The 41,704-nt window shown below is 59.0% G+C and carries 44 protein-coding genes, 2 tRNA genes and 2 pseudogenes; 28 read left to right on the forward strand and 20 right to left on the reverse strand.

Going from position 1 to position 41,704, the window contains the following annotated elements; genetic code table 11:
* The first annotated feature begins 248 nt into the window (after window positions 1–248).
* Both ASE04_RS13450 and ASE04_RS13455 read left to right on the forward strand, forming a co-directional pair.
* Window positions 249–325 (forward strand) — tRNA-Met (locus tag ASE04_RS13450).
* Window positions 326–348: 23 nt separating this feature from the next.
* Window positions 349–425: transfer RNA gene (locus ASE04_RS13455), tRNA-Met, on the forward strand.
* Between the two features lie 399 nt (window positions 426–824).
* On the opposite strand, the gene ASE04_RS13460 is transcribed toward ASE04_RS13455, so the two are convergent.
* The 3 genes from ASE04_RS13460 to ASE04_RS13465 form a co-directional block, all read right to left on the reverse strand.
* Window positions 825–1,262, reverse strand: a complete 438-nt coding sequence (locus ASE04_RS13460; protein ID WP_056818078.1) for a VOC family protein — start codon at window positions 1,260–1,262, stop codon at window positions 825–827.
* Between the two features lie 234 nt (window positions 1,263–1,496).
* Complete coding sequence (locus ASE04_RS30675; protein WP_156408779.1) at window positions 1,497–1,691, reverse strand: hypothetical protein; 195 nt, start codon at window positions 1,689–1,691, stop codon at window positions 1,497–1,499.
* A complete protein-coding gene (locus ASE04_RS13465; RefSeq protein ID WP_056818007.1) occupies window positions 1,688–1,909 on the reverse strand; it encodes a hypothetical protein in 222 nt (73 codons plus the stop codon). Before ASE04_RS13465 ends, ASE04_RS30675 begins: the two co-directional genes overlap by 4 nt.
* A gap of 266 nt (window positions 1,910–2,175) precedes the next feature.
* Here ASE04_RS13465 and ASE04_RS29995 point away from each other — a divergent pair, with 266 nt between their 5' ends.
* From ASE04_RS29995 to ASE04_RS13485, 4 genes are all read left to right on the forward strand, one after another.
* Complete coding sequence (locus tag ASE04_RS29995; RefSeq protein ID WP_082597332.1) at window positions 2,176–2,781, forward strand: BA14K family protein; 606 nt, start codon at window positions 2,176–2,178, stop codon at window positions 2,779–2,781.
* A gap of 113 nt (window positions 2,782–2,894) precedes the next feature.
* Window positions 2,895–3,203 carry a hypothetical protein gene (locus ASE04_RS13470; RefSeq protein WP_056818009.1) on the forward strand — a complete coding sequence of 103 codons (309 nt, stop codon included), beginning with the start codon at window positions 2,895–2,897 and terminating at the stop codon, window positions 3,201–3,203.
* A 472-nt stretch (window positions 3,204–3,675) separates the two neighbouring features.
* The gene (locus ASE04_RS13480; RefSeq protein WP_056818013.1) at window positions 3,676–3,987 is read left to right on the forward strand and encodes a PepSY domain-containing protein; all 312 of its coding nucleotides are present in this window, start codon (window positions 3,676–3,678) and stop codon (window positions 3,985–3,987) included.
* 22 nt (window positions 3,988–4,009) lie between these two features.
* Complete coding sequence (locus ASE04_RS13485) at window positions 4,010–4,624, forward strand: general stress protein (RefSeq protein ID WP_056818015.1); 615 nt, start codon at window positions 4,010–4,012, stop codon at window positions 4,622–4,624.
* A gap of 127 nt (window positions 4,625–4,751) precedes the next feature.
* Here the strand turns inward: ASE04_RS13485 and ASE04_RS13490 are convergent, their stop codons facing one another.
* The 4 genes from ASE04_RS13490 to ASE04_RS13505 form a co-directional block, all read right to left on the reverse strand.
* On the reverse strand, window positions 4,752–5,651 hold the full coding sequence (locus ASE04_RS13490; protein ID WP_056818016.1) for an adenylate/guanylate cyclase domain-containing protein: 900 nt from the start codon (window positions 5,649–5,651) through the stop codon (window positions 4,752–4,754).
* 114 nt (window positions 5,652–5,765) lie between these two features.
* Complete coding sequence (gene catE / locus ASE04_RS13495; protein WP_056818018.1) at window positions 5,766–7,913, reverse strand: catalase C; 2,148 nt, start codon at window positions 7,911–7,913, stop codon at window positions 5,766–5,768.
* Window positions 7,914–7,986: 73 nt separating this feature from the next.
* On the reverse strand, window positions 7,987–8,493 hold the full coding sequence (locus ASE04_RS13500; RefSeq protein WP_056818020.1) for a YciE/YciF ferroxidase family protein: 507 nt from the start codon (window positions 8,491–8,493) through the stop codon (window positions 7,987–7,989).
* A gap of 201 nt (window positions 8,494–8,694) precedes the next feature.
* A complete protein-coding gene (locus ASE04_RS13505) occupies window positions 8,695–9,600 on the reverse strand; it encodes a hypothetical protein (protein WP_056818023.1) in 906 nt (301 codons plus the stop codon).
* A 538-nt stretch (window positions 9,601–10,138) separates the two neighbouring features.
* Between ASE04_RS13505 and ASE04_RS13510 the strand changes: the two genes are divergently transcribed.
* The 6 genes and pseudogenes from ASE04_RS13510 to ASE04_RS13535 all read left to right on the forward strand — a co-directional run bounded on the left by ASE04_RS13510 (window position 10,139) and on the right by ASE04_RS13535 (window position 20,311).
* The gene (locus tag ASE04_RS13510; RefSeq protein WP_244490399.1) at window positions 10,139–11,296 is read left to right on the forward strand and encodes a glycosyltransferase; all 1,158 of its coding nucleotides are present in this window, start codon (window positions 10,139–10,141) and stop codon (window positions 11,294–11,296) included.
* Window positions 11,297–11,341: 45 nt separating this feature from the next.
* Window positions 11,342–12,487: pseudogene (locus tag ASE04_RS13515) on the forward strand (glycosyltransferase); the annotation flags it as partial.
* 1 nt (window position 12,488) lies between these two features.
* On the forward strand, window positions 12,489–15,725 hold the full coding sequence (locus ASE04_RS13520; RefSeq protein ID WP_056818027.1) for a glycosyltransferase: 3,237 nt from the start codon (window positions 12,489–12,491) through the stop codon (window positions 15,723–15,725).
* A complete protein-coding gene (locus tag ASE04_RS13525) occupies window positions 15,722–17,977 on the forward strand; it encodes a glycosyltransferase family 4 protein (RefSeq protein WP_056818030.1) in 2,256 nt (751 codons plus the stop codon). The genes ASE04_RS13520 and ASE04_RS13525 overlap by 4 nt, the downstream gene beginning before the upstream one ends.
* Window positions 17,978–18,256: 279 nt before the next feature.
* Window positions 18,257–18,526, forward strand: a complete 270-nt coding sequence (locus ASE04_RS13530) for a DUF6894 family protein (protein WP_056818032.1) — start codon at window positions 18,257–18,259, stop codon at window positions 18,524–18,526.
* A 60-nt stretch (window positions 18,527–18,586) separates the two neighbouring features.
* The gene (locus ASE04_RS13535; protein ID WP_082597333.1) at window positions 18,587–20,311 is read left to right on the forward strand and encodes an FAD/NAD(P)-binding protein; all 1,725 of its coding nucleotides are present in this window, start codon (window positions 18,587–18,589) and stop codon (window positions 20,309–20,311) included.
* A 53-nt stretch (window positions 20,312–20,364) separates the two neighbouring features.
* Here ASE04_RS13535 and ASE04_RS30685 read toward each other — a convergent pair whose 3' ends face one another.
* Entirely contained in the window at window positions 20,365–20,508 is a 144-nt protein-coding gene (locus ASE04_RS30685; RefSeq protein WP_156408781.1) for a hypothetical protein, read from the reverse strand.
* Between the two features lie 162 nt (window positions 20,509–20,670).
* On the opposite strand from ASE04_RS30685, the gene ASE04_RS13540 reads away from it, so the two are divergent.
* Complete coding sequence (locus tag ASE04_RS13540) at window positions 20,671–20,943, forward strand: BON domain-containing protein (protein WP_156408782.1); 273 nt, start codon at window positions 20,671–20,673, stop codon at window positions 20,941–20,943.
* A 216-nt stretch (window positions 20,944–21,159) separates the two neighbouring features.
* Here ASE04_RS13540 and ASE04_RS31190 read toward each other — a convergent pair whose 3' ends face one another.
* Window positions 21,160–21,324, reverse strand: a complete 165-nt coding sequence (locus tag ASE04_RS31190; RefSeq protein WP_200960717.1) for a hypothetical protein — start codon at window positions 21,322–21,324, stop codon at window positions 21,160–21,162.
* 149 nt (window positions 21,325–21,473) lie between these two features.
* On the opposite strand from ASE04_RS31190, the gene ASE04_RS13550 reads away from it, so the two are divergent.
* Complete coding sequence (locus ASE04_RS13550; protein WP_056818038.1) at window positions 21,474–22,475, forward strand: sensor histidine kinase; 1,002 nt, start codon at window positions 21,474–21,476, stop codon at window positions 22,473–22,475.
* Window positions 22,476–22,595: 120 nt separating this feature from the next.
* Here ASE04_RS13550 and ASE04_RS13555 read toward each other — a convergent pair whose 3' ends face one another.
* On the reverse strand, window positions 22,596–22,892 hold the full coding sequence (locus ASE04_RS13555) for a hypothetical protein (RefSeq protein ID WP_056818040.1): 297 nt from the start codon (window positions 22,890–22,892) through the stop codon (window positions 22,596–22,598).
* Window positions 22,817–23,518, reverse strand: coding sequence for a zinc ribbon domain-containing protein (locus tag ASE04_RS30975; protein ID WP_162260526.1), 702 nt, complete (start codon window positions 23,516–23,518; stop codon window positions 22,817–22,819). Before ASE04_RS30975 ends, ASE04_RS13555 begins: the two co-directional genes overlap by 76 nt.
* 128 nt (window positions 23,519–23,646) lie before the next feature.
* On the opposite strand from ASE04_RS30975, the gene ASE04_RS31550 reads away from it, so the two are divergent.
* The 3 genes from ASE04_RS31550 to ASE04_RS13575 all read left to right on the forward strand — a co-directional run bounded on the left by ASE04_RS31550 (window position 23,647) and on the right by ASE04_RS13575 (window position 24,920).
* Complete coding sequence (locus ASE04_RS31550; RefSeq protein ID WP_244490400.1) at window positions 23,647–23,862, forward strand: hypothetical protein; 216 nt, start codon at window positions 23,647–23,649, stop codon at window positions 23,860–23,862.
* Window positions 23,863–24,126: 264 nt separating this feature from the next.
* Entirely contained in the window at window positions 24,127–24,435 is a 309-nt protein-coding gene (locus ASE04_RS13570) for a hypothetical protein (RefSeq protein ID WP_244490401.1), read from the forward strand.
* Window positions 24,432–24,920: an invasion associated locus B family protein gene (locus tag ASE04_RS13575; RefSeq protein WP_056818045.1), complete on the forward strand. Its 489-nt coding sequence runs from the start codon at window positions 24,432–24,434 to the stop codon at window positions 24,918–24,920. Before ASE04_RS13570 ends, ASE04_RS13575 begins: the two co-directional genes overlap by 4 nt.
* Before the next feature lie 492 nt (window positions 24,921–25,412).
* Here the strand turns inward: ASE04_RS13575 and ASE04_RS31895 are convergent, their stop codons facing one another.
* Window positions 25,413–25,541, reverse strand: a complete 129-nt coding sequence (locus ASE04_RS31895; RefSeq protein WP_274533875.1) for a hypothetical protein — start codon at window positions 25,539–25,541, stop codon at window positions 25,413–25,415.
* 98 nt (window positions 25,542–25,639) lie between these two features.
* On the opposite strand from ASE04_RS31895, the gene ASE04_RS13585 reads away from it, so the two are divergent.
* Complete coding sequence (locus ASE04_RS13585; protein ID WP_244490402.1) at window positions 25,640–26,035, forward strand: response regulator; 396 nt, start codon at window positions 25,640–25,642, stop codon at window positions 26,033–26,035.
* 16 nt (window positions 26,036–26,051) lie between these two features.
* Window positions 26,052–26,354, forward strand: a complete 303-nt coding sequence (locus tag ASE04_RS13590) for a hypothetical protein (RefSeq protein WP_056818051.1) — start codon at window positions 26,052–26,054, stop codon at window positions 26,352–26,354.
* A gap of 86 nt (window positions 26,355–26,440) precedes the next feature.
* Here the strand turns inward: ASE04_RS13590 and ASE04_RS13595 are convergent, their stop codons facing one another.
* Both ASE04_RS13595 and ASE04_RS13600 read right to left on the reverse strand, forming a co-directional pair.
* On the reverse strand, window positions 26,441–26,857 hold the full coding sequence (locus tag ASE04_RS13595; RefSeq protein WP_056540491.1) for a hypothetical protein: 417 nt from the start codon (window positions 26,855–26,857) through the stop codon (window positions 26,441–26,443).
* A gap of 88 nt (window positions 26,858–26,945) precedes the next feature.
* A complete protein-coding gene (locus ASE04_RS13600; RefSeq protein ID WP_056818053.1) occupies window positions 26,946–27,386 on the reverse strand; it encodes a MarR family winged helix-turn-helix transcriptional regulator in 441 nt (146 codons plus the stop codon).
* A gap of 190 nt (window positions 27,387–27,576) precedes the next feature.
* On the opposite strand from ASE04_RS13600, the gene ASE04_RS13605 reads away from it, so the two are divergent.
* The 3 genes from ASE04_RS13605 (at window position 27,577) to ASE04_RS13615 (ending at window position 29,429) form a co-directional block, all read left to right on the forward strand.
* A complete protein-coding gene (locus ASE04_RS13605) occupies window positions 27,577–27,813 on the forward strand; it encodes a hypothetical protein (RefSeq protein WP_056818084.1) in 237 nt (78 codons plus the stop codon).
* Between the two features lie 83 nt (window positions 27,814–27,896).
* Window positions 27,897–29,168: a DUF2254 domain-containing protein gene (locus tag ASE04_RS13610; RefSeq protein WP_082597337.1), complete on the forward strand. Its 1,272-nt coding sequence runs from the start codon at window positions 27,897–27,899 to the stop codon at window positions 29,166–29,168.
* A 27-nt stretch (window positions 29,169–29,195) separates the two neighbouring features.
* Window positions 29,196–29,429: a hypothetical protein gene (locus ASE04_RS13615; RefSeq protein ID WP_056818055.1), complete on the forward strand. Its 234-nt coding sequence runs from the start codon at window positions 29,196–29,198 to the stop codon at window positions 29,427–29,429.
* A 50-nt stretch (window positions 29,430–29,479) separates the two neighbouring features.
* On the opposite strand, the gene ASE04_RS13620 is transcribed toward ASE04_RS13615, so the two are convergent.
* The 4 genes from ASE04_RS13620 to ASE04_RS13640 form a co-directional block, all read right to left on the reverse strand.
* Window positions 29,480–29,740 (reverse strand): hypothetical protein, encoded by a 261-nt coding sequence (locus ASE04_RS13620; protein ID WP_056818057.1) that lies wholly within the window; start codon window positions 29,738–29,740, stop codon window positions 29,480–29,482.
* A gap of 404 nt (window positions 29,741–30,144) precedes the next feature.
* Window positions 30,145–30,531 carry a GFA family protein gene (locus ASE04_RS13630; RefSeq protein ID WP_056818088.1) on the reverse strand — a complete coding sequence of 129 codons (387 nt, stop codon included), beginning with the start codon at window positions 30,529–30,531 and terminating at the stop codon, window positions 30,145–30,147.
* Between the two features lie 58 nt (window positions 30,532–30,589).
* Window positions 30,590–30,787 carry a hypothetical protein gene (locus ASE04_RS13635; protein WP_056540502.1) on the reverse strand — a complete coding sequence of 66 codons (198 nt, stop codon included), beginning with the start codon at window positions 30,785–30,787 and terminating at the stop codon, window positions 30,590–30,592.
* A gap of 18 nt (window positions 30,788–30,805) precedes the next feature.
* Window positions 30,806–32,161: a chloride channel protein gene (locus tag ASE04_RS13640; RefSeq protein WP_056818061.1), complete on the reverse strand. Its 1,356-nt coding sequence runs from the start codon at window positions 32,159–32,161 to the stop codon at window positions 30,806–30,808.
* 129 nt (window positions 32,162–32,290) lie between these two features.
* Between ASE04_RS13640 and ASE04_RS13645 the strand changes: the two genes are divergently transcribed.
* Window positions 32,291–32,500 carry a hypothetical protein gene (locus ASE04_RS13645; RefSeq protein WP_056818064.1) on the forward strand — a complete coding sequence of 70 codons (210 nt, stop codon included), beginning with the start codon at window positions 32,291–32,293 and terminating at the stop codon, window positions 32,498–32,500.
* A gap of 18 nt (window positions 32,501–32,518) precedes the next feature.
* On the opposite strand, the gene nhaA is transcribed toward ASE04_RS13645, so the two are convergent.
* Both nhaA and ASE04_RS31555 read right to left on the reverse strand, forming a co-directional pair.
* The gene (gene nhaA, locus ASE04_RS13650; RefSeq protein WP_200960718.1) at window positions 32,519–33,715 is read right to left on the reverse strand and encodes a Na+/H+ antiporter NhaA; all 1,197 of its coding nucleotides are present in this window, start codon (window positions 33,713–33,715) and stop codon (window positions 32,519–32,521) included.
* 508 nt (window positions 33,716–34,223) lie between these two features.
* Window positions 34,224–34,438 (reverse strand): annotated as a pseudogene (locus tag ASE04_RS31555) (cation:proton antiporter); the annotation flags it as partial.
* Between the two features lie 490 nt (window positions 34,439–34,928).
* Here ASE04_RS31555 and ASE04_RS31195 point away from each other — a divergent pair.
* From ASE04_RS31195 to ASE04_RS13680, 5 genes are all read left to right on the forward strand, one after another.
* A complete protein-coding gene (locus tag ASE04_RS31195) occupies window positions 34,929–35,231 on the forward strand; it encodes a hypothetical protein (RefSeq protein WP_200960719.1) in 303 nt (100 codons plus the stop codon).
* 60 nt (window positions 35,232–35,291) lie between these two features.
* Window positions 35,292–36,866, forward strand: coding sequence for an arylsulfatase (locus ASE04_RS13665; RefSeq protein WP_056818072.1), 1,575 nt, complete (start codon window positions 35,292–35,294; stop codon window positions 36,864–36,866).
* 151 nt (window positions 36,867–37,017) lie between these two features.
* The gene (locus ASE04_RS13670; protein WP_443216865.1) at window positions 37,018–39,381 is read left to right on the forward strand and encodes an arylsulfatase; all 2,364 of its coding nucleotides are present in this window, start codon (window positions 37,018–37,020) and stop codon (window positions 39,379–39,381) included.
* Window positions 39,382–39,483: 102 nt separating this feature from the next.
* Window positions 39,484–41,076, forward strand: coding sequence for an arylsulfatase (locus ASE04_RS13675; protein ID WP_244490404.1), 1,593 nt, complete (start codon window positions 39,484–39,486; stop codon window positions 41,074–41,076).
* A 135-nt stretch (window positions 41,077–41,211) separates the two neighbouring features.
* A complete protein-coding gene (locus tag ASE04_RS13680) occupies window positions 41,212–41,610 on the forward strand; it encodes a hypothetical protein (RefSeq protein WP_056818076.1) in 399 nt (132 codons plus the stop codon).
* Window positions 41,611–41,704 lie beyond the last annotated feature (94 nt).

Here is a 41,704-nt window from a genome sequence, read left to right on the forward strand (position 1 = left end):
GCCAGGTCTGCCAAGCGCAACAACAAATCTTCTCATCACAATCTCGGCCCAAGCCGACAAACATCGGGCCGCGTAAGCGGCCTTTTGTGTTATAAAGGGCCGGAATGCAGAGCAAAATGAAATGGTGGTGCACCGGATATGGTGCGTCCCTTACCGGAACAAAACCCAACAGGGTTTTGCTCCGGCAGAAGGCATAACCGCAAAGCGGTTACGCCGCCGCGCCATTCGGCAAAGCCGAATGCGCTGGACGCGGGGTGGAGCAGCCCGGTAGCTCGTCAGGCTCATAACCTGAAGGCCGCAGGTTCAAATCCTGCCCCCGCAACCAAANGCAAAGCCGAATGCGCTGGACGCGGGGTGGAGCAGCCCGGTAGCTCGTCAGGCTCATAACCTGAAGGCCGCAGGTTCAAATCCTGCCCCCGCAACCAAAATACAAACAGACAGACAAACAACACACACAAACACACATCAAGAAGCCCCGTTAAGGGGCTTTCGGCGTTGCTGCTCCGTGTCGATCTCGCCTGAGGCAATCCGGGCCATGACGGATGGCTTGCGATCCCCCGCGGCGCTCACAGACGTTCGCCCTCGCCGTAGGGCCGCTTTTTGCATGCAGGGGCATGCTGTCCGCAGCCGGGCCTAAAACTGGGTTCGGTACGGTTGTCACATATCTGGCACTGCTTGTGGGCGCCGCCCGGCTGTTCCTGGATACCGCAATCTTGTTGAGGGGACGTCTTACGCTTCCTACGTGACGCCGAGCATTCGATAACTTGGCGTGGTCGGGAATTGGGGATGACTGCTGGTCGCTTACAGAGGCGACCCCCGCGGGACTACCCGAGTTCCTCGGCAAGCCCGATCAGAAGCCCTTCGGGTCCCCGGATGTAGCAGAGCTTATAACTGTCCTCATACCGGACGACCTCGCCGACAAGCTGCGCACCGCGCCGTCGTAGCCTTGCGACCGTATCTTCGACGTCGTCCACGGTGAACATGGCACGCAAATATCCTAGAGCATTCACCGGTGCGTTTCGATGATCTGCGGTGATCTCGGGCCTGAGGAAGCGGGACAGCTCAAGCCGGCTGTGCCCGTCCGGGGTGCGCATCATAGCGATCTCGACGTGCTGATCACCCAGTCCAGTGACGCGGCCCGCCCACTCGCCCTCGATCATCGCACGGCCTTCGAGCTCAAGGCCCAGCTCCTCGAAGAAAGCTATCGTCACTCCGAGGTCTTCGACAACGATCCCGATGTTGTCCATCCGCTTGAGCGCCATGTCCATATTTCCTTTCGTTTTACTACTAGGACGTTGGCGAGCCGTTTGCCCCGACATGTACGTTCCGGATTTTCAAAGTGATTCACTCGAGATTGAGTCGCGGGCTTTCCACTAAGCGAGGCTATCTCGTACAGCCTTGCCGACAAGCCAGGCACACGCTGAGTTTTTTTAGATTGCGACCGGCCAGTCTCGCCCGGTGAACGATTCATCGGCCGGCGTTGGCATTCGTCTGGTCTAGCGTTGATGAATTTCCTCGACGGCTCGCTCGTTCGCCGCTTCGGTTTCGCTCGCCAGTCGCAATGCGCGAAGGCGTGCCGTTTTAGCTTCGCGAGCGGCGCGTTGTGCATCAATGGTCGCAGTGGCGATCTGATGGGTTTGGTCAAATCTCTGGCGACGCTCGGCGTGGGTTATGGATTGGCGCTCGTTCATTCGACGTGCGTGTCCGAAGGGCGATCGAGACGCTGGGACAACTCTGCGATCAAGCTGCCCTTGCTGCGCTTCGACTGGACTAGATCGATGACTTTTGTCAGGGCCCTGCGCCCCTCGGGGCTATCGACATCGCAATGCCGCAGTTGGCACCATTCGCGGACGCTCATCGTCACGGATTCGATCTCGTCATCTGACAATGAAATAAGGGACAGCAACATCAAGGTACTCCTCCGGTAAAACGGCAGAAGCAAATTGCACTCCCAAGCGGCCACTACCCACATAGACTGAGGCCGATAGAGGTCAATCTACGCTCAATTCGTGAGACCGCCATTAAATTTGACATGCCTAGTCAAATTCTCGGGGTCAGGACGGGGCCGTCAATCGATCTGCGGTCTCGGCAATAGCGATTTTTATCGCCCAATTTGAACGGTTTAGGTTTTCGAGCGTTCATCCACCCGACAAGTATTAACGTTTCGGGGACGTCATGAAGACAATCGTAACTCTCGCTTTCGGAATAACCTGCACCGTCGGTGCCTCGCTGGGCGTAGCGTCCGTGGCTTCTGTCGTTGTCACTGAGCCAGAGAGTTCGGCAGGCCTGACGCCTGGAGCCTCTGAATTGTGGACCACCACACCCGTGAAGATTGATCGCGCCGCTCAGTCGTTCGAGCGTTTGCCGGCCGTTCTGTCGACATACGCTTCGTCACCTGCTCGCATTGCAAGAACCGCGTCACCAGCGGAACAGAATATTGAAGTATCGATGAATGCTACAGATGGCGTGCCAGACTTTTCTGCCGATCATCTTAATTGGTGTGCCAGCCGGTATCGTTCTTATAACGCAAACATGAACACCTACAGGTCTTTTAGCGGTGAGATGAGAAGCTGTTCCTCACCGTTCGAGAGCCGCCAATCGGCTTCGGATAAATACCTGGGTCAGGCAGCGAAATCTTCGTTCACATCGGAAGGCGTGGTGGCTTGGTGCGCCGCCCGCTATCAATCCTATAGGCCTGCAGATAACACTTACCAGCCGTATGGCGGCCAAAGACGACCTTGCCTGGGACCAAAGTCCGGCGACGAGATGGCGCTTCGCTAACTCGACGCAGTGAAGTGTTGCGCATCTGTCCTCGCTGAGAAGACTTCAAAAACTTTGGTAACAACGGCGCGCTCTGCGAGTTTCGTCATCATCGGAACCACAGGAGACCCGTCATGGCAGACGACACCACCGTCACGATCCGCGCGAATTTCGAAACGCGCGAAGCGGCAGACCTCGCAGTTGAGCACTTGGTGCAGCAGCTCGGTATTTCGAGGCCGGACATCTTCATCCAATCGGCTGCAGCGGAGAACACGTCTGGATCGAGGCCCTCCGGCGGAGAGGTATTGCACGACGATGCCAGCCGCGATGATGCGCCCCTCGCGGGTGACGTCGAGGTCTCCGTCGACATCGCCGCTCGCCAGCTTCCCAAGGTCAACCGAATTTTCGGAGACTTCGGCGCGATGCGCGTATCGAGCGTTTGACGGCGATGCGCGCCGAACCGAACGAGACGGTCCACAGAATTCTGATCACCCGCGCAAGCGTAGCTTTCAAGGCGCTGGCTTGTTCTTGCAAGACGCGGCTTCGACGTCACCGAGAGTTTTGTGAGGGCGGACAGAACGTCGACGTTCGTTGTGCGGGCAGCGACGTTCTCAAAAAAATGGGTCTCGAGCCGGCGGTAGCCGATAGCAGCAGCGTGCCGAAGATGCTGCAACCACAAACGATGCTGGGTGTTGTCTTGCTGCGTGCAGCTTCGAGGCGTTGACACGCTCGGCATCAAGCAGCTCGCGACCAAGTTGTTCGTATCCGGTGCGGATGATTTTCAACTGGCGAGTTACGAACCCACCGCGCCATAGTGCGCAAAGGGCAAGTTACAACACGCGGCCAGATAAATAAATCATTGGAACATATGCATTTTCTGCGTGTTTCTGATTCACCCAATAGGAGGATCTACCAATGAAAAAAGTCGTCATACTCTCCGCAAGTCTGCTTCTCGCTTCGTCCGCAGCGTTCGCGCAAAGCGAGACTCCAAGCACATCGCAGACCACGCCGGCGGTCAACACTGAGCACAATCCAGGCGCTCCGGTCGCGGGCAAGAACAGCTTCACCGAAGACCAGGCAAAGTCCCGGATCGAAGAGGCCGGCTATAAGGATGTAGCGGGATTGAAGCTCGACGATCAAGGTGTTTGGCGCGCGACGGCGTCCAAAGACGGGAAGCCCAGCAGCGTCTCCCTGGACTTCCAGGGCAACGTAACGCTCGCCAAGTAAGAACGATAACGGAGGAATTCCCATGAAGACCACGATCACAGGACTCTATGACAGCTACGACGATGCCAAAGCGGCCGTGAAGGCGCTTGAAAATGCAGGTGTGGCGTCGGATGACATCAGCATTGTCACCAACAAGGCCAATGGCGATGTCGACGTCGAAGGGCAGGGTAACAAGGCAGGCGAGGGTGCCGGCGCTGGTGCTGGCATCGGTGCCATCGCGGGCGGGGCAGGTGGCCTGCTGACCGGCCTCGGCCTGCTTGCAATCCCTGGCGTCGGTCCCGTCGTTGCGGCAGGTTGGCTTGCCGCCACCGCGGCTGGTGCGGTCGCAGGTGCCGTTGCCGGCAGCGCCGTCGGTGGGATCGTCGGGGCGATGGTCGAATCCGGCGTGCCGGAAGACGACGCCAACTTCTATGCCGAGAGCATTCGTCGCGGAGGATCCGTCGTGACTGCTCGTGTGGAAGATGGCCATCGCGCATCCGCGGAGGCGATCCTAAACAATTCGCGCCGGGTGAATGTCGCAGAGCGTCGCTCGCGCTATGCAGAGCAGGGCTGGACACGTTTCGACGACACGGCGGATCCTTATACGGACGAGGAGATTGCCGCCGAGCGCGACCGGTATCGCGTCAACCGTCTATAATGCGCACCAACGATAAACATCAGAGGCCCCGCATTGTATGCGGGGCTTTTCTATCTTAATGCCCGGTCTTCACCGGGCGCTCATGCGGGGCGGCGAAGCATTCAGACAGGACGGTTGGAGTTGCCGATCATCGGTCCAAGCTTTCGATGAGGATCTTGGCGAGCGTAGTGAACTCCCCCGAAGGATAGCGCTGCAGGTAGGCCCCGATCAGCGTCGCGTCCCTGCTATCCCGCACGCTCTCCCAAAACGAAACCTCGACGGCCGTGTCCTCCGCGGGTTTCAAGCTGCCATCAAGGCGCGCTCGAGCGAGATTCGCAAAGGATCCGTGAGGATAGCGCTCGAGATAGAGCCGCAGCTCTGTTCCATCATCGTCCTCGCGTATCGATTCCCAAAACGCGACCTCGATTGCTTGGTCCTTGGTATCCTCGACAAGGCCTGAGGCGTCGTCTACCGATTCAAGTTCAGTCTGGAATGAAGGTGACAACTCGGCATCATAGTCGGGGTCAAACAACACTCGAAACGCTCTCACCGGGCGCGCGATGTTCTTGATGCTTTGCTCGCCCATGTCTTCGAACGTTGCTCTGACTCTATCGCGAATGTGATCGCGCACGCCTCTTGTGACGCAAATGCCGCCGGCGTCGGCAAGAGCCTCGAGCCTGGCAGCTATGTTCACCCCGTCGCCGAAGATGTCTCCGTTTTTGACCATGACGTCGCCAACGTTGATCCCGATGCGAAACCGCATTTGTTGGTCCGGCGGTACGTCCTCGTTGGCATGCCCGATGGCGATTTGTATAGCAATCGCGCAATTGAACGCCTGCACCACGCTCGGGAATTCGGCCAGAACACTGTCGCCCGCGGTCCCGAATATCTGGCCATCCGCTGCTTCAATGAGGGCGTCGATGGTTGCTCGGTGGCTCGTAAGCGTCATGAGGGTGCGCTCCTCATCGACATGCATGAGGCGTGAGTAACCCTCGACGTCGGCAGCGAGGATGGCTGCCAGTTTTCGTTGTAGCGGCGGTGCTTCCAAGCTCGGTCCAATCGTTGTTTCCGGGCCGCTCAACAGCCCGACATTCTTGCATTAGGCGGCCGACCCAGTGTTATCCTGGCCAGGTCGGCCGACAGGCGATCGAGCGAACCGCCGTTAGGTTATAGGCGCCGACGCCTTGCCAAGCTTCACCGAAGGTTCGCGACCCCAGACGCGCAGCTTGCCGAGCTGCTCGATGAACGCCGCGACGTCCCTGCTTTCCGACAATCGGATCGTGCCTTCATCGAGCTGACCGGAAATACCGGCCTTTTCCAAGAGCGGCAGCGCAGACTGATCGTATCCGATATATTTGCAGTGCTGGAACGCGTCGGCAACGAAATCGCGGGCAGCTGCCTCCTTGACGAGATCGTCGATTGCCTGATGCGAGGTCAGAAGGACAACCGCGTCGAACAGTACGGACGGGCCGCCGTCGACCATGTGGTGCGCTTCGATCAAGCTCCCGTCGTCCCCCGTCACGCCGCCGACCTTTGGGGCTATCAGCTCTACCACGGCCTTCTCTGCCACTACGGCTTTCGTCAGAGCCTTCAAAAGCTTTGCATCGACGCCATCAGCAATGAGAACGCCGAGCTTGCGCCCTTCAAAACGCTTGGGGCCCCGCTCCACGATGCTGAGTGCGGGGGACGCTTCAAGATCCTGACGCGTCGGTATCGCGGCGTCCGCAGCCTCAGGCATCGACTGGAAGCCCAGCTTCTGCGCAACCGTGGTCGCCAGCGTCTCGTCGATGTTCAACAGGTGCGACACCATCCTCTCGCGAATTGCTAACGTCTCGACCTTGCTCAGTTCGAAAGTCAGCGCCATGGCGATGTGGCGTTGTTCCGCCCCGGTCTGGCTGATGAAGAACTGACGGGCCTGGCTGTAGTGATCGGAGAAGCTCTCGGGACGTAGCCGCACCTTCTGTCCCTGTTCCTCGGCGGGAAAGTGTCGATAGCCCCGCGTCGGAGACTCCCTTGGGCCTTCGCCATGCGAGTTCGGCTGATAATTGGTTCTGCCGACAGGATTATGCATGGCCATGTGCCCGTCCTGCTGGAAATTGTGCATGGGACACTTCGGGGCATTGATCGGCAAATGCGTGAAGTTCGGGCCGCCGAGGCGTTTCAACTGCGTGTCGAGATAGGAGAAGTTACGTCCCTGGAGGAGCGGATCGTTGCTGAAGTCGATACCATCAGGAACATTCTGCGTCATGAACGCGACCTGCTCGGTCTCGGCGAAGAAGTTGTCCGGCATGCGGTCGAGCACCAGGCGGCCGATCGGCCGCACCGGGAGGATTTCCTCTGGAATGATCTTCGTCGGGTCGAGAACGTCGAATTCGAAGCTGTCTGCAAAGTCCTGATCGAAGAGCTGCACTGCAAGCTCCCATTCCGGGAAGTTGCCGGACTGGATCGAATTCCAGAGGTCACGACGATGAAAGTCCGGGTCGGCGCCGTTGATCTTGACGGCCTCGTTCCAGGCCACGGACTGGAGACCCAGCTTCGGCTTCCAGTGGAACTTGACGAAGGTTGATTTATCTTCGGCATTGACGAAGCGGAAGGTATGGACGCCGAAGCCCTCCATGAAGCGGAGCGATCGGGGAATCGTTCGGTCCGACATGATCCACATGACCATGTTCATGCTCTCGGGCGTCAGGCTGATGAAGTCCCAGAAATTGTCGTGCGCTGTCTGGGCCTGCGGAAAGGCGCGATCTGGCTCCTGCTTTGCCGCGTGGACCAGGTCCGGAAACTTGATCGCATCCTGGATGAAGAAGACCGGAATGTTGTTGCCGACCAGGTCCCAGTTGCCTTCCTTCGTGTACATTTTCACGGCGAAGCCACGGACGTCGCGCGCGAGATCGGCGGAGCCCTTGTTGCCGGCCACTGTTGAGAACCGTACAAAGACCGGCGTCTTCTCGCCTGCCCGCTGAAAGACGTCGGCGCGCGTGATGTCCGACAAGGATTCGTATGTCTCGAAGAAGCCGTGGGCGCCGTAGCCACGGGCATGAACGACCCGTTCGGGAATCCTTTCGTGATCGAAGTGAAAGATCTTCTCACGGAAATGGAAGTCGTCGACGAGAAGCGGTCCGCGCGGACCGACACGTAAGGAATTCTGGTCGTCGGCGACCGGCGCGCCCTGAGAAGTGGTCAGGACATCGTGGCCCTCCTCGGCGTACTGATGGAGTTCGCCTCCGGCGCCGCGGGGGAGTTTCTGATCATGAATGGTGACGCTGTCTTCCGACGGCGTCGAGGCTGACTTTGCGGGTCTCTTGGCCATGGTCGTTGTCCCCTTGGTGGTATTAAGGAAATGCAAAGGGCCGCCACACGGGCGGCCCAGGTTGAGCGGCTGTTCAGGCAGCCTTCGGGCTCTGGCCCTTGGCGTTTGCCTGCGTTTGAGCGAGCTGCGTTAGCTTCTTGTCAGTGGCCTCCTCTTCGGCCAGGGTCGCCTGAAGGAGCGGCACTGCATCCTTGAGGCCGAGCTGCTTGGCCCAAGCGATGAGCGTGCCGTAGCGGGCGATCTCATAATGTTCGACGGCCTGCGCCGACGAAATCAGGCCGGCGTCGAGGGCAGGCGATCCTTTGTATTCTTCCATGATTTCCTCGCCTTCAGCGAGGATGCCCTGGATCGCTTCACAAGTCTTGCCACGGGCAGGTTTTCCGATCAGTTCGAAGACCTGTTCCAGCCGGTCGATCTGGCCTTGTGTCTCGTCGCGATGCTGAAGAAACCCAGCCTTGCCTTCTTCCGACTGCGCGGCACGGGCCATCTTCGGCAAAGCTTTCAGCACCTGCTTTTCCGCAAAGTAAATGTCCTTGAGCGTGTCGAGAAACAGGTCATTCAGTGTCTTGGTGGTTGCCATCATATCCTCCGTTGATGCGTTCCTATTCATCCGAGGCGAATGCTCATCAAGAGCGCACGCCTACGGTGTGTTGGAGACGGGAGATAACCTGTGTGTGGGTGGTTTGTTCCGGTCGCACGCAATCGGAGAAGAGAAAACGAAAAGGCCCGGCGCGCCGACGATAACGCCGACGCACCGGGCCATGATCTTAGGTTGCCAACCTCAGAATTTCCGCACGTCGACAGCGAGCAGATCTTCTTCGTCGTCACGTTGTTTTCCGCCCAGCGCCGCAGCAACCGAGGAGATGAACGCGCCGATCAACAACGATATCGCACCGACCAGGGCCGTTGTCGCAGCGGCCTTCCGGGCCTTATCCGCGGCTGCCTGTGCGGCAACCTTGGCATCATCAATTTGTTTCAGCACTGTATCCACGCGTGCACGTGCATCGTCTTCCGAGATACCGGTGCGGGCCGAAACGATGTTTGCGATATAGGACTTATCCCCGTCTGGAACCTGTCCGTTGACGGCGCCCTGAAGAAGGATCCGGGAGACTTCGGCAGTAGCAGCGCCGTCGTTGCGCTCGGCATTCGCGCTCACACGCTCAGGACGAAGCAGGGCGTCGGTGAAGTAAGACGTCGAGAGGTCCGGTGAGGTCTGCGACACCGCTGCGGTGCCAGCGGCACCTGCACCAGCAACGGCAGCACCAGCAGCGGTCGCCCCAGCCCCTGCCAAAGTCGTGAGTGACGACGCCAAGAAACCAGCAACGAAAATGGTTGCAACTGCCCAGCTAATAAGACCGTGGGCGGTGTCCCGAAAGAAGACCTCGTTCGTATGAACTGCGGCCCATTTCGTGCGCAGTCGACCCGTGAGGTATCCTCCGAGAGCGGATGAAAGCCACTGCACGACGACAAGCCATAAGGCTGCAGTGATGCCGACTGTTGCAGCCGAGCTGCTTTCGCCCGACCACGGGGAGACCATTGTCAGGCCAACACCGGAGCCCAGCAGCAGCAAGATCAGACTGGTGCCGATTGCTGCTGCGGCGCCGCCGATTATGGGGCCCCATGACGTTGCGGGTTTGGAGGATTCGACCGGCAGAGCGCTTCCCGCGCCGGGTTCTGAATAGGACATCTTTGCACCTATCGAACGAAGAGAGCGAGAAGGATGATGATCGGCAATGGAACACCGAGAAGCCAGAGTAGAATGCCGCGACCCATGATATGTCTCCGTAAAGCTGGTTGTAATGCCGCAGGGGAACGCGCATTCGTGGCCGTTGTTCCGTGTGGAGCCGTGGTGAACGGAAGTGTTCCCGAAGGCTGGCCTGCCACGGACGGGCAGCTTCACGTCTTTCGTATCGTCGTCAGCGCTACATCGACCTTATCTTACCTCAAGGGCGGGGCCTTTTCCGGCGTCGCAGCGCGGCAAGAAGTTGGTGACGGGAGCCCCATCCTGCGGGGGGCGATTTTGGATACCTTTGGTCTTTCGGAACCTAGTCGCCGGACCATCGTTGATCAGCGCTATTCCGCCGCTCCCCACAATAACATGGTTCATCTAAATGTCGGCAGGGTCCAAAAACCACCATAGCTCTGCAAATTCGTCTTTGTTGGCGGCACGGACGCCAAGGCGAGGGATCATGGATAAGTTTCCTGGCCGAGGCGAACGGCGGCTGGTGGTCATCAGTGACTACCAGGAAGGACATTTCCAGGATGTGACACTTCCGTCGCCGGTTGATTTTCAAGCCAGATGGGTGGAGCGCGGTATCGGGCGACGCCGTTTGGGTGTCGATCTAAATGAGAAATTCGATGTAGCAGGTAGCTATATAGAACGTCTCCCGCTTGCTTGTTTGCGGTCAGGTCTTGTCGACAGCGCCGAGATTTGGACTCACAGCCGCGACGCCGAGCCAGTTTCGGTAGACGAGGACATCGGCCTCCTGAGGCGCAAGGCATTCAGACTGAACGGCCCCGCAGCCCCGTTCGCCTCGAACGATATGTTGGGCTACGTCGCGGCTTTCGGAGCCCCTGATATCTTGTGCGTTTGGGGGCTTGGCGTCGACGAGGAGATTATGCGCGCCTGCAGCGACAGCTTTAAGATCTACAATTCGATCGACGCGCCGGCGTTGCGGATACCCCCTGACGTCAGTCGACATTTCGATCTTGTCCTGACGGGTGCGGACTGGCAGTCCAAGGAGGTGCAGCGTATCCATCCCGGAATGGCAACGCTGGTGCTGCCACTTGGTCCTGAGTTCGCGTCCGACACCATGTTCAGGCCACTCGGACTGGAGAAGATCTATGACGTCATCTATGTGGCCGCCGCGCAGCCGTATAAATGCCACGAGGTTCTCTTCGAGGCGTTGGCAAAAATCCCCGTGCCGCTCAGGGCCCTCTGTATTTGCGGCTACGGAGAAATGGTCGACGCTTTCAAGTCTCGGACAGCGGAACTAGGAGTTGACGTTGAATTCATCGGCCCGCCAGGCGTAGGCTACGAGGAAGTCAACCGTTACATGAACCAATCGAAAATCGGGGTCGTGTGTGGCGTGAACGATGGAGCGCCGGCCATCCTCACGGAGTACATGCTGGCCGGCATTCCAGTACTCGCTAACGAAAAACTCGCCTGCGGCCTTCAATACATCACTGGCGATACTGGGCTGGCTGTCCACGGGGCCCAGTTCGATCAGGGAATCCTTGAAATGATGGGGAGACTGGATACCTTTTCTCCTCGCAAGACTGTCTGCGAGAACTGGCTCTGGCCGTCTTCGATGGCGAAACTAGTAAGCGCTATCCAATCAACCGCAAGAGGGCAGCTTATTTTCCCGAACGAGGAACTATAGTGACTAATGCAGGTTCACCAACGCAACATAGCGTGGGGATCTCGCATGAATCTTCTGACAGCTTTCAAGACAATTGATCATCGCGCGCCGATAGTTTGCTTTTCTCACCTGCGTTGGGATTTTGTCGTTCAGCGACCCCAGCATCTGATGGAGAGATTTTCCTGCGATCGTCCGGTAGTCTTCTTCGAAGAGTTCATTCCGACTGATCACCATCTGGCGTATTTCGAGGTCCATTGCTTCGAGGGAACAGCGGTAAAGGCCATAAGACCTCGCGTGCCCCACTGGTGGTCCGCCAGCGAACGTCAAACAGCGCTTTCGCGATTGCTCGACGAGGTGCTCGCCTTGTTTTGCAGTAATAAGCCAGTTCTGTGGTTCTACACGCCGTTGATGTACGGCTTCGCGCGTCACGTCGACGCGCAAGCGGTTGTCTACGACTGTATGGATGAACTCGCGAATTTCAAATTTGCGCCACCTGAGATCAAGCACGCAGAGGCTGAGCTTTTGAGCCGCGCCGACGTGGTATTCACTGGAGGGAAAAGCCTCTTCGAGGCTAAAAACGACCGGCACGCCAACGTCCACTGTTTTCCCTCAAGCGTCGATGTTGCGCATTTCAGCGCGGCCAGGGTCTGCGATGCTGCGCCTGCGGATCAAGCCTCGATAGGTTCGCCGCGCTTTGGCTATGTCGGCGTTATCGACGAGCGAATCGACCTGGAACTGGTGGCCAGCGTCGCGCGAATGAGGCCAAACTATTCGTTTGTTTTCGTCGGTCCTGTGGTAAAGATTTTGCCGGCGGACCTGCCTCAAGGGGCAAACCTCCACTATCTTGGCCGGAAAAGTTACCTTGAGCTTCCGGCGTATCTCAGCGGCTGGCACGCAGCGCTGATGCCATTCGCGCACAACGATGCCACCCGGTATATAAGCCCTACCAAGACACCTGAATATCTCGCGGCGGGTCTTCCAGTCGTTAGCACGCGTATAGCGGATGTTGTATCGGGCTATGGCCAGATACCGGGCGTTTTTCTCGTAGATGGAGCCACGCAGTTCGCCGAAGCCTGCGACGAGGCATGCAGGATGGATTCAACCGACACGACTTGGCGCGCGGTGATCGATGAAAAGCTTTCCCAGTCATCGTGGGATCAGACTTTCGCGAGGATGAAAGTCCTGGTCGAACGCGCTGTCGCGCGAGAACTCCATGTCTGACGCCAAGCGCGTGGTCATCGCGACCGACAGCCTTGAACCGTCGGGTATGGGCGAACATATGCTGGACCTCGGACAGGGCCTACAACAGGCCTTCGATGTCACGTTTGCAGTCATGGGATCCGACCGCACGGGCTTGCTCCCGCGAGCGGCCAGAAGTGCCATGAAAGTGAAGTTGGCGGCGGACGATTTGGAGTTTGAAGACTGGCTACGACGTTCTGGCGCGGACCTTTTGCATGTTCACGCTGGAATAGGCTGGGAAGGACATGAACTTGCGGCGGCTGGTATCGCTTGCAAAATCCCGGTTATCCGAACCGAGCATCTCCCGTATCTGTTGACTGACCTGGAACAGAAACGGCGCTATCTCGCCGCAACGGACGCAATCTCCCATCATATTGCCGTCTCCGAAGCCTCAAAGGCGAGCTATCTCGCAGAGGGCGTATCCAGCGAGCGCATAACCGTCGTCAGGAACGGGGTCCAGGCTATGAGGCCGACAAGTGGGTCGGGTTCAATAGCTGGAGAACTCGGGATCGCGGGGAAGATCATCCTGCTGACAGTTGCGCGGTTCACCCCTCAAAAGGATCACGCTTCTCTTATCAAAGCTTTTCCAGAGATCCTGGCGGCGGTCCCGGCTGCCATCTTGCTGCTCGTGGGTGCCGGCGAAGAGCAGTCCAATCTTGAAGCTCTCGTAGAAGATCTCGGGCTGAAATCCCTCGTGCTGTTTCTAGGAGCAAGAACCGACGTTGCTGACCTGATGCACGCGGCAGATGTTTTCATTCTCCCATCGCAGTTTGAAGGCCTTCCCCTAGCGGTCCTGGAAGCCATGTCGGCCGGATTGCCAGTCGTCGCGACCCGCATTGGCGGGAGCGTCGAGGCGTTGGGGGAAGACCACGCCTATTTCGCCGAGCCTGGAAGCGCACGGTCAATTGCCGAGGTCGTCATCCGCGCGCTCACGGACGCCGATGGCCGCAAAGCTGTTGGCGAGGCCGGGCTGGAACGGTTCGAGCGCCAGTTCACCGCCTCTCGGATGGTGCGGGAGACCGTCGATGTCTACCGTCGCCATATTGTCAGCAATCAATTTTCGAAGGATCACAGGATGACGAAGACACGCCTCGGGTTTATCGGTGTTGGCGGGATCGCTCAACGTCACTTGAACATCCTTGCGAGCTTTGACGACATCGAACTTGTTGCCTTCGCCGATCCGGACCTTGATCGCGCGGATGCTGCCGCCTCCCGCTTCGGCGCCAAATCCTATCGTGAACACCGGGAAATGCTGGACGCTGAGGAGCTGGATGCAGCATACATCTGCATACCCCCGTTTGCACATGGTCCACCGGAGTTCGACTTAATTGAACGCCGCATTCCGTTTTTCGTTGAGAAGCCGCTGACAAGAGACATCAGGCTTGCAGAAGACATCGCGGACAAGGTGAACAGAGCAGGCCTCATCACTGGTGTGGGGTACCACTGGCGCTATCTTGACACCGTCGATGAGGCGCGCGGGTTGCTTAGCGACAACCCAGCTCAGCTCCTCTCCGGATACTGGCTAGACTCAACGCCACCGCCCCAATGGTGGTGGAAAGAAGAGCAGTCTGGCGGACAGATGGTCGAGCAAACGACTCATCTGCTCGATCTTGCCCGTTTTCTGGTCGGCGAAATCACCGAGGTTTACGGGCGGACAGGCCATATGGACCGCGGGGATTACCCTGGCCTTGACGTCCCGACCGTAACGACCGCCAACCTGACCTTCGATACTGGTGTGCTAGCCAACATCTCCTCGACCTGTTTGCTGGGCTGGAGCCATCGTGTCGGACTTCACATTTTCGCAGACAAACTGGCGATCGAGCTCAACGACCATGAAATCATGGTGGACGTCGGTCGCGGTCGCCCAGTGCGAGCGGCGGAAGGCGACCCGGTCTGGAGAGAAGACAGGGATTTCATCGATGCCGTCCGAGGCGGTCCCAATAACATTCGTTGTCCTTACGGCGATGCGCTCGTTACCCACCGTCTTGCTCTCGCGGTAATGGCGTCGGCTAAGAGCGGTGAAGCCGTAAGGCTCCCGCCGGCGAGTTTCGATCGAAACGCCCTATCGCCGCTTCAATTTCAGCACGCGGAAGATCATGTCCCGACCTTGCCAAATGGTCACCGGATTGTTCGATCCCTTGGTGTGAAAGGCCCGTCGGAAGCCTATCTGTTCGATTATGAGGAGGGGCCGACGCCGGACGGCCAAGTCAGGCTGGAGACGCTGTATACGGGGTTGTCAGCCGGGACAGAACTGACTTTCCTCAAGAATACCAACCCCTACTTCCATTCTCGCTTTGACGGCGGACGGGGTGTCTTTTTGCGGAATGAGCCCGATCTTCATTACCCCGTTCCTTTTCTTGGCTACATGGAAGTGGCGAGGGTCGCCGAATCCAAGACCACCGGGTTTTTCGAGGGGCAGATTGTCGCTGGGACTTTTGGTCATAAAAGCGGACATACGGCTGACCCCTACCACGAAACACTCATCGCCTTTCCCGACGACATCGATCCTATCTTGGGGATCTTCGCCGCTCAGATGGGTCCAATCGCTGCCAACGGAATTCTTCACGCTGACGCGGAAATGTTTGGATCCCAGGTCGCATCACTCGGATCTGGTATCGCCGGGCGGCCCGTAATCGTCGCTGGGGCGGGGCCGGTCGGATTCATGACCGCCCTGTTCGCTCGAAAGGCTGGCGCTTCCGAAGTGGTCATCACCGATCCGTCTCCGTTCCGACGTGGCAAGGCCAGCGCTATGGGCCTGATCGCGATGACCGAGGATGACGCGTGGCAGCACGCCAAGGCAAGATGGCACGACGGGACTATGGGGCGGGGCGCCGATATCGTGTTTCAGACCAGAGCCAGTCCCGAAAGTCTCCACCTCGCGATGAAAGCCCTGCGTCCCCAGGGAACTGTCGTGGACCTGGCATTCTATCAAGGTGGTTCGCCCGAACTTAGACTCGGGGAGGAATTCCATCACAACGGTTTGAGCATCAAATGCGCTCAGATCAACAGGGTGCCACGATCCCTCGCTGCAAGTTGGGATAGGCGCAGGCTGGCGGCAGAAACCATCGAACTTCTTCGTTGCGATGGACCGTCGATCCGGGAACACCTGATTACGCAGGTCATACCGATGTCGGATGGTCCCGCATTCCTACGAAATCTGATCGACAATCGGCCAGATTTTATTCAGGTCGTGTTCGAGGCCGATCAATGACGGTCGAGCAAGATCATTCACCCGTGCGCATTCTGTTCGTCTTCGCTTGGCTCGTGGTCGGCGGGGAGGAAACAGAGGTTCGTCTCCTCGCGGCTAATCTTGATCCTCACCGGTTCAAGATCGATGTTGTTGCCTGCTTCCGTAAAGCTGGCATGCCGGAACAGACGCATCAGCAACTCAAGGCTCTTGGAGTCCACGTTGACACCGCGCCATACGACCTCTCGTTCGAGGACACAGTCTCGTACCTCGCAGACAAGGTGGCAGGCTATGACCTTCTCGTCTCATGCCAGAACGTTGCGGACATCTACCCCGCTCTGGAACGGTTGAAGCTGCGCCCGCCTCTCATCGAGCACGGCGGACTGATTTCCGAAGCTGAAGCGGGACCAAAACACTTTACTTCGCGGTACGTGGGTGTGTGTCGCACAATCACGGAGGCGGCTGCAGCCAGAATGCCTGGACGCCAACACCATGCGGTCGAAATACCGTCCATGGTCGATCTACGCGAGTTCGGTGGGGGCCAACGCGACGCGGTGCGATCATCCTTGGGAATTGATGAAAGCGACATCCTGATCGGGTGGGTGGGAAGGCTTGACCCCAAGAAGAACGTTGAGGACTTCATCAATGCGGCGGCCTCCGTCCAACGGAGCTGTCCTAAAGCCAGGTTCGTCGTCATCGGCGGCCCCGATGCTTTCCATCCAGAGTATGCTGTTGCGCTTCGTCAACTTGCGAACGCGCTGGGCCTTGGCGCGACGTTGTCGTTCCTGGGCGACCGAGCAGATATCCCCGACCTGCTGTCAGGAATGGACATCTTTGTCTGGCTTTCCAAGGGTGAGGGGATGCCGCATGTGATCGCAGAAGCCGGCGCTGCATCTCTTCCGGTGATCGCAACGCCTGACAATGGCGTCCTGCAGCAAATCGAAGACGGGGTTTCCGGAATACTGGTTCCCCATGGAAATCCGGGCGCCGTGGCGGTGGGTATCCAGCGCCTGATCGACGCTCCGAGCGCACGCAATTCCCTGGGGCGGCAACTGCGATCAAAAGTCGAGAAAAACTATAGTGTCTCGGCAGTCGTTCCATTGTGGGAGACGCTTTTTTACGACGTGTTGCTGGAACGGAAGGCTGGTCAACCCAAAAGGATTTTCAAGTCTTTTCTACAGGGCGGCTTCGAGTGCTCGACACACCGTTTGCGCCAACGGGACGGCGAACCGCAGGGGCGTCGCCTAGACCTTATTCAGTCGACACAGCACGACAACCATGCGTACCAGGATTATCTGCGGCTACAGCATTTCGGCATACGAACCGTCCGCGACGGGTTTCGATGGCATCTGATCGATAGGGCCGGCGGCTACGATTGGTCCAGCGTGCGCTCGATGCTGAGGGCGGCGTCAATCTCGGGCTCGCAGGTGATTTGGGACCTGCTCCATTATGGTTGGCCCGACGATCTGGACATCTGGTCTCCGAAGTTTGTCGAGCGTTTCGCAAAATTTGCCGGAGCATGTGCGGCGGTCGTGCAAGATGAAACCGACGTTGTCCCGTTCTACTGCCCCGTAAACGAGATCTCGTTCTTCGCGTGGGGTGGTGGTGATGCGGCCTATTTGAACCCTTTTGCCCGCCGCCGTGGATTCGAACTGAAGGTCCAGTTGGCAAGAGCCGCGATCGCGGCCATGGATGCCATTCGCGCCGTCGATGTCCGCGCCCGTTTCGTCCATTGCGACCCGGTTATCAACGTGGTCGCTGATCCCGTCCGCCCTTGGGACGCGGGCGCCGCGGAGGGCCACCGGCTTGCGCAATTTCAAGGTTGGGATCTGATAGAAGGCAGGATCTGGCCACAGATTGGCGGGCGTCCCGATTATCTGGATATTATTGGCCTCAACTACTACTTCAACAATCAATGGATCCATGGAGGTTCTCCGATCGATATCGGACACAGGCAGTACAAGCCGCTTCGAAACATTCTTGCGGAGACGTACGCGCGCTACGGTCGCCCGATGCTGATTGCCGAGACAGGTATCGAGGGCGATCGGCGAGCTTCCTGGATCGCGTACGTAGCCGGGGAAGCGTCAGCGGCTATCGCGGCCGGTGTGCCATTGGAGGGGGTCTGCCTATACCCGATCTTGAACCATCCAGGCTGGGACGACGATCGTGACTGTCAAAACGGCCTTTTGTCGGCTTCAGTCGGCTCAAACTTCAGGTCCATTTCGGATGAGCCCTTCGCTCTCACCTTGGAGCGTCAGTTCTTGCGTTTTTCGTGACGTCCGTCATGCGCGCGGGTAGCTGTCGGACGCAAGATCGCGACTGTGAACGATCGTTGAAACGAAATTCGGCGTCGAAATGGCTGGAAGTTCGCTCGAATACTGCATTCGCGCCTCGCTTCGTTGGGGCTTTTTAGGTGTACAGGAACACTCGTTTCCCCGCAGAAGGCAAAATGATCCATCAATTCTCTCAGATGTGGAACATAGGCAGCTTATCGAGGTTATGCCATCGATTGGGAGCGAGTTGCGGCGCCGCACGCTCCATCCGAGGAGCATGGAATGGCCACGTATTATTTTCAGTTAGTCGATCACGATGGAGTGCAGCCGACTGAAATGTCATACGAATTTGACACCACAGAAGCAGCGATAGAGGAGGGCCGCACTGCCCTTGCGGAGATGGCGGCAGATGGCCTGCCACTTGGCGATTATCACATGCTCTCAGTGGAAGTCTTCGATCACGAGCGTAAGCCAGTTCGGGAGATCAGACTCATTCTTGAGGAAATCGACAAAACAGTGCCCACGCACCCCTCGCCCCTATCGGAAGGCTGATGTTCGGGCTCACCATTCCGCCATCCCGAAAACCTCCAGACATCCGAATTGAAAGTGTTCATGATCCGCGTTGCAATCATCGGCTCCGGTCCAACCGGCATATATACTCTGCAGGGCCTCATCGTCGCGGCTCAACCGCTGAGCATAACCGTGTTCGAAGAAACGCCGGACGCCGGAAAAGGCACCCCCTATCATCCAGCCGTGAATGACCGTGCTATGCTGGCCAACATCGCTAGCATCGAGCTTCCGCCAATCTGCCAAAGCCTCGTCGAATGGCTGCGTGCGGAGCCGATCGAAAGATTGGAGGAACTCGGCATTGGATCTGATGACATCGGCGAGCGTGAGTTCTATCCACGTGTCGTACTCGGCGAATACTTCGCCGCCCAGTTCTGGATGCTCGTCAGGCAGGGCATGGCGGCCGGCCACTCGATCGACGTGAAGGCCAGCCATAGGATCCTGGACATCAAGCTCAACCAGAAAGACATCGTGTTGACCTTCCAGAGGCGGAGCGGCGGCGACGAAGGAACGGCGAGCTTCGATCATGTCGTGATGGCGACAGGGCACGACTGGCCGGAAGACACCGAGATTTCGCCGGGATACTTCTCGTCACCCTGGCCGGCTGCAGCGATCAAGCGTATCGGCTCTGTCGCCGTCGGCGTTCTTGGGACGTCGTTAAGCGGCATCGACGCCGTCGTCTCCGTGGCGACCGGGCATGGCATGTTCCTTCGCGACGACGCAGGAACGCTGACGTATGAGCCCCATCCGGCAGCTGAGGCTTTCCACCTGACGATGATGTCCCGCAAAGGCCTGCTTCCGGAGGCGGATTTCTATTGCCCGATCCCCTATGCGCCACTGGCGGTTTGCACTGAAGAGGCTGTTCGCCGCCTCATTTCAGAGAAGCCTGATCGGCTTCTGGATGAGGTGTTCGAGTTGTTCAGACACGAGCTCGTTGACGCCGATCCGGAGTATACTGCTGGCGTGGGGCTCGCCTTCGCCACCGTCGAAGACGTTGCAGACCGCTACTTCCGGGCGAGACAGGAAGCAAAGCCCTTCGTGTGGGCCGCGCGCAATTTGGCAGAAGCCAAACTTAACAAGGCGAAGCGGATTACGGTAGCGTGGCGATATGCGATCCTTCGCATGCACGAAGTCATCGCCGTTGCCGTGCCGCACTTCAACGCCGATGATCTGAAGCGTTTTCATAAGTACTTCAAGACGGTCTTCGTCGACGACTACGCGACGGTGCCTCACGAATCCGTCGAGCGTCTTCTCGCACTGCATCGGGCTGGTCGGCTAGACGTCGTCGCTCTCGACGATGACTACGAGATCAGGCGAGAGCCGGGTGAGAGAGGCGCCGTCGTCAAGGCCGCAAATGGTGATTTGAGGTTCGGCGCGTTCATCGATGCGACCGGGCAACATGCTCTTTCGGCGTCCGACCTGCCGTTCCCGAGCCTAAGAAAGGCTGACGCCCTTAAGGAAGCGCAGGCGAAGACCGCTACCATCGAAGGTGATCAGTCATTCAAGAGGACCGGAGGCATCGATATCGACGACGACTTCCGACCTCGAGTCGACCCTGGCGTCTCGAACAAGCTATACTGCGTGTCTGTACCATTCTTGTTGCACAAGCTACCGTTCGTCCAAGGGATCACGAGCGCACATGAGATGGGAAGGAAGGTGGCGTCCGCTATCATCGTATCGCTCAGTGGCGACTTGCTGTCTCACGGCATTCAGGCGACGGTCAATGCGTCTCCAACTGCGATCGAAGCGCCTTCCGACACTTTCGCGTAAACGCCGAGGCATCGCTCGCTGCAGCCGCGCTGCCGCCGCTCGACACTGAGCCATTACGCCGCGCGCCGACCCTCTGTTTTGGGGCGCACGGCCGCTTCCTTCGCCATTCTGATAAGGTATGCCACGAAGGTCATGCGGTTCATTTCAGCAAGTTTCAGCGCAGCATCGAGATGGTCGACAAGATGCAACTTCGTCATGGTGCCTCCAGAAGTTTAGACATATGCATGATCGCTAATAATGCTTAATCGAAGCTTGCGCGGGAGTGCGAAAATATAGCCGTCAATATACGCGCGCGGTTCTAAATACTGAACCAAGTCGACGTCTGCGCGTTTCGTGAGCAGTATCTTGGAGGCTCACCTATGATCATGCAGTTTTATACACACGCGCGAACCTCCGACAGTCAGTTGGCAGGTTGTTCAATGGCAAGCATGACGGCGTCCATCAAAGCCGCCGTTGCTGCGGATCCTCGTATCAAGTGCACGAATCTTTGGGTTTCGATGCTGGGGTCAAATATCATACTTGAAGGCTCCGCCGACAGTCGTGCGGAAGAAACGTTGGCACTGGAGCTCGCACGCTCGATCGCGACCTCCTGCCAGGTCCTGTCCCGGATGCTGGTGCGTCCCACAGCCTAGGATCACAGGAGGGGGCTTTCAGAACCCTCCGTCTCGCACCGGTTCAACTCGGCGGCCATCTCCTTGGCATCTCCTTTCCGCAGCATCACCAGATCTCGCCCGTTCGATGCTGCGGGCAGATCGGTGAAAGAGTCTGCCACCATCCATGTCCCGCCGCGCTCCTGCCGCGGTTCATAGCGCGTGTCGGAGATCTGGCCGCCTGATCTTGAGCGCGGTTCAAAAGACATTGGACACAATCAGGGCGATGACGAGAAGCCCTGCCATCGCGGCACCCATGGACCAGAGAATAGCTTTCACGCGCGGGTTGGTCCGGATCTTTGTCGCGATGTCTGGAGCATTTGGCGAACCATCCGGATTCTGTACGTCAAGGTAGCGGGCCATTCGATTCTCCTTTCCCAGCTAACGCCGCTTTGACCTCGCTGTTCCAAGCACATCTAAATGTTGCTTCGGCGGAGCAGGGTTGTTTGTATTTGTCGATCATCTGCCCAGCGCGTACACCATAGCTTCGAAGCGAAGACGGGAGGCAAGAGATGAGAACCAAGACGCCCCTGCCTGAATGGACAGCGGACGAATTTCGAAACGCGATGAAGTCGGCGGGTGTGGCGTTGTGGATGTGGATCATCGACGACGACACCTTCGTGATGGACGAGAAGGCTTGTGATCTTTGGCAAGTGATCGACGACGGGGACCTGACCTTCGAGGATCTTTCGGCGAAGATCCATCCGGCCGACCGCGAGAGGGTTCGCACGGCGTTCACCGCAACACGAGCGATCGACGGTCCGTTCGAGATCGATTTCCGAATCATCACCAACGATGAAACCGTGCGCTGGATTTCGGCGCGAGGTCAGGGAAATTCCGGAGACGCCAATACAAAGAAAATGACGGGCATCTTCCTTGACGTAACCGGCCGCAAACACGCCGAGGAGGGGCACGAACTCCTCGCGGGCGAGATGAGCCATCGCGTAAAGAACCTTCTTGCGCTTGCGTCGGGCCTGACGGCCATAACGGCGAGGGGCACAGAGACCAAGGAAGGAATGGTCAGCCAGTTGACGGAGCGTCTGAGCGCGCTAGGCCGGGCGCACGACCTGGTCCGCCCACTACCGCACGGTCAGGGAAATGCAGCCCTTCTAGGCGACCTGTTCACGGTGCTGCTGGCTCCCTATGACGACGAAGCAGCTTTCGCTGGTCGAATTCGCGTCGCCGTTCCGCGTATGGGGCTGGGGGAAAAGTCGGCGACGAGCCTTGCCCTCGTCATTCACGAACTCGCGACGAACTCGCTGAAATACGGAGCGCTGTCTGTCGAGCAAGGTCTACTCGACGTGTCCGGCGAGATCGAAGACGGCGTCGTAGAAATCGTTTGGACGGAACACGGAGGTCCTGTCGCGGAGGCGCCGCAGTTTTCGGAGGGATTTGGAAGCAAGCTGGTTCAGAGAACCGTCGGCGGCCACCTTGGTGGCTCGATCTCCTACGAATGGGCGGAGGCTGGACTGGTCGTGAGACTGCGGATGAAGGAAGACCGACTGTCCGCCTGACCGACGCTACGGCGCCGAGGTACTGACGCCAAGTTCGCGACGTACATTCACCGTCATCCACAGCGCTAGTGATCAGCACTGCGAGGATTTGAGGTTGAGAATGTGCAAGTGTCCATGCAATCAGGCCCCCGCAACCAAAGCAACAGCACGATACGACAGCCACGACCAGACAAAAAGCTCCTCCGCGTAAGCGTCGAGGAGCTTTTTTTGTTTCTGCTCTGTGTCGATCTCACCGGCCCGCAGCTTCTCCAGGATCGTCGCGGCTTCCATCGCTGCGAGGATCGAGGCAATCCGGCCGTGGACTTCGAGTGATGCCGGCTGGTGGCCCGGGGTCTTGCCGATCACCACTTTCTGGATGAACTGCCGCACGATGTTGATGAACGGCTGCTTGGTCGCGGCATCCGCGTGCTCGCGCATGTAGTAGAAGCGGAGTTGATGACCAGTTCGACGGCCTGCGGGCTGACCTCCGTCTTCAGCTTCCTGATCTTCTCCCCGAAATCTTCCGCCTCTGGCGCCTGCTTCAGATGCGCTTCAAGGCCTCCACGGCGCTCCTCAAGCTGGTCAAGCATGTCGTCGAACGCTGCCAAGTGCGGCCGGCCTTTGGCTGCGCGATCGCTGATCTGTTGGATGATCTGGCGCTGCTCCTGCTCGACAGCCTTCAACTCCCGGGAAATGCGCTTGCGCTCGTCGGGCTCGTTCTTGACGGAAGCGGCGAGGTTCTGGCGCGCCTGTCCGGCGACGTCATCAAATACGCCCATGGCGAAGAATGCGGCGGGAAGACAGGACAGAACCCGATCCTCCAGGTTCTTGCGGAGAATGGTCTTCTGGTTGGAGCAGCACGAGCCGCCGAGGCCATCGACCGGTAGCTTGCTCTTGTGGTTCGAGCAGCCGTAGCGCTCCTTGGCCATGATGGCGTAGGAGCCGCCACACTCCGCGCATTCCAGCATGCCACTCAGCAGATAGCTCGGCCGGTGGGTCCGGTTCAGCCGATTGGTCGTCGTTCGGGAAAAGTTCTCCAACGTCGTCAGTTGCCTTTCCTTCAACTTCGTCGAAGAGCTTCCGCGCCGTCCGCACGGTACCGGTCCGCTTGATATTTCCCTCTCCATCGAGATCAAGAAACACCTCCATGATACCGGCCGCGTCGATGAGATAACGACCGTCTGCGGGAGGGATGGCAAGAAAAGCGGCAGGGCTTCCCGCAAGCCGCGTTGCAGTCGCTACGGTGATGGCCGCCAGTACGCCGATCGAGGCATGCACGCGATGGGGAATGGCGCTGCGGGTGGAGATCGTGCCATCATTGGTCGGAGCGGAGACGAGCGTCATCTTCGGAACGCAGCCGGTTGCGACATCGCCGATTTCATCATCGGCCCGCGCGATGGGTGGATAGCTGGGAGCCAGTCGCTGCGGTCTTCGAAGAGGTGATAGGGTGGCCACGTCGGATGAACGATGGAAGGGTGGCGAAGAGGCACTCATGGTTTGAACCGGCTATCCTTCGGCAGTAGTGTCGTTGAAATTCGAACCACGGTCGGAAGCGATTACGAATGTCAGCATCGTGGCGAGCCTACGAATTTTCGTCTAAGGGGTTGAAACGCCGATACATGATGATTTATATCACGGCATGATATTGTTGTGACTGGAGTTCGACGTCATCGTGTCAGATCCAATCAATCCCCAGCGTCTGCCGATTGACGAGGTCCTTGCGGACCGCTTGGGTCTCTCCACCAAAGAATTCCAGCGATATCGCGTGCAGAACCTCGTTTCGGTTTCGACGACCTCCGCGACCGGGAGCGACGGAATTATCGTCACCTGCCAGCTCGGAAACAGGATCTGGGAAGGCGTCGTCGTGAACGGTTGCATCACATCCGAAGAGGTCAGGTTCATCCGCGGCAAGCGGGCGGGCGGCTCGCCTTCAATGGTTCGTCGCGAACCCAGATCTGACTTTGAGAAAGGAAAACAATGAAGAAACTTGCCGGCCTCCTCGTCGCCGTATCGATGCCCCTTACCGCCCACGCTGCGGCCAGAATGGTCTCCCAGACTGGTGACTGGGGCGTCTACTCCTTCACGAGAGACGGAAAGCCCGTGTGTTACGCGCTCTCGGTCCCCAAGGAAGCAAGACCCTCCGACGTCGATCACGGGAAGAATTACTTTCTGATCGCGCCAGCGGAAAAAGGCGGCGCCAACGAGCCAGAGGCAGTGCTTGGCTACACAGTGCAGGCCGGATCGCCGGTGCAGGTTTCAATTGGCGAGAAGAAGTTCAAGATGTTCGTAAAGGACAATACCGCCTGGGTCGCCGACGCCGCGCAGGAACCCGAACTCATCAACGCGCTTCGCTCCGGGAGCCGGATGACCTTGCAGGCGACGTCGGCAAGAGGAACGCATACCAGCTACGACTTTTCGCTGTCAGGGGTCACGGCTGCTTTGGAGCGGGTCGCTAGCTGCAAGTGAAGCAGTGTTCAACCGATCCCGAATGCGGCTTTACAGTCAGGCGTCGCGAGTTCTCGAAGACGGTGCGACGGGGTTCGCCCCTTGCCCGAAAGCAGCAGGTCCAGTTCGTGCTTCGAATTCCCAAACCTTTGCAGAAGGCGCTCCGCTTCGTGTCGGCCGATACCGTAGCGTCGCCGCAGGCTTCCGACGTCGTAGCTGGGTTCGACCTCTGTTTCGTTCACCGATGGGAGAGGGCTCTGTTCTTGTTGGGAACGCTGCATGATCAAAACTCCGTCAAAGGAGTAATGGACCCGACGCCCCTGAGGTTCCAAGCGCTATAGAATATATCACATGATGATGCAAATGGCGGTTAGATCTGAAGGAGGACGTAGATCGCGTCGCCCCAGATTGCGGCGACGAACAGGGCGACGCCCGCCAGGAAGAGTTTGACGTCAACGGACATGATCAACCGTCAACGCGGTATCCCGTCCACGGTTTCCAACATCCCATTGCTCAGTTCAAGGTCTGGATCGGTGCGGCCTGAGACACTTCTGAAGGGGCCTCGCCGGGGATCGACGCGATGGCGAACATGACCGCGACATAGCTTGCGAACACGGCGGAAAGGATGGCGCTCTTGGTCATTGGTTCGCTCCTTTGTATCATGTGATGACATTCTTTAACCGTTCCCCCATAATGTCAATCCTGAATGCAGCATGAACGATTGCGGGAGGCGATGGGCTTTGGAAAAGATTCTGATCGTGGAGGACGACGCACTGATCGCGGCGGATGTTCAGGATATCGTGGCGAGTTCCGGCTACGAGGTCGTGGGTATCGCCGACAGTTTCGAGAGCGCGCAGCGGCTCGCCCCGTTCGCGACCATCGCCCTGGTCGACGTCAATCTTCGCGACGGGGCCACCGGGCCAATGATAGCGCAGTACCTAGCGAACGACTTTGGCGTCGCGGTGGTCATGGTCACCGCCAACCCCGAAATGATCGTCACCGATCTGTCGAAAGTCATCGGTCTGATATCGAAACCCGCACACCCGCAACTGATCGGTAGCGTGCTCCAGTACTTGACGACAATTCGCGAGGGTGGGCGCGGCTCGCCGCCGGAAGGGATGCGTGTCTTCGCGTGAACGAGGGGGCGACACCATGATCGACAGACGCGCAGAACTCGGTCTCTGGGTGGGCCGGCTGGAAACCATTCTGATCGAACGGGGAGTGCTGAACCAGGACGGCGAGGTCGCCTTCAATGTCGGATCGCAGTTCCCCAAGGACGTCGAAGAGGCGCTGGATGGTTTCATCGAGAACCCGGTGGAGCTTGTCGGTCTCCTCAAGATCTGCCGCGACGCCCGCGATGGAAGACCATTGTCTCCCGCCGTTCTGATGGCGGCACATCTCATGACCAAGGAGATACTGCTCGTGCTGCAAGAGGCCACAGGCGCCGGAAGGTAGGGGCTGTTTCAAAGAAAATGGCCCGCCCGAAATCATTTCGGACGGGCCTCGCGCCAACCAGGCATCTCATCACGCCTGGTCGAAGCCTAGCTGTCGGTAACTGCCGCATCTCCTCCCGATTGCGGTAGTTCCTTCATCTTGACGAGCTGGTCGGCGCAGGTGTCGGCGGCATTCGTGACGGTCCCGTCGATCCCCGCGATCTGAGCCCAGCCACCCTCGGTGATGAAGTCGTCGCGCTGCCACGAGGACTTCGCCTGCAGGGCCTTGAGATTATGCTCCGCGTCGGTCGCTGTGACAAAGTTATGGACGCAGATGCTTGCGACCAGATCCGCCTTCGCGTTGCGGACGGCAATCTCGGTCATGACGTTCGCCCTGCCAGACGTCGTCCAGCCGCCCCAGGTGAAGCCGAGCACCATCGTCAGGGCCGAGGCGCCGACGATCGACCAACCCCAAAGAGTCTTGGAAGGCCGGTATCCCGACCAACCACTTTCGCCATTTTGCATAGCTGTTCTCCTCTGGTTTATATCATCGGATGATACAAAGCTGAGAGGAGAGGTCAATCACACAGCGATCAAAAAATGGTGACGCCGTTCATGCGAGTTCGGTCACCTGCCGCAGGCGCGAAAGAGATTCCGCCAGGAGTGGTTCGTTCTCGAGCATGCCGTCGACATGGATCTTCGCCAGAGCTTCAAGAACTTTCTCGCCCTTGGTTGTCATGCCGATCAAGACGCTGCGCTTGTCGTCTTCCGCGGGGATCCGCTCCGCAAGACCTGCCGAGCACATCCGGTCCACGAGCTGAACCGCGCTATTGTGTTGCATGAGCATCTGTTCTGCGAGATCGCGAAGCTTGATCTGCCGGCCGGGCGCCGTCCGGACAACGAGCAGAACCTGATATTGGTGGGACGTCACGCCAGCCTCGGCGAGCGCCGCCTCGCTGAACGACAGGAACCGCCGCATGGCGAGCCGGAAGCCTGCGAGCCCATCATAGACTTCGTCAGCCAGGCCGGATGTCCGGCGTCCCGATCGAGGCATTCACTAATCCTTCCAAAATGTCATGATGTGATATAAATGACGAACCACGCCAGGAGAACGGTTCGCGAGTGCGGCCGAGGCGGGAGACGGTGCAAAGCACCGGGCCTAGGCTGATCACTCGCGGACCATATTCTCCCGATGGTGGCAAAAAGACTGTGCCTATTTCGTGACGTCGCGAGAAAATTACATCGTGTTTGGTAATCGAAGGCCCGGAACACAGCCATATGAGACGGATCGTTTCGGCGTACGGCTCGAAGGGGATGGCACCTGGACGGTGTTCGACGTCTTCACCGGCTGGCCGGCGGATTACGACGGACGGTTTCTCGACGGACTGGACCAGGGCCCCGCCAATAGCCTTTGCGCCGTCCTAAACGCTCTCGACAAGCGCCGTCGCAGGACGCCGAGCGGCCGAAACGGCCATTTCTAGCTCAATTTCAAGCCTCAAGGGTCCGCGCGATTGCCTTTCCGTGCCTCGAAGCTATCTGACCTTGTCTCGAAGAAGGGGACGCCATGAGCTCGCGCTTGATCTGGTCGATATCGATTGTGGCGCGGCGGATCTGGTTCAGGGCGACCCTGTTCTCCATCGCGGCGGTCGCCACCGCCCTCCTGGCGATCGTCGTCACACCCTACATCCCGGCGGACCTGTCGACGAAGATCGGCGCCGACTCAGTCGACAACATCCTCGGCATCATCGCTTCGAGCATGCTTACCGTCACGACCTTCTCGCTCAGCACGATGGTCTCGGCGTACTCTGCGGCAACGAGCAACGTAACGCCTCGGGCCACCCGGCTCGTTATGGAGGACAGCACGACACAGAACGTGCTGGCGACTTTCGTCGGCTCGTTTCTGTTCAGCCTCGTAGGCATCGTCGCCCTGACCACGGGCGCGTATGGCGAGCAGGGGCGGGTTGTGCTCTTCGTCGTCACCATCGGCGTCATCGTGCTCATCGTCGTGACGCTGTTGAGATGGATCGACCACCTGTCCAGACTGGGCCGCGTGATCGAGACCACGCGCAGGGTGGAGGAGGCGACGCTCGACGCCGTCAAAGCCTGGCGTAAATCCCCGAACTTCGGGGGGAACGCGCTAGAGACGCACAGCCGTGAGCCCCGGACCGGCGACATGCCGTTTTTCGCAGATGAGATCGGCTACGTGCAGCACGTGGATGCAGCGGCACTGGTGAAGATCGCCGACGAGGCCGAGTGCGATCTGGCCATCGTGGCGATACCTGGCAAGCTGGCCTCGCCCCCCCGGCCGCTCGGATGGCTGCGTGGAGCCGTCGGCGAGGATGTTCTGGCTCGGGCCGCGGCCTGCTTTTCGATCGGCGACGTCCGCTCCTTCGATCAGGACCCGCGGTTCGGAGCGTCGGTACTGACAGAGATCGCATCGCGCGCCTTGTCCCCTGCCGTCAACGATCCGGGGACCGCCATCGACGTCATCTCCCGCGCGATGCGAATTCTCTACTCCTGGCATGACGCGAGCATCGAGGCGCCTGACGAGATTGCCTATCCCCGGCTCCATGTTGCGACAATTGAGGCAGCGGACCTGTTTGACGACCTGTTCACGCCGATCGCGCGAGATGGCGCAGGCCTTGTCGAAGTTGGACTTCGACTGCAAAAGGCGCTCGCGACGCTTTCAAAGGTCGGCCCGGAATTTCAGGCAAACGCCGTGCGCCATTCGAAGGAGGCGCTCGACCGTGCGGCCGCGGTGATGCAGGTCGAGTCCGACATGGATAGGCTGCGGGCTGCTGCCGCCGCAATCGCCGCCGACGGCAAGCATGGTTGAGCGGTCGAGCGAGGAGGTTTGGTGGGAATGGAGAGCGATGAAGATCTGGTGAAGGTGCTGGCAAGCGCCGTCGACCAATGGTTTCGCTATTACGAAGTCCAGCATGACGACCATGTTTGGAACGTGCTCTGCAACGCCGCGCTCGATCTCTACAAGGATGGCTACCGATCCGAGGGCGATCTCGCCACGGTACTGATCGGCGCCTTCGTCGGTGTGGCGTCGACCAAGATCAACGCCTCGGCCTCTGCGACGGTTCACTGACGGACGTCTGGCAGACCTTGCGTCGTGATCGCCGCCGCCTGCAAGCGTCGCTAAGGCGTCCAGGGAACAAGTTCTCCGAGCCTTGAAGGCCACAGTCCCAGATCGTCTTGCACCGCAACTGGCAACGCGTCGCTCTGCCTGACCAGCAGGGCGTGATGGATTGCGGCTTCGAGGGGTTCCGCTTCGCTTTGATGAGGTTGGCCTCTGATTGCGAGTTCGCCGGTTGTCCTGACGTCGTCGCCCGCGACGATGATGACGTGCCCCGGATAGGCCGAGGCGGTTTGACTATCCACCAGGTCGAATCTCTGCATCTGTTTCCCCCTTGTCGATGTGTTCGGCGTCTTTCACAGCCTCCGAAACGATCTCGGACCGAACCTCCTCGATGGTCTTTCCGGCCTCTCGGAGCGCGACGATCCTTGCAACCGTGGCATAAGCCTTCGGATCGCTTCGGTTGACCGCCGATTGCCTGCACCACTCGTCAAGCAGTAGGCTCACAGCCACAAGCTCACGGGCGTCCGTCCTTGGGGCGTCCGGTCGACGATGGAAGGCAGGGCTTACGAACCCAATGACCTTCAGGCCTATCGCTGCGGCTGAAAATATCATGCCGTGATATTAATTCATTTTTGACGTGAGGAAAATGACAATACCGCGAGCGGTGTGCGCTGCTTGGGCAAGCCGAGCAGGTGGACGCGTCAGTCAAGGACTCGCTGGAATGTCAGTCTCCGCCGGGCAGGTCGAGCCCTACCCATCCCACGCGGCTCTCCTCATAGACGCTTTGTTCCGGAACCAGGGAGGACGGCTCGTCAAAGCATCCCAATGCGACCGCGACGAGATCCTCACGGAACTCCGGCATCCAGAAGACTGTCGACCCGCAGCCGGGACAGAACCTGAACTCGATCGATCTCCCGCTGTCGCCCGACCTTGTGTAACTGTTCGAGGCTCCGGAAGTGGCGACCTTTTCCCTGTCGAAGAAGACCGCCACCCCGAATGCGCTACCCGTGCGGCGCTGGCATTCCCGGCAGTGGCAGACGGAGATCTTGACGGGGTCTCCCTCGGCCGTGATCGAAAGCTTGCCGCAGGAACAACTGGCTTCTCGTTTCACTGTCACCATGGTGCGCTGCTCCATATGGCCTGCGTCGCTCCCGAAGGCTTTGCGAACGCTATTTCGAGGTTTGTCGCCGCCGTTGCTTGTCGAGTGCATTCATGACGATGCACAAGGACTTTGAACCGTCCTCATCCATCAGTGTTGTCGGACGGCCGTGGTAGTCCGCTGCGAGCCCGGTGAACAGATCGAAAATCGTCCAGGAGCCGCCATGTTCGCGGCGGGTTGAATACCGGTCGGTGAGGAAGTCGCGCATGGTCCTGTGCCGTCTGCGTCAGGTTCGAGTTGATTCCGGTTCCTTTTCCGCGGCGCGTCGCGCCCGGATGGCCGCCGCGATGAAGACACGCGACAGTCCATGGTAAAGCGGCTCGCGTGAAAGAATGCGCGAGGTCACGTAGCCGATCATCGACACCGCCATGATCGGGATGACGGCCTGATGGTCGCCGGTCATCTCCAGGATGATGACAAAGGCCGTCATCGGCGCCTGTACGACGCCTGCGAAATACCCGGCCATACCCAGGATTGCCGCCAGCGCGATGCTGGTGCCGAGCAGAGAGCCGACGGTGCTGCCGAAACCGGCGCCGACGGCCAGCGACGGCGCGAAGATGCCGCCCGGAATGCCTGACAGCATCGACAGGAAGCTGGCTGCAAGCTTCTCGACAAAGAACAGCAGCGGCAGGGCGTTGCCTTCGACCGCACCGCGCGCCTGCTCGTAACCGGTGCCGAAGGTCGTGCCGCCGGATGCGACGCCGATGACAGCGATTGCCAGTCCGCAGGTTCCCGCAAGTGCCAACATGCGTTTCAGCGGTTGCGGTTGCGCCCAGCGGCGGATCTTCTGGCCGAAATGCAGGGCAAAGCCGCTGAAGGCGGCACCCAAAGCCCCGCCGCCGACACCACAGATCAGAACAAGTCCCCAGTCGCGAAGCTCGGTCGGCGCAGCCGATGCCATACCGAAATAATTGTAGCTGCCGGAAAGCCCGAGTGCAGCCAGACCGGAGAGGATGACGGCCGTCAGCACCAGCCCGTTGGCTCGCGACTCATAGGTTCGGCTCATCTCTTCGATGGCAAAGACGATACCGGCGAGCGGCGTGTTGAAGGCGGCGGCGATACCTGCCGCCGAACCCGCCAGGATCAGTCCACGCGCCTGCGCCATGCCGCCAAAGCGGGCGACGGCGAGCATGATCGAGGCGCCGACCTGCACCGTCGGTCCCTCGCGGCCGATCGAGGCGCCGGAGAACAATCCAAGCACTGTCAGCGCGATTTTGCCGAAGGCGATCTTCAGCGACAGCAGCCGCGTCCGGTCTTCTGCGTCATGCAAATGTCGGGCCGCGATCGCCTGCGGAATACCGCTGCCGCCCGAATTCGGAAACAGCGTTGCGGCGAGATAGGCCGAGAGCACGAAGCCCGCGGGCGTCAGCAACAGCGGCAGCAGGAAGCTCCATTCACCGGCAGAGGTGAGGGACACGAATGCGTTTTGCGCCAGATCCGCGAGCTTGGCGAAGCCGACGCTGATCACGCCGATGGCGAGCGCCCCACACCAGAAAACCAGCCGCGGCTTCCAGAGCGAAAACGAACCCCAAATCACGCGGGAGCGGCGAAGAAGCTTGGAATAGCGGTAACGGCTTGGCATGGCGGACTCGATACGTGCGAAGGTTATCAAAGCCTTCTAACGCCAAAGGCGCCCGGAGATCACCCCCCAACAATTGAAAACGCGCAGGATCGGGGTAGGATCGCTCCGTGCCGAGCCACGGAGGACGCTATGTTCAGCGCATTCGGAAGGGGATCGCCATCCCTTGGGCCAGACGACGTTTCCATGATGCAGACTCTGGTGAAGAACTACTGCCTGAGGAAGGCGATCGATCCGGACAGCGAGGAGGGGCGGGACGTCGCGCGCGAACTCCTGAAGTGGTTTCAGATCGGCGTGACCGATAAGAGCAGACTGCAAGAACTGTTCGCGTCACGTACCTGACGCCGCACGACTCCCAAGTCAGGGGCTCGACGCCGGTAGTCTCCTGCGGGCCGACGCCATCAGGACGGCGGCCCCGGCCACGCCCGAGGTGAGCGAGCCCGCAAGGATCCCGATCTTCACGTGATCCTGAGACGACGCATCCGGGAAGGCCAGCAGTCCGATGAACAGGCTCATCGTGAAGCCGATCCCGCAGAGCAGCGACACACCCGTCATCTGAGGCCAGGTCGCACGCGCGGGTAGCTGCGCCAACCCGGACTTGACCAGAAGCGCTACCGTTCCAAGCACGCCTGCAAGCTTCCCGAGGAGAAGGCCGGCGGCGACGCCGATGGTCACTGGCTCCGCAAGGACGCTTGCCGACGCACCTGCAAAGGAGACGCCGGCATTGGCGAAGCCAAATATTGGCACGATGAAGAAAGCCACCGGCTTCTGGAGTGCGTGCTCCAGTTTGTGGAGCGGAGACTCCTCGTGCGAGGCTTCGGGCGCGCCGGGGGTGACTTTCAGCGGAATGGCAAGCGCCAGAACGACGCCCGCGAGCGTGGCGTGAATCCCGGACAGGAAGACGGCGATCCACAGAAGAACCCCGAGCCCCAGATAGACCCAGATGTTCTTCACGCCGGACCGGTTCAGGATCACCAGGTTTCCGATCAAGACGGCTGCTACGGCAAGTGCAAGGACGTTGATGTCGGCAGTGTAAAAGATGGCGATGACGATCACCGCGCCGAGGTCGTCGATAATGGCCAGCGCCGCCAGGAAGATCTTCAGCGAGGCAGGCACCCTGTCGCCGAGAAGGGAGAGGACGCCGAGAGCGAAGGCGATGTCGGTCGCGGTCGGAATCGCCCATCCCCGCAGCGTCGAAGGGTCGGAGAGATTGAAGCCGATGTAGATCAGGGCGGGCAGCGCCATTCCGCCCGCCGCGGCGGCGCCTGGAAGGATTCGTCTGCTCCAGCTCGACAGTTGTCCGTCCAGCATTTCGCGCTTGATCTCCAGGCCGACCAACAGGAAGAAGACGCTCATCAGGGCGTCGTTGATCCAGTGCTGCACACTCAGCGGACCCAGGTAGACATGCAGGGCGTGGAAATAGACGTCGGCGACGGGAGAGTTTGCGACGACGATCGCCAGCGCGGCCACCGCCATGAGAATCAGACCGCCCGACGCCTCGCTGTCGAGAAACTGACGGAGTGTGGAATGGATGCGGCCTTGGATTGTTTTCGACACGGGTTCGCTCCCTCGATGGAGGTTGATCTCAGTCTCCGTCGATCAGGGGAATCCCCGGCGCACGCAGCACACGCCTGTCTCATAACTAAGGACTGGAGATTGGTTTGCCTAGCGAAATCGGCAGGTGTCGTCCGTTCTGACAAAGGCTTGAACGGAACGTGAAACGTCTTACCTGTGCGATGTGCAGCCTGAAGCCGGGCCGTGCATTCCGTCTGCTGCCACAGGAGGTCGCCAAATGCGTCCCTCTCAAACGATCTGCCTTGCCGTCGTCGCAGTCGCGATCGCCGGATTGCTATACCTGGCCTTTTCCGTCGGCCCGACCATCGCCCCGCCACCTGTGTAAGAACGTGATGGGATGAGGCTTAGTGGCCGAACCATCCCGCCACGCCGGCACCGCTTACCGCAATCTGCGCCACGGCAAGCAGAACCAGGGCCGCGATCAGATACGGAATCCGCTTCTTTCTGACGTGCATGTGCGTCGTCCACTCAAGCTAGCTATCCTGCGTCCTTAGCGCGAAGCATCGGACGTGCGCAACGCTCGGGTGGCGACTTTGCCCAGCGTCAGCCCCTGTACGACGATCGTAAAAATCACGACCGCGTAGGTCGCCGTGAGCAAGGCCGCCTTGAAGGCGTCTCCCGCAGGGAGAGGGCAAGCGCGATCGAGATGCCGCCCCTCAGGCCTCCACGGACGAGGACGATCACGGTTCCGCGGACGAAGTCGTAGGAAGAATGTGCGCTGTTCAGCAGTGAAGGATACGTCAAGCTGAAGGAAGAATTGATTGCGGCTCGCCTGGTATTCACTGTCTAGTACGGATCGCGCGCGCACGGTCGATGGCCGGGACCGGTGTCTCTGCTGGGCTTGTTCGTTGAATAACAAGGGGTAGGTCGCGCTATAGGTTGTCGTTGGCCGGGGCCGATTTGATTTTGGACGCCAGCTTTAGAATATATTTGTCGGCAAGATCCGTAAGTTGCAAAGCAACCTCCTTTTCGCTCGATCCCGCGGCCATGGCGCTGGTAATTAGCAAACTCAATTGCTTTCGGAATACTGCTTCACACTCTGGACGATCATCAGCAGAGGCGCAGACCGATCTTCCATGCTTTGGCGAAGGCGCTGTTTGCTGCGCAGGCGGATGAGACGGCGGTGATGCAAATCCTAGCGGACGGTGATCTGCCGCTCTGCAGCTGATAGTCATACGGCAGATGAGGAGAATCGGTGCCCAGATTGAGTTTCGTGGTCGTCGCCCATTGCGATTGGAGCATGGAACGGAAAAAGCGCTGGATGGCGGTGGCCATGAAACGCGGCGGACAGTGGCATCTTCAGCCTCCGGAACTCGTCGCTGACACGTCCAGTTTGTTCGACCGGCTACAGCGTGGCGCCGTCGAACCTGGCTCGCTTATCATCGGTGCCGACGACGCGCAGATCTTGCCGGCGCAAACTCATTTTTACGCTAATATTTACAGTAACGTACTTCTGGGCTTCCTCGATTTCTGCCACCCTTTGCGCGCTGCGCTGTAGGTGAGCGTCGCTCATGTAAACTTTCCCACTCACGACCGGTGGACATCGGAGGTTCGATCAATGAGATTTTCTGGCAAGCTTGCCGCGTTGGGATTGCTGCTCCTCAGCAGTTCCGCCTACGCACAGGACAGCGCTAAAACGCCACCTGACAAGCCCAATATCCTCGTCATCTTCGGTGACGACATCGGCCAATCCAACGTCTCGGCCTATACGATGGGCGTCATGGGGTACCGAACACCAAACATCGACCGCATTGCGCAAGAAGGCGTGATCTTCACTGACTACTATGCCGAGCAGAGCTGCACCGCCGGCCGCTCGACTTTCATCACCGGCCAGGCGACGCTGCGCACCGGCCTCTCCAAAGTCGGCTTGCCGGGAGCGCCCATAGGACTGCAGGCGACTGACGTGACCATCGCCTCTGCCCTCAAGGACGAGGGGTATTCGACCGGCCAGTTCGGCAAAAATCACCTCGGCGACCGTGACGAGTTCCTGCCGACCAATCACGGGTTCGACGAATTCTTCGGAAATCTCTACCACCTGAACGCCGAGGAAGAGCCGGAGGACCGCAATTACCCGCAAGACCCGAACTTCCGAAAGCAGTTTGGCCCACGCGGGGTCATCAAGGCCTCGGCCGACGGGAAGATCGAGGATACGGGAGCCCTCACGCGCAAGCGGATGGAGACCATCGACGACGAGACTTCTGCCGCAGCTATTGACTTCATGAAGCGCCAGCATACTCAGGGCAAGCCGTTCTTCACCTGGTTCAACACCACGCGCATGCATGCTCGCACTCACGTGCGCGCAGACCACCGCAGCCCGCCGGGCCTCACCGCGCCGACTGAATATGCCGACGGGATGGTCGAGCATGACGCCGTGGTCGGCGAGGTACTGAAGTCGCTCGACGAGATGGGCATCGCTGACAATACGATCGTGGTCTATACGACCGACAACGGCCCGCACGAAAACACCTGGCCGGACGCGGCAAACACACCGTACCGCAGTGAGAAGACCACCAACTGGGAAGGCGCATTTCGAGTTCCGGCGATGATCCGCTGGCCAGGGCACATCAAGCCGGCAACCCAGCTAAACGGCATCGTGTCCGGTCTCGACTGGTTCCCGACGCTCCTCGCGGCCGCAGGCGACACCGATATCAAGGACCGGTTGCTGCAGGGAACGACGATCGATGGCAAAAAGTACAAGAACCACCTGGACGGATACAACCAGCTCGACTACTTGACCGGAAAAGCGCCAAACAGCGCACGTCAGGAGTTTTTCTACTTCAACGACGACGGTGATCTCGTGGCGCTGCGCTATGAGAACTGGAAGCTGGTCTTCGAGGAACAGCGCGCGCAAGGCACCTTGCAGGTCTGGGCTGAGCCATTCACCAAGCTTCGCCTTCCAAAAATGTTCGACCTCCGCGCCGATCCCTACGAGAAAGCTGACATCACCTCGAACACCTACTGGGACTGGGTCTTCACCCACGCTTACCTTGCGGTCCCTGCGCAGGCGGAGGTGGCGAAATTCTTCGCAACCTTCAAGGACTACCCACCGGCGCAGCGGCCGGCGAGCTTCTCGATCGACCAAATTCAGGAGAAGCTGACAGAGTCATTCAACTCAATGGGTGGCGGGCAGTAGGCATACCCATGAAACCGCCCGCATGACCAAGCCGGCTTTGTCATGAGACGTCGGAGTACCCAGTCGGGGTGCTCCGACGCGAATTTCATTCCGACGGAACCGTTTGACAGAATGGCGCTGCAACTTATGGAGGACCTGCATGCGATCGTACATGACGGTTCGTTCCATTGCCTTTGCGATGCTCGTTTCCCTAGCGACATCTACCTCGGCCTTTACCCAGTCTGTGCCCTCCGATGGCTCCGTCCTCCCGTTTCCGCCGTCGCCTATGCAGGGTATGGCGAAACCTAGATTGCAGGATTCCACGATGGCGTGGCCGGTTGCTCCGCAGCGGCTGCCGAAAGATGCGCCGAACATTCTGATCGTGTTGCTCGACGACGTCGGCTTCGGCGTCTCGGAGGCCTTCGGCGGAGAAGTTCACACGCCGACCCTCGACCGTCTGGCGAAGGAGGGCATCAGCTTCACCGATTTCAATACGACATCGATCTGTTCTCCGACCCGCGCATCGCTTTTGACGGGGCGCAATCACACCCGTGTGGGGTCGGGAACTATCGCTGAGCGCGCGGTGGCGTTCGACGGCTATACCGGCGTCATTCCCAAAACAGCAGCCACCGTTGCGGAAGTCTTGAAGGATTATGGCTACCACACGTCTGCCTTCGGCAAATGGCACAATACGCCGGCGATCGAAACAACCGCCATAGGCCCAAAGGACCATTGGCCGAACGCCTATGGCTTCGAATATTTCTACGGCTTTCTGGGCGGGGAGACGTCGCAGTGGGAACCCAGGCTGACGGAAAATTTCAACGCCGTCGAGCCACCGAACGACCCCAAATATCATCTGACCGAGGATTTGGTCGGCAAGGCGTTGAACTGGCTCGACGAGTACAGGGCTTTCGATCCTGACAAGCCTTTCATGATGTACTGGGCTCCGGGCGGCGTGCATGGTCCGCACCATGTGGCGCAGGAGTGGGCCGATAAGTATAAGGGGAAGTTCAACGACGGATGGGATGCCTATCGCGAACGTGTCTACAAGCGCCAACTCGACATGGGGATCATTCCTCCAGGTACCAAGCTCACCGAGCGTGATCCGACCATGGCCTCCTGGGACAGCATCCCGAGCGAGCAGCGCCCTTTCCAGGAGCGGTTGATGGAGGTGTTTGCGGGCTTTGTCGAACACACCGACACACAGGTCGGCCGCCTGCTAGACGGCATGAAACAGCGTGGCCTGAGCGACAATACCCTGGTCTTCTACATCTTCGGCGACAACGGCTCGAGCGCCGAAGGACAGCAGGGGTCGATCAGCGAACTGCTGGCCCAGAACAATATTCCAAACACCCTTCAGCAGCAGCTAGACGCACTCAACAAGATCGGCGGGCTGGACGCTCTCGGCACCCCTAGGACAGACAATATGTACCATGCCGGCTGGGCTTGGGCTGGAGGGACGCCGTTCAAGGGGACGAAGCTGCTGGGAGCCTATTTCGGCGGCACACGCAATCCCATGGTGGTCTCCTGGCCGGGGCACATCAAGCACGACGGCAAGATGCGTGAGCAGTTCCATCATGTCGTGGACATCGCACCGACGATCTATGACGTATTGAAGATCAAGCCGCCGAAAGTCGTCAGCGGTTTCGATCAGATACCGATCGACGGAACGAGCCTGGCCTATACCTTCGCCTCCGCCGATGCCAAGGGCGAAAAGAAGATGCAGTTCTTCGACAACAACGGCAGCCGAGGTCTCTACCTCGACGGATGGTTCGCCGGCACCTTCGGCCCGTTCATTCCGTGGGACACGCCAGGGTCGGCAAAGCGGCTTGCGAACTGGGATTCCGCTAACGACAAGTGGGAACTCTACGATCTCAAGTCTGACTTTTCGCAGGCCAACGACCTTGCCGCCAAGGACCCAAAGAAACTGGAACAGATGAAGGCCAAATTCCTGGAGGTCGCAAAGGCAAACCAGGACTTTCCGATCGGAGCTGGAAACTGGCTGCGGCTTCACCCCCAGGACAGGGTCAAATCACCCTACGAGAAGTGGACCTTCTCGCAGAACACGCGCCGCATGCCGGAGTTTGCGGCTCCCGGGGTCGGACGCGAGAGCACGAACGTAAAGATTTCAGCTGAGTTCGGCGACAACGCCAATGGTGTGCTCTACGCCGTCGGTGGCGCAGGCGGTGGACTGTCTGTCTATGTGGAGGACGGCCACCTCGTCTACGAGTACAACATGATGATCATCGAGAACTATAAGGCCAAGACGGATAAAATTGACGCCGGCAAGCACGAGATCGAGATCGCGACATCGATCCCCAAACCTGGCGGCGCTGGCGAGGTCGTGATCAAGGTCGATGGCAAGGAAGCAGCGAGGACCACGGTCGCTCGAACAGTTCCAGCCGCATTCACGGCGACCGAATCCTTTGATGTCGGGGCGGACCTTGGCTCTCCGGTGTCCGAGGACTATGCGGAAAAACGACCGTTCGCGTTCAACGGTACAATCGAAGAAATGCATGTCACGCTGTCTAGGTAATCGCAGCCACGGTGCACAAGCTGGTCCAGAGAACCGTTGCTCTCGGCCAGCTTGCGGGTCTGCCAGGCAATCAACTCATCCTCGAGATTAAGGGAGCTTCCGATGGGCATGAAACAGCTTCGCGCTCTGGTCCTGCAGACTGCGATACTCGCGGCGATCCCCACCGTCACGCTGGCTCAATCAGTTCTCTCCAAGGCCGAGCGTACTTCCGAAAGCATGGAGCCGGCGCTGGTTCATTCTGATCAGGCGTTAGCTGCACAGGCGAAGCTCGACGCACTACAGACGAAGTTCGGCCGCAAGCCAAACATCGTCTGGCTCGTCGTCGACGACATGGGATACGGTGACCCGGGCGCATTTGGCGGTGGTGCTGCTGTGGGAGCAGCGACACCCAATATGGACCGGTTGGCCGCGGAAGGCCTGAAACTGACTTCCACCTACTCACAGGCGACCTGCACGCCAACCCGCTCAGCCATTCTGACCGGACGCCTGCCAGTTCGAACCGGCCTGACCCGCCCCATCCTTGCGGGCGACAAGATCACCAGGAACCCGTGGTCCGACGAAACCTCACTGCCGAAAATTCTGGGTGAGGCTGGCTACAAAACAATCCTCTCCGGGAAATGGCATGTGGGCGAGTCCGAGGGCATGCGGCCGCACGACATCGGCTTTGACGAGTTCTATGGCTTCTACGAGGCCGAGAAAGAAATCAGCCAGGGAGTGGACAAACGCCGATATCCCGATCTCGTCCTGAACCCGGAGCGTCTAGCGATGCTCAAGGCCACAGGTTCGAGTGATGCCCTGGTTCATGGCTTCAAGGGAGGCGTGACTAGCGACGTTGAGGTAATAGATAGTATCGAGAAGATGGCTGAGGGCGACCGTCTAACCAAGGAATTCACCGTTGCGAAGATAAAGGAATTGGCCTCTGGGACCGCGCCGTTCTTTCTCGAACATTGCTTCATGAAGGTACATGCCGACAACTTCGCCAGCAAGGAGTTCGAAGGCAAGAGCGCATCCAAATACCCGTACAAGGACGACGTCGTCGAAGTAGACTCTTACGTCGGTCAAATCGTCAAGGCGCTGGATGAGGCCGGTGTCCTAGACAACACCTTCGTGTTCGTAACCTCCGACAACGGTCCACAGTTGGATACCTGGCCTGACGCCGGATACACACCATTCCGAGGAGCCAAAGGTTCGGCCTGGGAGGGTGGCGTGCGCGTCCCTGGAATTGCATACTGGCGTGGGACCATCAAGCCGGGCCGCCAGAGCGATGAACTTTTTGACCTCATGGACCTCTTCAACACGTCGCTGCACCTTGCCGGTTCACTCGATAAGATACCGTCTGATCGGTACATCGATGGCATCGACCAGACGTCGTTTCTATTGGCGGACGACGGCCGGTCTAATCGGGAGAAAGTCTACATCTGGAACGAACAGGACTTCATGGCGATGCGCATGTATGAGTACAAAATGCACCTGAAGATCGTGCAGGAGCATGCGCAGTGGCTGAACATCGACATGACCACTGTCAGCGACGTCGGCCTCGCACCATGGCTGTTCAACCTCTATATTGACCCGAAAGAACAGTACCCTGTTGGGCACCGCATGAATGCCTTCCTTGCGTCGATGGCTGCCGAAATGAAGGGGCATGCGGCGACGTTCAAGAAGTATCCGCCCAAAAACATTGGGCTCGGGCAATAAGACAAAAGGTCAACTGACTTGCCTGCGTCGCTTGCAGATGCTCGGCAGTGAGGATCAGGTTGAGTACCAGAAGTTGCGCGATTCCGTCGGGAATCTCCGGCGGTTCCAACGCCAGACGGATGCGAGCGAGAGACCGTGAAGCACTGGCTTTCAGGGCAGCACGGTCCGGATGCCGTGTATTTCCTTCGTCTCGTGGTTTCGTCGCCCGTAATCCGATCCTTTGTCCTCGGCCTGATCGAAGGCCCGGCGTCAAAGGGGGCAGCTGATCCAATAGATCGGTACTCCTTAACGGCAGCAAAGGACGCCTACGTTGCTGGTGAAGCCGCTCTCGACCCATCAGACCGGAAAACTCAGCAAAATGACCCTGAAGATGACCCTGTAAATGACCCTGAAAAGGCGGAGATCAACGAGCGGCAGCACTGGTTCCTGACACGAATAGCGGAAGGTGGCCGATGCTGCGCCACCGAGATCATGACGACGTGGAAGGTGAGCCTGAAGACCGCTCACCGAGGCATTCGCGGTCTCCAGCAGTGAATAGCCCCTAGATTTGTAGACGCCTTCTCCCCTAAACTTGAGGCAGGAGGCCTATATGGGCAAAGGCAATTTCACAGAAGAGTTCAAACGTGAC

The organism is Rhizobium sp. Root708, from assembly GCF_001429725.1.
Classification (GTDB): Bacteria; Pseudomonadota; Alphaproteobacteria; order Rhizobiales; family Rhizobiaceae; genus Rhizobium.

Coding starts and splice junctions, on each gene's coding strand:
- ASE04_RS13460 (WP_056818078.1), bottom strand. CDS start 1,262: ATGGCGCTCAAGCGGATGGACAACATCGGGATCGTTGTCGAAGACCTC.
- ASE04_RS30675 (WP_156408779.1), bottom strand. CDS start 1,691: ATGAACGAGCGCCAATCCATAACCCACGCCGAGCGTCGCCAGAGATTT.
- ASE04_RS13465 (WP_056818007.1), bottom strand. CDS start 1,909: ATGTTGCTGTCCCTTATTTCATTGTCAGATGACGAGATCGAATCCGTG.
- ASE04_RS29995 (WP_082597332.1), top strand. CDS start 2,176: ATGAAGACAATCGTAACTCTCGCTTTCGGAATAACCTGCACCGTCGGT.
- ASE04_RS13470 (WP_056818009.1), top strand. CDS start 2,895: ATGGCAGACGACACCACCGTCACGATCCGCGCGAATTTCGAAACGCGC.
- ASE04_RS13480 (WP_056818013.1), top strand. CDS start 3,676: ATGAAAAAAGTCGTCATACTCTCCGCAAGTCTGCTTCTCGCTTCGTCC.
- ASE04_RS13485 (WP_056818015.1), top strand. CDS start 4,010: ATGAAGACCACGATCACAGGACTCTATGACAGCTACGACGATGCCAAA.
- catE (WP_056818018.1), bottom strand. CDS start 7,913: ATGGCCAAGAGACCCGCAAAGTCAGCCTCGACGCCGTCGGAAGACAGC.
- ASE04_RS13500 (WP_056818020.1), bottom strand. CDS start 8,493: ATGGCAACCACCAAGACACTGAATGACCTGTTTCTCGACACGCTCAAG.
- ASE04_RS13505 (WP_056818023.1), bottom strand. CDS start 9,600: ATGTCCTATTCAGAACCCGGCGCGGGAAGCGCTCTGCCGGTCGAATCC.
- ASE04_RS13520 (WP_056818027.1), top strand. CDS start 12,489: ATGTCTGACGCCAAGCGCGTGGTCATCGCGACCGACAGCCTTGAACCG.
- ASE04_RS13525 (WP_056818030.1), top strand. CDS start 15,722: ATGACGGTCGAGCAAGATCATTCACCCGTGCGCATTCTGTTCGTCTTC.
- ASE04_RS13530 (WP_056818032.1), top strand. CDS start 18,257: ATGGCCACGTATTATTTTCAGTTAGTCGATCACGATGGAGTGCAGCCG.
- ASE04_RS13535 (WP_082597333.1), top strand. CDS start 18,587: ATGATCCGCGTTGCAATCATCGGCTCCGGTCCAACCGGCATATATACT.
- ASE04_RS30685 (WP_156408781.1), bottom strand. CDS start 20,508: ATGACGAAGTTGCATCTTGTCGACCATCTCGATGCTGCGCTGAAACTT.
- ASE04_RS13540 (WP_156408782.1), top strand. CDS start 20,671: ATGATCATGCAGTTTTATACACACGCGCGAACCTCCGACAGTCAGTTG.
- ASE04_RS31190 (WP_200960717.1), bottom strand. CDS start 21,324: ATGGCCCGCTACCTTGACGTACAGAATCCGGATGGTTCGCCAAATGCT.
- ASE04_RS13550 (WP_056818038.1), top strand. CDS start 21,474: ATGAGAACCAAGACGCCCCTGCCTGAATGGACAGCGGACGAATTTCGA.
- ASE04_RS13555 (WP_056818040.1), bottom strand. CDS start 22,892: ATGCGCGAGCACGCGGATGCCGCGACCAAGCAGCCGTTCATCAACATC.
- ASE04_RS31550 (WP_244490400.1), top strand. CDS start 23,647: ATGGCAAGAAAAGCGGCAGGGCTTCCCGCAAGCCGCGTTGCAGTCGCT.
- ASE04_RS13575 (WP_056818045.1), top strand. CDS start 24,432: ATGAAGAAACTTGCCGGCCTCCTCGTCGCCGTATCGATGCCCCTTACC.
- ASE04_RS31895 (WP_274533875.1), bottom strand. CDS start 25,541: ATGACCAAGAGCGCCATCCTTTCCGCCGTGTTCGCAAGCTATGTCGCG.
- ASE04_RS13590 (WP_056818051.1), top strand. CDS start 26,052: ATGATCGACAGACGCGCAGAACTCGGTCTCTGGGTGGGCCGGCTGGAA.
- ASE04_RS13595 (WP_056540491.1), bottom strand. CDS start 26,857: ATGCAAAATGGCGAAAGTGGTTGGTCGGGATACCGGCCTTCCAAGACT.
- ASE04_RS13600 (WP_056818053.1), bottom strand. CDS start 27,386: ATGCCTCGATCGGGACGCCGGACATCCGGCCTGGCTGACGAAGTCTAT.
- ASE04_RS13610 (WP_082597337.1), top strand. CDS start 27,897: ATGAGCTCGCGCTTGATCTGGTCGATATCGATTGTGGCGCGGCGGATC.
- ASE04_RS13615 (WP_056818055.1), top strand. CDS start 29,196: ATGGAGAGCGATGAAGATCTGGTGAAGGTGCTGGCAAGCGCCGTCGAC.
- ASE04_RS13620 (WP_056818057.1), bottom strand. CDS start 29,740: ATGCAGAGATTCGACCTGGTGGATAGTCAAACCGCCTCGGCCTATCCG.
- ASE04_RS13635 (WP_056540502.1), bottom strand. CDS start 30,787: ATGCGCGACTTCCTCACCGACCGGTATTCAACCCGCCGCGAACATGGC.
- ASE04_RS13640 (WP_056818061.1), bottom strand. CDS start 32,161: ATGCCAAGCCGTTACCGCTATTCCAAGCTTCTTCGCCGCTCCCGCGTG.
- ASE04_RS13645 (WP_056818064.1), top strand. CDS start 32,291: ATGTTCAGCGCATTCGGAAGGGGATCGCCATCCCTTGGGCCAGACGAC.
- ASE04_RS13665 (WP_056818072.1), top strand. CDS start 35,292: ATGAGATTTTCTGGCAAGCTTGCCGCGTTGGGATTGCTGCTCCTCAGC.
- ASE04_RS13670 (WP_443216865.1), top strand. CDS start 37,018: ATGACGGTTCGTTCCATTGCCTTTGCGATGCTCGTTTCCCTAGCGACA.
- ASE04_RS13675 (WP_244490404.1), top strand. CDS start 39,484: ATGGGCATGAAACAGCTTCGCGCTCTGGTCCTGCAGACTGCGATACTC.